The sequence below is a fragment of the uncultured Algibacter sp. genome, from assembly GCF_947487575.1.
Classification (GTDB): Bacteria; Bacteroidota; Bacteroidia; order Flavobacteriales; family Flavobacteriaceae; genus Algibacter_B.
Window position 1 is genome coordinate 230,687 of the sequence record NZ_CANKXG010000006.1, and the last position, 56,036, is coordinate 286,722.

General features: G+C 30.7%; 64 protein-coding genes and 2 pseudogenes (1 of these 66 cut by a window edge). 57 read left to right on the forward strand and 9 right to left on the reverse strand.

The genetic code is table 11. The features are described 5' to 3' along the window. From Q0870_RS08410 to xrtF, 5 genes are all read right to left on the reverse strand, one after another. Positions 1-1,024, reverse strand: the 5' end (the start) of a protein-coding gene (locus Q0870_RS08410; protein WP_298554442.1) for a TonB-dependent receptor. 1,214 nt of this gene lie to the left of the window's left edge; only the first 1,024 of its 2,238 coding nucleotides appear in the window; the start codon lies at positions 1,022-1,024; the stop codon falls past the left edge of the window. A 1-nt stretch (position 1,025) separates the two neighbouring features. Then, on the reverse strand, positions 1,026-1,748 hold the full coding sequence (locus Q0870_RS08415) for a MauE/DoxX family redox-associated membrane protein (protein WP_298554445.1): 723 nt from the start codon (positions 1,746-1,748) through the stop codon (positions 1,026-1,028). 86 nt (positions 1,749-1,834) lie between these two features. Then, a complete protein-coding gene (locus Q0870_RS08420) occupies positions 1,835-2,236 on the reverse strand; it encodes a hypothetical protein (RefSeq protein WP_298554448.1) in 402 nt (133 codons plus the stop codon). A 57-nt stretch (positions 2,237-2,293) separates the two neighbouring features. Beyond that, positions 2,294-2,722 carry an exosortase F system-associated protein gene (locus Q0870_RS08425; RefSeq protein WP_298554451.1) on the reverse strand — a complete coding sequence of 143 codons (429 nt, stop codon included), beginning with the start codon at positions 2,720-2,722 and terminating at the stop codon, positions 2,294-2,296. After that, on the reverse strand, positions 2,715-3,260 hold the full coding sequence (gene xrtF, locus Q0870_RS08430; protein ID WP_363317940.1) for an exosortase family protein XrtF: 546 nt from the start codon (positions 3,258-3,260) through the stop codon (positions 2,715-2,717). Before xrtF ends, Q0870_RS08425 begins: the two co-directional genes overlap by 8 nt. Positions 3,261-3,333: 73 nt before the next feature. Between xrtF and Q0870_RS08435 the strand changes: the two genes are divergently transcribed. From Q0870_RS08435 to Q0870_RS08480, 10 genes are all read left to right on the forward strand, one after another. Beyond that, positions 3,334-3,792, forward strand: a complete 459-nt coding sequence (locus Q0870_RS08435; protein ID WP_298554457.1) for a GAF domain-containing protein — start codon at positions 3,334-3,336, stop codon at positions 3,790-3,792. Positions 3,793-3,989: 197 nt separating this feature from the next. Next, the gene (purH, locus tag Q0870_RS08440; RefSeq protein ID WP_298554460.1) at positions 3,990-5,522 is read left to right on the forward strand and encodes a bifunctional phosphoribosylaminoimidazolecarboxamide formyltransferase/IMP cyclohydrolase; all 1,533 of its coding nucleotides are present in this window, start codon (positions 3,990-3,992) and stop codon (positions 5,520-5,522) included. Between the two features lie 273 nt (positions 5,523-5,795). Further along, positions 5,796-6,824 (forward strand): rod shape-determining protein, encoded by a 1,029-nt coding sequence (locus Q0870_RS08445; RefSeq protein WP_019388210.1) that lies wholly within the window; start codon positions 5,796-5,798, stop codon positions 6,822-6,824. 14 nt (positions 6,825-6,838) lie between these two features. Beyond that, positions 6,839-7,654: a rod shape-determining protein MreC gene (mreC, locus tag Q0870_RS08450; protein ID WP_298554463.1), complete on the forward strand. Its 816-nt coding sequence runs from the start codon at positions 6,839-6,841 to the stop codon at positions 7,652-7,654. Next, positions 7,655-8,161, forward strand: a complete 507-nt coding sequence (locus Q0870_RS08455) for a rod shape-determining protein MreD (RefSeq protein ID WP_298554467.1) — start codon at positions 7,655-7,657, stop codon at positions 8,159-8,161. Continuing rightward, positions 8,158-10,095, forward strand: a complete 1,938-nt coding sequence (gene mrdA / locus Q0870_RS08460; protein ID WP_298554469.1) for a penicillin-binding protein 2 — start codon at positions 8,158-8,160, stop codon at positions 10,093-10,095. Before Q0870_RS08455 ends, mrdA begins: the two co-directional genes overlap by 4 nt. Next, on the forward strand, positions 10,095-11,372 hold the full coding sequence (rodA, locus tag Q0870_RS08465; protein ID WP_298554471.1) for a rod shape-determining protein RodA: 1,278 nt from the start codon (positions 10,095-10,097) through the stop codon (positions 11,370-11,372). The genes mrdA and rodA overlap by 1 nt, the downstream gene beginning before the upstream one ends. 69 nt (positions 11,373-11,441) lie before the next feature. Next, entirely contained in the window at positions 11,442-12,068 is a 627-nt protein-coding gene (gene def / locus Q0870_RS08470; RefSeq protein ID WP_298554474.1) for a peptide deformylase, read from the forward strand. 68 nt (positions 12,069-12,136) lie between these two features. Continuing rightward, positions 12,137-12,766: a hypothetical protein gene (locus tag Q0870_RS08475; RefSeq protein WP_298554476.1), complete on the forward strand. Its 630-nt coding sequence runs from the start codon at positions 12,137-12,139 to the stop codon at positions 12,764-12,766. A 20-nt stretch (positions 12,767-12,786) separates the two neighbouring features. After that, positions 12,787-13,359: an outer membrane beta-barrel protein gene (locus tag Q0870_RS08480; RefSeq protein ID WP_298554479.1), complete on the forward strand. Its 573-nt coding sequence runs from the start codon at positions 12,787-12,789 to the stop codon at positions 13,357-13,359. A 20-nt stretch (positions 13,360-13,379) separates the two neighbouring features. On the opposite strand, the gene gldC is transcribed toward Q0870_RS08480, so the two are convergent. Together gldC and gldB are read right to left on the reverse strand one after the other, a co-directional pair. Next, positions 13,380-13,718 carry a gliding motility protein GldC gene (gene gldC, locus Q0870_RS08485; protein WP_298554482.1) on the reverse strand — a complete coding sequence of 113 codons (339 nt, stop codon included), beginning with the start codon at positions 13,716-13,718 and terminating at the stop codon, positions 13,380-13,382. Beyond that, positions 13,718-14,695 carry a gliding motility lipoprotein GldB gene (gldB, locus tag Q0870_RS08490; RefSeq protein WP_298554485.1) on the reverse strand — a complete coding sequence of 326 codons (978 nt, stop codon included), beginning with the start codon at positions 14,693-14,695 and terminating at the stop codon, positions 13,718-13,720. The genes gldC and gldB overlap by 1 nt, the downstream gene beginning before the upstream one ends. Before the next feature lie 75 nt (positions 14,696-14,770). On the opposite strand from gldB, the gene nadE reads away from it, so the two are divergent. Continuing rightward, positions 14,771-15,559, forward strand: coding sequence for an NAD(+) synthase (gene nadE, locus Q0870_RS08495; RefSeq protein WP_298554488.1), 789 nt, complete (start codon positions 14,771-14,773; stop codon positions 15,557-15,559). Positions 15,560-15,655: 96 nt separating this feature from the next. Then, the gene (locus Q0870_RS08500; RefSeq protein WP_298554491.1) at positions 15,656-16,285 is read left to right on the forward strand and encodes a response regulator transcription factor; all 630 of its coding nucleotides are present in this window, start codon (positions 15,656-15,658) and stop codon (positions 16,283-16,285) included. A 121-nt stretch (positions 16,286-16,406) separates the two neighbouring features. On the opposite strand, the gene dnaG is transcribed toward Q0870_RS08500, so the two are convergent. Further along, positions 16,407-18,365, reverse strand: coding sequence for a DNA primase (gene dnaG / locus Q0870_RS08505; RefSeq protein WP_298554494.1), 1,959 nt, complete (start codon positions 18,363-18,365; stop codon positions 16,407-16,409). 148 nt (positions 18,366-18,513) lie between these two features. On the opposite strand from dnaG, the gene Q0870_RS08510 reads away from it, so the two are divergent. The 41 genes and pseudogenes from Q0870_RS08510 to Q0870_RS08705 all read left to right on the forward strand — a co-directional run bounded on the left by Q0870_RS08510 (position 18,514) and on the right by Q0870_RS08705 (position 51,780). Beyond that, positions 18,514-19,695, forward strand: coding sequence for a tyrosine-type recombinase/integrase (locus Q0870_RS08510; protein WP_298554497.1), 1,182 nt, complete (start codon positions 18,514-18,516; stop codon positions 19,693-19,695). Between the two features lie 72 nt (positions 19,696-19,767). Further along, positions 19,768-20,622, forward strand: coding sequence for a tetratricopeptide repeat protein (locus Q0870_RS08515; protein ID WP_298554500.1), 855 nt, complete (start codon positions 19,768-19,770; stop codon positions 20,620-20,622). Positions 20,623-20,781: 159 nt separating this feature from the next. After that, entirely contained in the window at positions 20,782-21,504 is a 723-nt protein-coding gene (locus tag Q0870_RS08520; RefSeq protein ID WP_298554502.1) for a hypothetical protein, read from the forward strand. A 175-nt stretch (positions 21,505-21,679) separates the two neighbouring features. Continuing rightward, entirely contained in the window at positions 21,680-22,018 is a 339-nt protein-coding gene (locus Q0870_RS08525) for a hypothetical protein (protein ID WP_298554504.1), read from the forward strand. Positions 22,019-22,178: 160 nt separating this feature from the next. Then, positions 22,179-22,847, forward strand: a complete 669-nt coding sequence (locus tag Q0870_RS08530) for a hypothetical protein (RefSeq protein ID WP_298554506.1) — start codon at positions 22,179-22,181, stop codon at positions 22,845-22,847. Positions 22,848-23,031: 184 nt separating this feature from the next. Continuing rightward, entirely contained in the window at positions 23,032-23,442 is a 411-nt protein-coding gene (locus tag Q0870_RS08535) for a TIR domain-containing protein (RefSeq protein WP_298554509.1), read from the forward strand. A 5-nt stretch (positions 23,443-23,447) separates the two neighbouring features. After that, positions 23,448-23,867 carry a TIR domain-containing protein gene (locus Q0870_RS08540; RefSeq protein ID WP_298554512.1) on the forward strand — a complete coding sequence of 140 codons (420 nt, stop codon included), beginning with the start codon at positions 23,448-23,450 and terminating at the stop codon, positions 23,865-23,867. A 4-nt stretch (positions 23,868-23,871) separates the two neighbouring features. Next, a pseudogene (locus tag Q0870_RS15410) lies at positions 23,872-24,468 on the forward strand (caspase family protein); the annotation flags it as partial. A 224-nt stretch (positions 24,469-24,692) separates the two neighbouring features. Continuing rightward, positions 24,693-24,770, forward strand: a complete 78-nt coding sequence (locus Q0870_RS15415) for a hypothetical protein (protein ID WP_363317941.1) — start codon at positions 24,693-24,695, stop codon at positions 24,768-24,770. Between the two features lie 495 nt (positions 24,771-25,265). After that, positions 25,266-25,721, forward strand: coding sequence for a hypothetical protein (locus tag Q0870_RS08550; RefSeq protein ID WP_298338411.1), 456 nt, complete (start codon positions 25,266-25,268; stop codon positions 25,719-25,721). Continuing rightward, positions 25,718-25,915: a helix-turn-helix transcriptional regulator gene (locus tag Q0870_RS08555; RefSeq protein WP_298338414.1), complete on the forward strand. Its 198-nt coding sequence runs from the start codon at positions 25,718-25,720 to the stop codon at positions 25,913-25,915. The genes Q0870_RS08550 and Q0870_RS08555 overlap by 4 nt, the downstream gene beginning before the upstream one ends. Before the next feature lie 166 nt (positions 25,916-26,081). After that, entirely contained in the window at positions 26,082-26,534 is a 453-nt protein-coding gene (locus Q0870_RS08560; RefSeq protein WP_298554519.1) for a hypothetical protein, read from the forward strand. A 15-nt stretch (positions 26,535-26,549) separates the two neighbouring features. Beyond that, a complete protein-coding gene (locus Q0870_RS08565) occupies positions 26,550-26,900 on the forward strand; it encodes a hypothetical protein (protein ID WP_298554522.1) in 351 nt (116 codons plus the stop codon). A gap of 156 nt (positions 26,901-27,056) precedes the next feature. Next, on the forward strand, positions 27,057-28,211 hold the full coding sequence (locus Q0870_RS08570) for an AP2/ERF family transcription factor (RefSeq protein WP_298554526.1): 1,155 nt from the start codon (positions 27,057-27,059) through the stop codon (positions 28,209-28,211). 143 nt (positions 28,212-28,354) lie between these two features. Further along, a complete protein-coding gene (locus tag Q0870_RS08575; protein ID WP_298554529.1) occupies positions 28,355-29,578 on the forward strand; it encodes a DUF3883 domain-containing protein in 1,224 nt (407 codons plus the stop codon). Between the two features lie 145 nt (positions 29,579-29,723). Beyond that, complete coding sequence (locus Q0870_RS08580; protein ID WP_298554531.1) at positions 29,724-31,652, forward strand: DUF4365 domain-containing protein; 1,929 nt, start codon at positions 29,724-29,726, stop codon at positions 31,650-31,652. A 136-nt stretch (positions 31,653-31,788) separates the two neighbouring features. Beyond that, on the forward strand, positions 31,789-32,490 hold the full coding sequence (locus tag Q0870_RS08585; RefSeq protein ID WP_298554534.1) for a hypothetical protein: 702 nt from the start codon (positions 31,789-31,791) through the stop codon (positions 32,488-32,490). Next, positions 32,477-33,232: a hypothetical protein gene (locus tag Q0870_RS08590; RefSeq protein ID WP_298554537.1), complete on the forward strand. Its 756-nt coding sequence runs from the start codon at positions 32,477-32,479 to the stop codon at positions 33,230-33,232. The genes Q0870_RS08585 and Q0870_RS08590 overlap by 14 nt, the downstream gene beginning before the upstream one ends. A gap of 141 nt (positions 33,233-33,373) precedes the next feature. Continuing rightward, entirely contained in the window at positions 33,374-33,850 is a 477-nt protein-coding gene (locus Q0870_RS08595; protein WP_298554539.1) for a hypothetical protein, read from the forward strand. Between the two features lie 5 nt (positions 33,851-33,855). Continuing rightward, positions 33,856-34,014 (forward strand): hypothetical protein, encoded by a 159-nt coding sequence (locus Q0870_RS08600; protein WP_298554542.1) that lies wholly within the window; start codon positions 33,856-33,858, stop codon positions 34,012-34,014. Positions 34,015-34,175: 161 nt separating this feature from the next. Next, positions 34,176-34,757, forward strand: coding sequence for a porin family protein (locus Q0870_RS08605; RefSeq protein WP_298554544.1), 582 nt, complete (start codon positions 34,176-34,178; stop codon positions 34,755-34,757). Positions 34,758-34,924: 167 nt separating this feature from the next. Beyond that, positions 34,925-35,380 carry a DUF423 domain-containing protein gene (locus Q0870_RS08610; protein ID WP_298554547.1) on the forward strand — a complete coding sequence of 152 codons (456 nt, stop codon included), beginning with the start codon at positions 34,925-34,927 and terminating at the stop codon, positions 35,378-35,380. A 279-nt stretch (positions 35,381-35,659) separates the two neighbouring features. Then, positions 35,660-36,196: a YcxB family protein gene (locus Q0870_RS08615; protein WP_298554550.1), complete on the forward strand. Its 537-nt coding sequence runs from the start codon at positions 35,660-35,662 to the stop codon at positions 36,194-36,196. A 184-nt stretch (positions 36,197-36,380) separates the two neighbouring features. Beyond that, positions 36,381-36,854: a hypothetical protein gene (locus Q0870_RS08620; RefSeq protein WP_298554552.1), complete on the forward strand. Its 474-nt coding sequence runs from the start codon at positions 36,381-36,383 to the stop codon at positions 36,852-36,854. Positions 36,855-37,003: 149 nt separating this feature from the next. Further along, entirely contained in the window at positions 37,004-37,390 is a 387-nt protein-coding gene (locus Q0870_RS08625) for a hypothetical protein (protein WP_298554555.1), read from the forward strand. A gap of 166 nt (positions 37,391-37,556) precedes the next feature. Then, positions 37,557-38,600: a DUF4238 domain-containing protein gene (locus Q0870_RS08630; protein ID WP_298554557.1), complete on the forward strand. Its 1,044-nt coding sequence runs from the start codon at positions 37,557-37,559 to the stop codon at positions 38,598-38,600. A gap of 268 nt (positions 38,601-38,868) precedes the next feature. Then, positions 38,869-39,150: a type II toxin-antitoxin system RelE/ParE family toxin gene (locus Q0870_RS08635; RefSeq protein ID WP_298554560.1), complete on the forward strand. Its 282-nt coding sequence runs from the start codon at positions 38,869-38,871 to the stop codon at positions 39,148-39,150. Between the two features lie 11 nt (positions 39,151-39,161). After that, on the forward strand, positions 39,162-39,464 hold the full coding sequence (locus Q0870_RS08640; RefSeq protein ID WP_054560615.1) for a HigA family addiction module antitoxin: 303 nt from the start codon (positions 39,162-39,164) through the stop codon (positions 39,462-39,464). 131 nt (positions 39,465-39,595) lie between these two features. After that, a complete protein-coding gene (locus Q0870_RS08645) occupies positions 39,596-40,258 on the forward strand; it encodes a class I SAM-dependent methyltransferase (protein ID WP_298554563.1) in 663 nt (220 codons plus the stop codon). After that, on the forward strand, positions 40,243-40,785 hold the full coding sequence (locus Q0870_RS08650) for a hypothetical protein (RefSeq protein ID WP_298554566.1): 543 nt from the start codon (positions 40,243-40,245) through the stop codon (positions 40,783-40,785). Before Q0870_RS08645 ends, Q0870_RS08650 begins: the two co-directional genes overlap by 16 nt. Positions 40,786-41,447: 662 nt before the next feature. Continuing rightward, positions 41,448-41,825, forward strand: coding sequence for a hypothetical protein (locus Q0870_RS08655; RefSeq protein ID WP_298554569.1), 378 nt, complete (start codon positions 41,448-41,450; stop codon positions 41,823-41,825). A gap of 330 nt (positions 41,826-42,155) precedes the next feature. Continuing rightward, positions 42,156-42,833: a WGR domain-containing protein gene (locus tag Q0870_RS08660; protein ID WP_298554572.1), complete on the forward strand. Its 678-nt coding sequence runs from the start codon at positions 42,156-42,158 to the stop codon at positions 42,831-42,833. A 159-nt stretch (positions 42,834-42,992) separates the two neighbouring features. Next, positions 42,993-44,801, forward strand: coding sequence for a matrixin family metalloprotease (locus tag Q0870_RS08665; RefSeq protein ID WP_298554576.1), 1,809 nt, complete (start codon positions 42,993-42,995; stop codon positions 44,799-44,801). A gap of 673 nt (positions 44,802-45,474) precedes the next feature. Further along, complete coding sequence (locus tag Q0870_RS08670; RefSeq protein ID WP_298554578.1) at positions 45,475-45,924, forward strand: hypothetical protein; 450 nt, start codon at positions 45,475-45,477, stop codon at positions 45,922-45,924. Further along, the gene (locus Q0870_RS08675; RefSeq protein ID WP_298554580.1) at positions 45,921-46,316 is read left to right on the forward strand and encodes a hypothetical protein; all 396 of its coding nucleotides are present in this window, start codon (positions 45,921-45,923) and stop codon (positions 46,314-46,316) included. Before Q0870_RS08670 ends, Q0870_RS08675 begins: the two co-directional genes overlap by 4 nt. A gap of 317 nt (positions 46,317-46,633) precedes the next feature. Next, the gene (locus Q0870_RS08680) at positions 46,634-47,296 is read left to right on the forward strand and encodes a hypothetical protein (RefSeq protein ID WP_298554583.1); all 663 of its coding nucleotides are present in this window, start codon (positions 46,634-46,636) and stop codon (positions 47,294-47,296) included. A 281-nt stretch (positions 47,297-47,577) separates the two neighbouring features. Further along, positions 47,578-48,000 carry a GNAT family N-acetyltransferase gene (locus Q0870_RS08685; RefSeq protein ID WP_298554585.1) on the forward strand — a complete coding sequence of 141 codons (423 nt, stop codon included), beginning with the start codon at positions 47,578-47,580 and terminating at the stop codon, positions 47,998-48,000. 283 nt (positions 48,001-48,283) lie between these two features. Beyond that, a complete protein-coding gene (locus Q0870_RS08690; RefSeq protein WP_298554588.1) occupies positions 48,284-49,042 on the forward strand; it encodes a hypothetical protein in 759 nt (252 codons plus the stop codon). Between the two features lie 222 nt (positions 49,043-49,264). Beyond that, a complete protein-coding gene (locus Q0870_RS08695) occupies positions 49,265-50,314 on the forward strand; it encodes an XRE family transcriptional regulator (RefSeq protein ID WP_298554591.1) in 1,050 nt (349 codons plus the stop codon). 10 nt (positions 50,315-50,324) lie between these two features. Then, positions 50,325-50,840 carry a hypothetical protein gene (locus Q0870_RS08700; protein ID WP_298554594.1) on the forward strand — a complete coding sequence of 172 codons (516 nt, stop codon included), beginning with the start codon at positions 50,325-50,327 and terminating at the stop codon, positions 50,838-50,840. Positions 50,841-50,982: 142 nt separating this feature from the next. Beyond that, positions 50,983-51,780, forward strand: coding sequence for a serine protease (locus Q0870_RS08705; protein ID WP_298554597.1), 798 nt, complete (start codon positions 50,983-50,985; stop codon positions 51,778-51,780). A 151-nt stretch (positions 51,781-51,931) separates the two neighbouring features. On the opposite strand, the gene Q0870_RS08710 is transcribed toward Q0870_RS08705, so the two are convergent. Continuing rightward, the gene (locus Q0870_RS08710) at positions 51,932-52,303 is read right to left on the reverse strand and encodes a hypothetical protein (protein ID WP_298554601.1); all 372 of its coding nucleotides are present in this window, start codon (positions 52,301-52,303) and stop codon (positions 51,932-51,934) included. A gap of 183 nt (positions 52,304-52,486) precedes the next feature. Here Q0870_RS08710 and Q0870_RS08715 point away from each other — a divergent pair, with 183 nt between their 5' ends. The 4 genes and pseudogenes from Q0870_RS08715 to Q0870_RS08730 all read left to right on the forward strand — a co-directional run bounded on the left by Q0870_RS08715 (position 52,487) and on the right by Q0870_RS08730 (position 55,852). Then, positions 52,487-52,855 carry a hypothetical protein gene (locus Q0870_RS08715; RefSeq protein ID WP_298554604.1) on the forward strand — a complete coding sequence of 123 codons (369 nt, stop codon included), beginning with the start codon at positions 52,487-52,489 and terminating at the stop codon, positions 52,853-52,855. Positions 52,856-53,002: 147 nt separating this feature from the next. Continuing rightward, the gene (locus Q0870_RS08720) at positions 53,003-53,893 is read left to right on the forward strand and encodes a DUF2268 domain-containing putative Zn-dependent protease (RefSeq protein WP_298554607.1); all 891 of its coding nucleotides are present in this window, start codon (positions 53,003-53,005) and stop codon (positions 53,891-53,893) included. 160 nt (positions 53,894-54,053) lie between these two features. After that, positions 54,054-55,082, forward strand: coding sequence for an endolytic transglycosylase MltG (mltG, locus tag Q0870_RS08725; protein ID WP_298554610.1), 1,029 nt, complete (start codon positions 54,054-54,056; stop codon positions 55,080-55,082). Positions 55,083-55,258: 176 nt separating this feature from the next. Further along, positions 55,259-55,852: pseudogene (locus Q0870_RS08730) on the forward strand (GrpB family protein). The last annotated feature ends 184 nt before the right edge of the window (positions 55,853-56,036 follow it).

Sequence of the window (56,036 nt, forward strand, 5' to 3'; positions counted from 1 at the left end):
CACTTCCCCATTTATTTGTAGTAAGTTTATCTGTTTCAGGATTAAAATCCAACTCACCTGTTTGTTTTTCATCATTTAAAAACTTCAAATTAATAAAACTTACAAAGCCTTTTTCAGTATCAATATATTGCCAACGGTTCATAAGATTAATTTGATTAAATAAAGGCATATCTAAAAAACCATCATCGTTTACATCATGTTCTTTATTATGCGTATTACCATGAATATATAATCCAGTATACCATTTATCATTCACCTTGGCATTAATATGCGTATTAAGTTCTAAACGTTCACTTGTAGCACCATATAAATTCACAAACAATTTATCATCTGTTGAAGGCTTTACTAACTCTGCGTTAATCTGCCCTGCAATACTTTCAAACCCATTAACAACACTTCCCGCTCCCTTGGTAATCTGTATACTTTCCACCCAAGTACCTGGTATAAAACTTAACCCATAAGCTTGTGATGCGCCTCGTATTGATGGTATGTTTTCGGTAGCAATTAAAATATATGGGCTTGTTAAACCTAACATTTTTATTTGGCGCGTTCCTGAAATAGCATCGGCAAAATTAACATCAATGGATGGGTTAGTTTCAAAGCTTTCAGACAAGTTACAGCAAGCCGCCTTTAACAACTCGTCGCTGCTTACATTTATAACATTAGTTGCTTTATAATATGATTTGGCTGTGGTTTGCTTTCTCGACTTTACAGTAACAGCATCTAAATTATCGGTTGAAACTAAGTAATGGTTTATTACTTTAGGCGCATTAATAATTAAGGTATCTGTTTTAAACCCCACATAACTAATTACCAATTTAGTGTACTCAGGTTTATATGCGATTGTAAAATCGCCATCAATACTAGTTACAGTGCCCACTTTAGTATTTATCCAATATACATTAGCACCAGCTAAACCAATGTCTCGGTTTTCAATATTAGCTTCTAATATTTTTCCAGTGATTTTTTCTTGTGAAAAGAGAAAAACAGGAACTAACAGTAGTATGTATATTATTTTTTTCATTTTAACTGTAAGATTTAATAAGCATTGTAATTGCCATAACAATCATGATGCTGTTTTCAATAAATGTTGCTTTAGTCATTGGGAGTTTTAGTGCGGTTCCTAAGCACGCACATTGTATAGTCTTTTTATCAAGCAACGTTTTAGCGACTCCAATAGTGGTAATTCCTAAAACAAATAAGGTTATAACTAATGTTATTGAAATCTCAAAGCGCATTAAAAACATAAGACCTAGAGCAACCTCAACAAATGGATATACCCAACCATAAGCTGGAATTACTTTGGCTAATGGGTCATACATTTTAAACGACTCTGGAAAACCTTTTAAATCTAAAAGTTTAAAAAAGCTAAAAACAATATAAAATAAGCCCATAAAATCGAGCATAAACCCATCGGATTTCCAAGGGTTATAATTAAGTAAAACTGAAGCTACTATAATATAACCAAATATTAAAAAAAGAGGAAATAGCTGTTGTAAATCACTTTTCTCTTGACTGATAATTTCTGTAGTTGCATTGAATATATTCTTTTCTGAAATACTGTATTTATCAGAAAGTGCACTTTGTAATTTTTCGGTTGAAATATGACTTAACATTTCAACAATAACCTCAGATGTTTCTAGATTTACTGAAGCATTTCCAACTTCTGGAAGCGCATTAAGTTTATCTTCCACAGAAGTTCTGCATCCATTACAAGTCATACCTGTAACTGTATATGTATGTTTCATGATGTTTTTGATTTATTATTTTTTGAATGAATTCCTTAAACAGAAATAGATTCTGAAACAAGTTCAGAATCACAAAAAACTAAAAATCAAATTAGGAAAACTTGGTCTAAAACTTGTATATCGGCAACCAAATTAGGTGGCGAATAATCTTTATGAGGAATGGTTTGTTTTGGTAAGCTTTCAAAACCATTGATATATGAATAAACAAATGCTGTGATAAATTGTTGTTGTTCAAAATCTAACTCTTCAAAGAAGGACACTTTTAATTCATCTTGACCTTTAATAACATCTATTTCATCTTTACAACAACTTTTCTTTTGAAGAATTTCTAGTGCTTCCATTCCACATTTTTCTGCTTCAGAAAAAACAGAAACATCAACTAAAACATCGCCACAATAATGTTTTTCAATAGTAAATGATACCGTTGAAAATAATACAATTATCGCAAGACTTATTGAAAACGTTTTATGTAATAGTTGTTTTAACACGCTGTAAAAATAAGAAAATTTAAAATTACCTTTCCAACTTTACAAAATGATTAACACTTAGTTTCTGAGTTTATTGTAGTAAAATGCAGGTAAAAGAAGAATTAAAATTACAGGTTGAATTAAAAATCTACGCATATTAAAAAACAAATAATAATCTTCTTGTCTAGGATTAATTACAAAACACATATAGATTATCATAAAGGCAAAAAAAGCAACTGTATAGATAATACTGGAGAATTTAATCATACTCCTGTCTTTAAAAACCACATACAAAATAGCCAATGAAATAAGCGTATTTAAAACATAGCGTAAAGCTGTAAAACAAACCAACTTAGCCACTTCTCGTCTCGGGCTATCTATATATAGATAATCATTTTGAAAAAAAGTTAAATAAGGGTCATAAAACAAAACATCTTCATAATATCTAATCAAAATCAACATCAAGACTAAAACAAAAAGCAGTAAATATTTAACAGTTTTATGCATGATTCTTGTTTAATTTCGAAAATCGATTCACCCAAAAAATCCATAGTAAAAATACAACCCCATAAATTATTCCAGGAAAAATTACAGTATGTAAAACTTCTTCATAATCAGGATAATGATACAAACCCATTGTCAATAACACAATGCGTATTAAGTTAATAGAATAAATTAAAACGCTACCTGAGAGTATGAAAAAAAAAGTTGTTTTTAGTTTACCAGAAAAAGCAACTATAAAAGATAAAAACAGAATAATAACACTAATACCGTTACACCCTTCAATAACGCGAGCTAAATACTTACCGTTAACAATAAGTTTCATTGAAGGCTCATCTGGATGCGGTAAAACTTGGGTTTTATACCCCAAAGTATTTAATAAAGCTTCACTTTGTTTAGCAACCAAATGCGTTAAATAATCTGGATAAAATTTAGAGCCATCGGAAAATTGTAAATAAAATTTATAACTAAAAGACAAGACTGCATACACCAATAAAAATGTAAGGATGAATTTTATTACCGACTTGTATTTTATAAAAAGCACTTTCAAAAAAATATTTAAACAAAATATCTAAATTACACCTTTTTAAATACTTTTACCAAAACTTTTCGACGTTATGAATTTTGAACAGCTTAAACCGCAAATAGAATCTATTGTTTCTGAAACAAACAGAACTGTTGACGAGCGTCTTTTAAGTATTTGTCAATTACTTGAAACCCATATTGAGTATTACAATTGGGTTGGTTTTTATTTTAGAAACGGAAATAAAGAAGAATTACATTTAGGGCCTTATGTTGGCGAACCTACAGACCATACAGTAATTCCATTTGGAAAAGGTATTTGCGGGCAAGTGGCCGTTAGCAACGAAAACTTTGTAGTGCCAGATGTAGCAGCCCAAGATAATTATATAGCCTGTAGCATTACTGTTAAAGCTGAAATTGTAGTGCCTGTTTTTGTTAATGGTGAGAACATTGGACAGATAGATATAGACTCCAATACTCCTGACCCATTTACTGAAGCCGATGAACGTTTTTTAGAGTTTATTTGTGCTAAAGTTGCAGGAATATTTTCTTAAAAACTCCAAAGACCTGTCAGGTTTCAAAAACCTTACAGGTCTGAAAACAGCACATTGTTAACAACTCAATCTTTTCGTTAAAAAAACACCTTTTTTTTGAGAATTCCGAAGCTTATTTTTTAAAAGGAATAACTACTTTTGCAATTATTAAAAGCTTAAGCTAAACGTATTTATATTTCTTTAAAGAACACAACAAAATGAGCAACGAAAAAACTATCAAATCAGCATTAATATCTGTTTTTAGCAAAGACGGTTTAGAACCTATTGTTAAAGAACTTGATAAACAAGGTGTAACTATTTATTCTACTGGTGGTACAGAAAAATTTATTAACGATTTAGGAGTTAACGTTGTTCCTGTTGAAGATGTAACTAGCTACCCTTCTATTCTTGGTGGACGTGTTAAAACATTACACCCTAAAGTATTTGGAGGGATTTTAAACAGACAGAACCACGATGGTGATGTTGCTGAATTAGCTGAATACGAAATCCCACAAATTGATGTGGTAATTGTAGATTTATATCCCTTTGAAAAAACGGTGGCTTCTGGAGCTTCTAATCAAGATATTATTGAAAAAATTGATATAGGTGGTATTTCTTTAATTAGAGCTGCTGCTAAAAATTATGCAGATGTTATTTGTGTTTCTTCTGTTGATGACTATGCTGAGTTTTTAGGATTAATTTCTGAAAACAACGGTGTTATTTCCGAAGAAAACAGAAGACGTTTTGCTGGTAAAGCTTTTAATGTATCATCTCATTATGATACTGCTATTTTTAACTACTTCAATCAAAATAATGATGAAACCGTTTTAAAACTTAGTGAAACTAACGGAAAGACATTACGTTACGGCGAAAACCCACACCAAAAAGGATTTTTCTTTGGAGATTTTGATGAACTGTTCACGAAACTTCATGGTAAGGAATTGAGCTACAACAACCTTTTAGATGTTGATGCAGCGGTTAATTTAATGTTAGAATTTAAAAACGATGCACCAACCTTTGCTGTTTTAAAACACAACAACGCTTGTGGTTTAGCACAACGTGATACGCTACACCAAGCTTATGTAGATGCTTTAGCTGGCGACCCTGTTTCGGCTTTTGGTGGTGTTTTAATTAGTAATAAAGAAATTGATTTAGCAACTGCTGAAGAGATTCATAAGTTATTCTGTGAGGTAGTAATTGCACCTTCTTTTTCTGCAGAAGCATTAGCCATTTTAAAAGGAAAGAAAAACAGAATTCTATTAGTGATTCATGATATTGAGATGCCAAAAACAAATGTAAGAAGTTGTTTAAATGGTGTTTTGGTTCAGGATAGAAATAATATAACTGATACAGCTGAAGTTTTAAAAAACGTAACAAAATTAACACCTACTCAAGCACAGATTGATGATTTAATTTTTGCTTCTAAGATTTGCAAACACACAAAATCTAACACGATTGTTTTAGCTAAAAACAAGCAATTATGTGCTAGTGGAACTGGACAAACAAGTCGTGTAGATGCTTTAGAGCAAGCGATACATAAGGCTACAAATTTCAAATTTGATTTGAATGGTGCTGTTATGGCGAGTGATGCCTTTTTCCCGTTCCCTGATTGTGTTGAGATTGCTAATAATGCAGGTATTTCTGCTGTGATTCAACCAGGTGGCTCTATAAAAGACCAGTTAAGTATTGATTATTGCAATGCTAATGATGTTGCTATGGTTATGACTGGTACGCGTCATTTTAAGCATTAATGCAAGTATTGTTGCTGGGTTGCCTGCTATAATTTTGATGGTGTTTAGATTTTAACGGATAGGCGCGTTAGGGATCACAGAGAAAAGCCCGACCCTTGTGGTAACGCCCAAAAAATTAATCTTTTTTTGATAGTCTGAAAACCGATTAATTGCGTATAAGTTAAAGGCACAATATTTTAATGCGAATTTGACCCCCTTAAAAGTCATATATTTATTAACTTTTATTACATTTACGGGATTCGTTTTTAAACCACTTTAAATTTTTAATTACACATGGGATTTTTTGATTTCTTAACAGAAGAAATTGCAATAGATTTAGGTACTGCAAATACGCTTATAATTCATAACGATAAGGTTGTGGTTGATGCGCCTTCTATAGTTGCTCGTGACCGTATTTCTGGCAAAATTATTGCCGTAGGACAAGAAGCAAGCTTAATGCAAGGTAAAACTCATGAAAATATTAAGACCATCCGACCTCTCAAAGATGGTGTTATTGCAGATTTTGATGCTTCGGAACAAATGATTAGTATGTTTATTAAAAACATACCGGCTTTGAAAAAGAAGTTTTTTACACCTGCATTGCGTATGGTAATTTGTATTCCTTCTGGGATTACAGAAGTGGAGATGCGTGCGGTTAAAGAGAGTGCAGAACGTGTGAATGGAAAAGAAGTGTATTTGATACATGAACCAATGGCTGCAGCTATTGGTATTGGAGTGGATATCATGCAACCGAAAGGAAATATGGTGGTGGATATAGGTGGCGGTACTACCGAAATTGCCGTTATTGCTTTAGGTGGAATTGTTTGTGACAAATCGGTTAAAATTGCCGGTGATGTCTTCACCAACGATATAGTTTATTACATGCGTACGCAACACAATTTATATGTTGGAGAACGTACAGCTGAAAAAATAAAAATACAAATTGGCGCTGCTACTGAAGATTTAGAGTTACCACCAGAAGACATGAGCGTTCAAGGACGTGATTTATTAACTGGTAAGCCTAAGCAGGTTTCTATTTCTTATAGAGAAATTGCTAAGGCGCTTGATAAATCTATTTTACGTATTGAAGACGCGGTTATGGAAACCTTATCTCAAACGCCTCCAGAATTGGCTGCCGATATTTACAATACTGGTATTTATTTAGCTGGTGGTGGTTCTATGTTACGTGGTTTAGATAAACGCTTGTCACAAAAAACAGATTTACCTGTTTACATTGCAGAAGACCCATTACGTGCAGTAGTTAGAGGTACAGGTATTACACTTAAAAATTTACCTAAATATAAAAGTGTTTTGATAAAATAGAGACCCTATAAATCATGCAACAGATTATTAATTTTATAATAAGAAACAAAAACTTTTTGTTGTTCTTGTTGCTATTTGGTTTCTCCATTTTATTTACTATTCAGTCCCACTCTTACCATAAAAGTAAGTTTATAAATTCTGCTAATTTTTTAACTGGCGGTGTTTACAATTCTGCAAATAATGTTAGTAATTATTTCAAATTAAAATCTCAAAACAAGCTTCTTTCTGAAGAAAACAAAAAGCTACGTTCTTTACTACTTAATTCTAAAACAGAAGTAGATTCAAGTTTTATTGACAGCTTAACTTTTGGAAAATCCTATAGATTTTACAGTGCTAATATTATAAAAAATAGCTACGCTTTAAACAATAATGTTTTAACCTTAAATAAAGGATTCAACGACAGTATTCGTCAAGATTTTGGTGTTATTTCTTCAAAAGGTATTGTTGGAATTATAGATAAAACAAGTGGAAATTACGCTACAGTTATATCTATTTTAAATTCAACAAGTAGCATAAGTGCACAACTAAAAAAAACAAATCATTTGGGATCTTTAATATGGAATGGAAAAGATTCTAAATTCACACAACTTATTGATATTCCAAAAATAGCAAATGTTAAAACTGGCGATAGTATAATTACATCAGGGCAATCTTCTATATTTCCTAAAAATGTTCCTATCGGCACTATTGAAAGCTTTAAACTTGATCAAGCCGAAAATTATTACGAAATTAACGTAAGGCTTTTTAATGACATGACTAGTATAGAACATGTTTACATAATTGAAAATGTAAACAAAGAAGAAATAACTAATTTACTAAGCAATAATTAAATGAATAGTATTCTTTCTATACATACCATCCGTTTTATTGCCTTAGTATTTGTTCAGGTTTTAATATTGAACCACATAAACTTTTTGGGTTATATAAACCCATACATATACATTGTTTTTATTGCCCTATTTCCAGTTAAAAACAACCGTATAGTATTAATTTTATTAAGTTTTTTAATTGGCATAACTATAGATATGTTTTTAGACACAGGAGGTATTCATGCGGGTGCGTGTGTGTTTACAGCGTACGCTCGTCCTTTAATTTTAAAATCATCTTTCGGGATGATGTATGAGCACCAAACAATTAAATTTAATTCTGTAGAGTTTGGCTCAAAACTCATCTATTTCACCCTACTTATTGTCCTACACCATATTGTTTTATTTTCATTAGAAATATTTAGCATTTCTAAAATACTTTTAATACTCCAAAAAACGTTATTCTCAAGTATATTCACTATTTTATTAAGTGTTGTTGTAACTATAATTTTTAGTAGAAAAACTAAATGAGACAATTTTTACTTTTCATTTCTATAATTGCTGTCGGCATATTATTTATAGCAAGGTTATTCTACCTTCAAGTTTATAATTCTAGCGGCCATAACTTATACGAAGATAATGCCATAAGAAAAGTATATGATTATCCTAAACGCGGTTTTGTATATGATAGAAATGGCAAATTACTTGTAGCTAATCAACCTTCTTATGATGTTATGGTTATCCCTCGGGAAGTTGAACCTTTAGACACGCTTGAATTTTGTGAATTATTAAAAATTAACAAAGAGCAATTCACCAAAAAATACGAAAAAGCTAGACATTATTCCCCAAGACTACCATCGGTTTTTGTATCGCATTTATCTAAAGAAGATTATGCTGTTTTACAGGAAAAAATGAGAAAATTTGATGGATTTTATATTCAAAAACGTTCACTTAGAAATTATGAAACTACCATTGGTGCTAATGTTTTAGGTGATATTGGCGAAGTTAATAATAGAGACATAAAAAAAGACCCGTACTACAAAATGGGTGATTTAAAAGGGAAACAAGGTGTCGAGGCTTCATACGAAAAAACACTTCGAGGAATAAAAGGTATTAAATTCATTCAAAAGGATAGATTTAACAAAAATATTGGCCCATATAAAGATGGAAAGTTTGACACTATTCCCGAGCAAGGCAAAGATATTACTATAACCATTGATGCACAACTCCAAGCCTATGGAGAATTGCTCATGCAAAATAAACGCGGTGGTGTTATTGCTATTGAGCCTGCTACAGGAGAAATTTTAGCGATGGTGGCAGCTCCTACATACGATCCCAGTATTCTGGTAGGAAGAAATCGTTCAAAAAACTTTACAAAGCTTATAAGAGACACCATTGCAAATCCTCTTTTTAATAGAAGTATTCAAGGTGTTTATGAACCTGGTTCGCCTTTCAAATTAATGAATGCATTAATTGCACTTCAAGAAGATGTTTTAACTCCAGAAGAAACCGTTACCTGTTATGCAGGTTATAAATATGGTAATCGATTTATGAAATGCCATTGTAATAGAGGTACTAGAAACAACATGATTGGAGGTATTCAGCGCTCTTGCAATGCTTATTTTGCCACTACTTATAGGAAAATTTTAGATAAAAACAATAATACTTCTGAAGGTGTCGACCGTTGGAGTAACCATGCTAAAAGCTTTGGTTTAGGTAATTTTTTAAACAACGATTTATTTGTAGGCCAGAAAGGAAGAATTCCAAATAGAGCCTATTACAAACATATTTACCCAAAAACCTTTTATTCTACTTATACAATATCCAATGCTATCGGACAAGGTGAAGTTGCAACCACCCCTATTCAACTAGCAAATATGGCTGCAGCTATAGCTAACCGAGGTTACTATTTTACGCCACACATTATAAAAAATATTGAAAACGAAACCTTACCAGAACAGTTTACTAAACCTAAGTACACCACTATTGATAAGCAAAATTTTGAACCTGTAATTGAAGGTATGTTTCAAGTTTACAAAAAAGGCACTGCTGCATCATTACAAGTAAAGGATATTGATATTTGTGGAAAGACAGGTACTGTTGAAAATTTCGTGAAAATAGATAGCTTAAAAACACAATTAACCGATCATTCTATCTTTGTAGCTTTTGCGCCTAAAATCAACCCAAAAATAGCCATAGCAGTTTTTGTTGAAAATGGATATTGGGGCAGTCGATTTGCTGGTAAAGTAGCCAGTTTAATGATTGAGAAACATATAAAAGGCCAAATAACTAGAAAAGATTTAGAAGAATGGTTATTAAAACATAGTTTAGAAAACGAGTACGCTAAACCGTATTCAGGAGAGCCTTTTAAAATTAATGGTTACACTAGTTTGCAAATTGTTGAAGAACAAGAATATTACCGATTAAAAAAAGAATTAAACCGAATTAATAAATCAGAAAATTAATGGTTAGGGATACTAACAAACATTTTAAATTTGATTGGATTACTATTATACTTTTCTTTCTGCTAGTTGGTTTTGGATGGCTAAATATTTTGTCGGCATCGCATACTGGAACAACAATAAACTATTTTGATTTCTCTCAACCATTTGGCAAACAACTTATATTTATTTTTTTAACCTTCGGCTTAATTATCCTATTGCTAGCCGTTGACGCTAAGTTTTACGAACGGTTTTCAAGTGTTATTTACATCATATCTATGCTCTCTTTACTTGGGCTTTTTCTTTTTGGTAAAAATGTAAATGGTGCCACATCTTGGTACGCGATTGGCGGAATGACTATTCAACCCAGTGAGTTTGCAAAAACAGCTACAGCTCTTGCCGTAGCTAAATATGTTAGTGATTTAAACACCAATATTAACAACTTTAAAGACCAAATAAAAACCTTTATTATTATTGTTATTCCTGCTATTTTAGTGTTACTACAAAACGATACTGGTAGCACCATAGTTTATGGTGCTTTCTTTTTTGTCTTGTATCGTGAGGGGTTACCAAAATACCATTTAACTATAGGCATTTCAATACTATTACTTTCAGTATTATCATTAAAATTTGGGGCTATTATAACATCAGTAATAGCATTTATATGTTTAACAGCACTTCATTTTTTAAGTAAAAAAAGGCTTAAAATATTTCAATCTATTTTTATTTTAATAGCTGCTTTAGCTGTTTCTTTTGGGGTAAAATTCTTTTACCAAAGTATATTACAACCTCATCAACAGGACAGAATAAGCCTTTGGTTACGTTTAGAAAAAGACCCAAAAAAGCTTGAGCAAATGAAACGTACTTTTGCTTATAACTTAAACGAATCTGAAAAGGCTATTAGTTCTGGTGGCTTTACTGGGCGAGGTTTTATGGAAGGTACACGAACTACTGGAAAATTTGTGCCAGAACAACACACCGACTATATATTTAGTACTGTTGGTGAAGAATGGGGGTTTTTAGGAAGCGCCTTTGTAGTCATTATTTTTGTATTACTCCTGCTACGTATCCTACATTTAGCAGAGTTACAAAAATCGCAATTTAGTCGCGTTTATGGTTATGGTGTCGCCTCCATTATATTTATACATTTTTTTATAAATATTGGCATGGTTATGGGCTTAATCCCAACTATTGGTATTCCGTTGCCCATGTTTAGCTATGGAGGCTCTGGGCTTTGGGCTTTTACAATTCTTATCTTTATTTTCATAAAACTAGACTCCAACAAAATAAATGAATGGTAAACCATAATGTTTTTTTTGATTATCTCACTCATATGGAACAAACAATCAGCTTTTAATTATCGTAGTTAGATGAAAAATCACTTCTTCTTAGTTTTTATTCTGATATTAACTATCGGGTGTTCTAGCACAAAAAATGTTATTAAAAATTCTTTTTCTCCGGAAGAAGTAGCGTTAATTATGAACGCAGACAGCTTAAAACCCATGCGTGTTTATAAAATTAATAACAAAACAGATTCTTTATTGCTTAGAACCAAAAGTGGTTACATAAAACCAAGCTTAAAAGACCCTATTTTACAAAATTTTGTAAAACGGCTTTATGCTACGGTAAGAGATAGTATGTCTTTGGGTGTTGGTATTGCAGCACCGCAGGTTGGTATTTTAAAAAATATTATTTGGGTACAGCGTTTTGATAAAGAAAATTTTCCTTTTGAAGTGTATTTGAATCCAAAAATAATAGCTTATTCTGACAATAAACAAACGTTAAAAGAGGGTTGTTTATCCATTCCTGATAGAACAGAAACACTTAATAGCAGATCGTTTTCTATTACTATTGCATATGATACTATGAAGGCTGAACATAAGTCTGAAACGATTACTAGCTTTACATCGGTTGTTTTTCAGCACGAAATAGATCATTTAAATGGTATTTTATATCTAGATCATTTAGATAAAGAAGCCAAAGACACTAAACATTAATATTACCTAAAAAGTATTATATTTATAACCGTTGAACACAAAATTTATAAAAATTTAAAACAAGCTGTATGAAGTCCCTTGATTCACAGACAAGTGCGTTAGGGATTGAAGTGGATAGCCCACAGCCCGACGTAGGAGGTGCGAGGACTTGTAATGGAAAGCCCGACCCTTGTGGTAACGCCCAAATAATTTATCTTGAACTAAAATATAAACCTATAAAAATGAAAAAAGCAACCTTAACTTTAGCGCTTATTATTACATCTTTAACGCTTTGCCACGCGCAAAAAATTGACATAGAAAAAGTGTTTGGTGGTTATAAATACACCCATAATGACGAACTGGTTTCTATTGGTGATTTAGCATCAATTATGGAATCGAACACCGAAGCTTTTGAATTGATAAAAAAAGGAAGAACTAGCCGAGGCCTTTCGGCTGTACTAGGTTTTGCCGGTGGCGCACTTGTTGGTTGGCCTTTAGGCACTTCAATACGCGGAGGAGATGCCAATTGGACTTTAGCCGGTATTGGCGCTGGACTTATAGCTGTTGCAATTCCGATTTCTAATGGTTCTAACAAAAAGATTAACCAGGCAGTAGAACTTTATAATGCATCATTAAACTCGACATCGCAAAACACTTTTAAACCTGAATTTAATATTATTGGAAATGGTAAAGGGATTGGTTTATCGATGAATTTTTAAGAGTTTACAATGAAACTATTATGAAGCAAAAACTGGTGTTAATATTATTACTTTTTTGTTTTAAAGCTTTTTCTCAAAATTCAAAATTTAATTTTGAAGCTAATTACCCTATAGCAATTGACAATAATTTTATTGGAAGAAATTTTAATGGTATTATTGACTTAGGATTAAAATATCGTTTTTCAGATTTAGAAATTGTAGATCTTGGTGTTTCATTAAATGCAGGAGTTTTTAAAAACACTATAGAAGACATAATACAACCTTTTGATGTTTTCCTTTTTGTAATACAACCCAGATTATTTGCTGAATTAAACTTAGAATCAATTAGCAAGTTTCATCCATTTATTGGGCTAGGTTATACAGTAATTAATTCGAATGCCAGAGGTTTTGATAGTTTTAATTCACCAAATAGAACGAGTGAAACACAAAGTGGGTTTAATGTAAATTTAGGTTTTGCATTGGATGTATCTGATGCATTATATGCTCAAATTCAATACGATTTTACAAAAATTAATTTAGATACTAATACGCCAGATATTGTATACAATACAAATGTGAATATTTTAAAAATTGGTTTAGGATACAGGCTATAATACCATAGTTAAAGGATAACTTACTTACCTTTCAGCTCTAATTTTTCCGCAAAATAATCGCAAAAATCTTTCATTGTAGCACTCATTTTTTCATCTTGAGTTGCTCTTTTAAAAGTATCACTCATAGCTACTAAAGTTTGATGAAAAAATACTTTCATCTCATCTACAGGCATATCTTTTGTCCATAAGTCTATGCGCATTGCCTCTTTAGTTTTAGCATCCCAAACAGCAAGTATCATAGCCTTAGCTTCTTGGTTGGTTACACCACCATCTTGTGCTGTCCAATGTAGTTTTTCTGGCACACGATTTTCATCAAGTTCTACCTTAAGTTCTATTTTTGAAGTTGTTGTATTTGCCATTACTTACGCGGTTTAAACTTTGAGTTATTAAAAATATCTTCTGTGCTTTTTATAAGCATTTCTTTTAAAGAAACATCATTTTGATTCATATAAGCTCTAACAATTTGCCAACCTATATATTGTCCTAATTTACCAGGAGATTCGGCATCAATTTCTAAATAAAACTTAGAGAATGGTGCCGGATTTATAAACCGCCTTGGCAATTTTGTATCTGTACTAAACAACAATTCGCGACTTACAAAATAGCGCCATATATAACTTTCATTTAAAATAGCCCATTCCATTTCTGCCTCACTATAGCCAATACGTTCGGCTTCGGTTTTAAAGGGCAGCATAACATCTTTAAAATATAATAATTTCCCTGAGTAAATCATTTCATCAAGTAAAGTCTTACGGTCTGACTGATAAGTGTATTTTTCTGCATATTTGTTAGCTAGATCAACTACCATTTGTACTTGATTAAAGCCAGCTTTTAAATAATTGGATATGCTTCCATAAAATTTATGCTCGCTTCCTAAATAAGAATCAAGTGCTATTACTGAAATTGTATCTGTAACCACAACTCTATTTCTATAATCTACATCGTTTGTTGTCGTAATTATTCGAGGCGGATTAAATTCTGGAAAATAATATTTTAAATGATTAAATAGTGATTCTATTTCTAATTCAATTGGGTTAAAATCTAAAAATGTTTTATCGACTTCGTTAAATAATTGAACCTGTAACGTATCTGTTTTTTTAGCTAACCAAAAAGAATCGGTAAACTTCTCAGGAAACATAAATGGATAAGCTGTCTTTAAATCTGATAATTTTTCAGAAGTAACTTCTGCAAACAACTTGTCAAAACGTTCTATTTTGATATTAGTGTTTATATTTGCAATTTCGGTTTCTAGCCTATTTTCCTTTTTGCATGAAACAATAAGTATCATAACACATAAAAACAATAATATAGATTTCATAGAAAACTTAAACGTCATAAATTTTTATAAATTGGGCGTAAGGGTTATTTTTGTTTACAAAGGTACTATTATTACTAATAAATTCATTTAAAAATGCAAACAGAAAAAGTTGTAAATCATATTGTAAATTGGTTAAAAGAATATGCTACCAAAGCTGGTGTAAATGGTTTTGTTGTTGGTATTTCTGGGGGCATTGATTCTGCCGTAACTTCCACATTATGTGCTAAAACAGGGCTTAGTGTTTTATGTGTTGAAATGCCAATTCATCAAGCCGAAAGTCATGTAAGTAGGGCTCATGAACATATTGCGCAACTTAAAAAACGCTTTGACAATATTGATGACACTCGAGCAGATTTAACTCCTGTTTTTGAGGAGTTTAAAACCGAAGTGTTTATGGATGGTGAGCAAGCTACCATTGATATGGCTTTAGCAAATACACGTGCCAGATTAAGAATGACTACGCTTTACTACTACGCTGGTCTTTATGGATTACTAGTAGCGGGAACGGGCAATAAAGTAGAAGATTTTGGCGTTGGTTTTTACACTAAATATGGTGATGGTGGTGTGGATTTGAGTCCTATTGCCGATTTATTAAAATCGGAAGTATATCAAATAGGTGAATTTTTAGAAGTTCCTGAATCCATAATGAAAGCAGCTCCTAGCGATGGACTATTTGGTGACACTAGAAGCGATGAAGACCAAATTGGCGCCTCATACCCCGAATTAGAATGGGCCATGAAAATGGATGAAGAAGGCAAAACTGCCAACGCTTTTTCTGGAAGAGAAAAAGATGTATTTAACATCTATAAACGCTATAACGACAATAACAAACATAAGATGATTCCTATACCTATTTGCGATATTCCCAGTAATTTGATGTAATCTTTGCAGATTATTTAAAAAAGTCTTACATTTACGCCAAGCTTAATCTCTCAACCTAACTATCTCTCAATTAGTTATTTAAAAAAAGCTTTTATTATGATAAAATTATTAATAGCAGACAACCACCCAATTACGAGAAAGGGACTAGAAGTTCTTTTTTCCGCCGCATCCAATATAAAAATTGTTGGAAGCGTAGATGATGGCGAGGCCATCTTAGATTTTGTTAAGAAAAATCCTGTAGACGTTATTTTAACCGAAGCTGACTTTCCGAAATTAAATGGATTGACAGTTTTACGTTACTTAAAAAATGACTTTCCAGACATTAAAACCATTATTTTAAGTGCACAACCGGAAGAAGTTTATGCCATTAACGCCATTAAAGCTGGCGCAGCGGGTTACATAAACAAATCTGAGAATGTAATTACAATTAATGAAGCCATTTTGAAAGTACATGATGGAGGTATTCATTTAAGTAACGACTTGACTCAGCAACTTGCTTTTGGCACTAGAGTTAATAAAGGTGGTAATTTTTACAAAAAACTATCAACTAGAGAAGCCGAAGTTTTAAAGCTTCTTACTATTGGTAGAAAAAACAAAGAAATCTCTAAAGAGTTAGATATTAACGAAAAAACTGTTAGTACTTACAAAGCGAGATTAATGCGAAAACTTAAAGTTACTAACTTAGTTGATTTAGTAAATCAAGCTAAACTTAGCCAACAAGTATAACAAGTATTTATAATACTCTGTTTAATTTTCTAGATAGCAACATTTTTAGACCCGAATAATCTTTTACTTCTTCGAGTATATTTCTATTTGGGTCTATTTTATATTATTTACTACTGAAATTCTATAAAACTTTGCCCAGCTTTCTTGATAACAACGTTTTTAAATTTAAATAATCTTGAGTATTATTTAATATTTCTCTATTCTGCTCTCCTTTATCTGGATTTATACTAGACATAAACTCATCAATTTTTTTTTCTATTAAATGACACCTTAAACGCAAAATAGTTTCAGAAACAAATTGTGTTAGTCCTTCTATCTTAGTTTTAGGAAATATATTTTGTTCATTCCATCTGCTTAATTCATATTTATCATCATCCATCAAAATAGAAGTTATTGCAGGAGAAACATTTTGATCAGCTATATTTATTATTTTTTTCAATTCAAAATTAGCGTCTTGATTTAACCTATCTATAATAGTGTAATAAAGTGTTTTAAACTGCTCATTAGTAAATTGCATTTCATCATCTTGCAAATCTAAAAACACCTTTTCAAAAACTTTGGCTTGATGAATTACAGGTTCTAATTCTAAATCGCCTTTATCATTTTCTTTTAAAACTAAATCCTCAAAATCTTCAGTTTTATTTCCATAAAGCAATAGAATTTCTATTATTTTACGTTCTAAAACATATTGCACATCAACCTTTTTAACAGGTTGTTGATGCTTAATAACGTCAAAAGCTTTTTGCTCGGTTTTATTATTTTTTTGTTCCTCTTGTATTTCTTTTTTATCTATTTGCGCCAAAGTACTAAACAGCACTTCCTCGCTTAAATCCATAATTCTAGCGCATTCTTGAATATAAATTTCTTTTTTAATGCGATCAGGAATTTTAGAAATACTATTTACTATATCTCTTACTGTTTCAGCTTTTTTTATTGGGTCGTTTTTTGAGTCTTCAAATAATATTGAAGCTTTAAACTGAATAAAATCTTTAGCATTATCGTTTAAGTATGTTGTAAGCTCATCTAAGGTATTTTGTTTTGCAAAACTATCTGGGTCTTCACCTTCTGGAAATGAACATACTTTAACATTCATGCCCTGTTCCAGAATTAAATCTATACCACGAAGTGATGCTCGCATACCAGCAGCATCTCCATCAAAAAGCACGGTAATGTTTTTTGTGAGTCGGTTTATTAGCCTTATTTGCTCTGAAGTTAAAGCGGTTCCTGAGGAAGATACTACGTTTTTAATTCCTCTTTGATGAAACTGAATAACATCTGTATAACCTTCAACTAAATAACAATTATCTTCTTTTGCGATGCTTTGTTTAGCATGATAAATACCATATAACACTTTACTTTTATGATAAATATCACTCTCTGGAGAGTTTACATATTTGGCTGCTTTTTTATCGGTAATTAAAATACGACCGCCATAACCTAATACCCGACCACTCATACTTTTTATAGGAAACATAACGCGTCCTTTAAACCTATCAAATCGTTTATCTTCCTTTACAATGGTAAGCCCTGTTTTTTCTAAAAAATCGATATTATAGCCTTGTTTTAATGCTTCGTCTGTAAAGGCTTGCCATTCGTTAAGCGAATACCCTAAATCGAATTTTTTAATGGTATCATCAGTAAAACCACGTTCTTTAAAATAGCTTAACCCAATGGATTTCCCTTGGTCGGTTTTATGTAATACTTTTTGAAAATAAGCATTTGCAAATTCACTAACTAAATATAAGCTTTCTCGTTCGTTTGCTTTTTCTTTTTGTTCGTTAGATTGCTCTGTTTCCTCTATTTCAATATTATATTTTTTAGCCAAATAGCGTATAGCTTCAGGATAAGTAAAATGCTCGTGTTCCATTAAAAACGACACAGCAGTTCCTCCTTTTCCTGTTGAGAAATCTTTCCAGATTTGCTTTACTGGCGACACCATAAAACTTGGTGAACGCTCATCACTAAACGGGCTTAGCCCCTTAAAGTTACTTCCTGCTTTTTTTAATTGCACAAAATCGCCAATAACCTCCTCAACTCGGGCGGTTTCAAATACTTGATCTATAGAAGAAGCTGATATCAAAAATTAGCAGTTTTAGTATTTGTAAAAGTAACATAAAATTACGCATTACTCAAGTAATGAAAGCTAGACAGCTTTTAAAATAAAATATTGATTTATGTAGTATTAAATATGTTTAAATTGTTTATTTTTAGGACAAACTACTTCGTACATGAAAGACATGCCATTAGTTACTTTAGCTCCAAAACATCATAGAAAAGAGCATCAAATTACTATAAATTTTAAATACAATACTGATTTAATTGCAATTATTAAAGACATGCCGAAGGCTAGATGGAGTAAAAACTTAAAAACTTGGTATATTAAAAACACGCCTGAAAACTTAAAATTGATTTTCAAATTGTTTAAAGGAAAAACTAAAATAAATGCTGAAGCTTTATTTAATAAAAGTATGCCCATGCATCAATATCCTAAAAAACGAATTAGAAATTTATCCAAAACCAACCGAAGTTTATTAAACAACTTTTATAAATATTTAAAAGGAAAGCGATACAGTCAAAGTACAATAGATACTTATACACAACAAATTGCAGACTTTATAGAGTATAATAATGATATGGATATAGATACTTTAACCAATCGAGATGTTGAATTATTTATTGAAACTATTTATATTAAACGCAATTATAGTATTAGTACACAAAGACAATTTATCAGTGCTTTAAAATTATTTACTACTTACTTTCCAAACACTTTAATTAATGACTTACAATTAACAAGACCAAATAAGTCCAAAAAATTGCCTACAATTTTATCGCATCAAGAAATGATACGTTTATTACAATGCACACCAAATATAAAACACCGTATGGTTTTGGCTTTATTATATTCGGCCGGATTAAGGATAAGCGAGTTAATTAATTTAAAAATAGAGCATTTACATATTGATAGAAATCAAATATTAATAAAAGACGCAAAGGGAAGAAAGGATAGGCTTGTTGGAATAGCTAAAAGTATTTTACCATTATTAGAAAATTATTTGATTACATATAAACCAGAATTATACATGATAGAAGGGGGTAAAGGGAATAAATATACCGCTGGTAGTATTAGAAAATTTTTACATAAAGCTTGTAAAAAAGCTCAAATAAAGTATATAGTTACTCCTCACACTTTAAGACATAGTTATGCAACACATTTATTAGAACAGGGTGTTGGGTTAAGACACATACAAGAGCTACTAGGGCATAGTAGACCTGAAACAACTATGATTTACACTCATGTAGCTAGAAAAGATTTATTAGACATACAAAGCCCATTAGATAATGCCGTTAATCTATTAAGAAAAAACCAAAATCATGCACAAAAGGTAATCATATCCCGAAATATATAGGGGATATTGATTACTTTAGTAATCATATAACTAGTTGTGCGTAATTTGAGAAAATCATTGCTAAAATTGAATATGATTAATTTTTTTAGAAAGAATAAAAGATTTGTTTCCGAAAAAGGATTTAAAGAAAACGCAAAGCATCAATCAGAAATGAATGGACAAACACTTGGTGTTTTATCTCAACACGGAGTAACCGAACTAAGCGAATTAAAATTAGATTATTCATTTTATACGAACAAAAAAGAAAAAGCTGAAGAGTTAAATTCCGAATTGAAAACCAAACAATACGAAACATCTGATATTGTAAAAGAGAAAAAGTATTGGAGAATACACGGTTGGACACGAAAAATAAAGATGGATAATAATTCAATCGATAATTGGACAACTGAAATGTGTCAATTGGGCTATAAACACGATTGTGAATTTGATGGTTGGGGAACTATACCGCAACAAGATGAGAACATTGTTGTGCCAGAAGAATTAAGCGAAATGGATTGTTTCGATAAAGGATTAGAATTTTGGAATAATAGTGAATTTGAGAAATCAGAAGCTTATTATTCAAGAGCTATTGAATTAAACCCAAATAAAAGTTCATTCTATTATAACAGAGGAATAGCTAGAGGTTCGAGAAAGAATCTAATTGGAGAAATAGAAGATTACAATAAAGCTTTAGGAATTAATCCAGATTACGAAGAGGTTTATTGTAACCGTGGAGCAGCGAATGATGAATTAGGTAATTACCAAGAAGCATTGAACGATTATAACCAAAGTATAAAACTAAATCCCGACAAGTCTACTTCATATAGAAATATGGGAAACACTTTTTACAGAATTGGAGAAAAAGAAAAAGCTTGTGAACAATGGAAAAAAGCACTTGAACTTGGAGATAAATCCGTAAAAAAAATAATCGAACAGTATTGTGAATAAAAAACTACGCACAACAATGGCTATAAATAATTGCTTGTTCTCGCCTACTTCTGAAAATCCTTGCGGATTTTCGGTTTGGTGTGTACTTGCAAAGTTAAGTGCTAAACCACGCAACTACTCATAGCCGAGACCGTTGTGTTCAATTTAAGACACCGATAGATGAGAGGATATTTTCGGAAAATAAAATATTGGATTAGCGATTGGAAATTTCGTCGGAATCACGACAAGAACGCTAAACTACTGAATGGCGATATGGATAAAATGCGCTACCTATTAAAAGCTAATGATATAATAAAAATACTTACTGAATTAGAAGAAAAAGCAGGGTTAAGTCCTTTTGATATTGTTCCTTTCTTAAAGAAAATCGAATTAATGTCTAATGACCATATAAAAACCGAACGAAATAATTCTAAATTCACCTTAGACAGAGAATCTAACACTAATCTTTTTAATGAACTATCGGAACTTGGTTTTTTAACAGTAATAGAGAATAAATTGTATTCATTCCATAATGGAATAAAATATCCAACACCCCCAAATGATAGCGTGTTAATTGTAAAGTTGTCACCCAAAGGAATTGATTATTTAATTGAGTATAGGAAAAGAGAAAAAGACAGATTTTATCAAAAACTTACAATTGGACTTTTGGTAGTCGCATCAATACTATCATTACCTCAAGCTTGTAATCAAACTTCAGAATGGTTTAAAAAGGACGACACCATCTACAAAATAGACATAGTTGACAAAGATAGCGTAGCAAAAGAGAATAAACACCCAAATATAACAGATGATACGGAAGACAATATCAGAAGTGGAAATGCCAACATAAAAAAAATAACGCCAAAACCAATATCTGAAACGACTGAACATAAAAAAAACTAAACACAACATTGTATAAAATTAATTGCTTGGTACTCGCCTACTTACGAAAATCCTTGCGAATTTTCTACTAGGTTTGTACTTGTTAAATTGCGTTTATAACCAACGCAACCAATCTTATACGTAGCCGTTGTAAGTAATTTAGAAAACCACACTCGCAAAAATTAATCGAATTGAATTGAAAGAAAAAAAGAGGAAAAATAAATGGCAGTTTCAGATTTTAATTGTGTTTATCATTTCGTTAATTGGAATTGGATTTTGGAGCAGTTTAAAGGAAAAAAACGAACTTAAGAATTCAAAAATTACAATCGGAACAATTACTGAAATTGAAGAAAGGTTTCAGAGAGGTTTTTTTGTGCAATATGAATTTATAGTAAACGGAAAAAAATATTCCGAAAATCAAAAACTGACTATAAAAAAAGAATCTATAAAAATTGGAGATAAGTTTGAAATTAATTACTCGGAAAACAACCCTGAATACAACAATCTTGATTTTGAAAAAAGAGTTATGGAATGAACAAAAAACTACTTACAACATTGTATATAAAAAATTGCTATTTTGTGCTTAATCAATGGCAGTTGCTTTGTTTGCTAGCTTCTGATTTTCCTTCGGAAAATCCTCGCACACAAACACGCAACATTTCATATACGTAACCGTTGGCAAACATTTGAACGAAATGCAGTATTACATATTAAATATTGATGATTCTGGAGCAATTGAGGAAATTGATTATAAGAAAATCGATGGAGAAATTGTTGCGATATGTAAAATGTATGATGACAAAGATTTTAATAAACTTAATGATATTTTACACTCAACGAATGAATATATAATTAATGAAAAAGCATTAAATATTTTCAAAGAAAGTAAGACAATTGATTATAAATTAGGAAAAGCAAAAGTATTGCGTAAAGAAAAATTATTTGGAGTATTTAAAAAGAGTAATTCTTATGAATATTTCGACTTGACTTTTCCTGACGAAAACGCAACGAATTGTTACGATTGGATTGATTTTGAAAAAAGTGAAATATTTGCGATTAATGAAAATGACGAAAAATTTAAAATCACATCTCATCAACACGAATTAGACTTGATATCAGAAAACAAATCGGAGTCTGATAAAAGTTATTCCTTTAAAACGGAAAAAGTTGTTTTTGGGAAAAATTTTGATTCCGAAATAGACTTGTTTAAAATACCTCATTATTCTTGGGGTATTTATGTTTCGGAAAGACTAAAAAACAAGTTAGAGAATACAAAAATAACTGACATTCGATTTGCAGAAAATAAAGAAAAATTAGGAAAAATGTGGAAACCGCATTTTCCGATAATTGAATTTGAAAAATAAAAACGATTTGCCAACACCGTATATAATTTATTGCTGGCTTCTTGCCTACTTACGAAAGTCCTCGCAGACTTTCTTGGTCGGTAATTATTTACTAAATTAGTTGCTTGAAACACGCAACAAACCATATACAAACACGTTGTGGTGCATTTAGAGAAACATCCTGCTGAATAAGAATATGGGTTTATTGGATTTTATTTTCGGAACAGAAAAAGAAAGACGGAAAAGAATTTTTATAAGTTTTGCAATTGAAGATATTGAATATAGAGATTATCTGGTTAGGCAAGCGAGAAAAAACAATTCCCCATTTGACTTTATTGATATGTCTGCAAAAAAGGCTTGGAAACAAAGCGAATGGAAACAGAAGTGTAGAACTAAGATAAAAGGTTGCGATGGAGTAATCGCTTTAATAAGTAAAAGAACCCATTTAGCAAGTGGTGCAAGATGGGAAATGAAATGTGCTTTAGAGGAGAAAATACCAACTATTGGTATGCAAATAAAATGGAACGATAAAGGTGCTAAACCTAAAGAATTAAAAAACAGAAAAGTAATCCGATGGACTTGGGATAATATATCTAATTTCATTGACAAAATTTAAAATATATGTCAAAAACTCACAATTTATTTATTAGCCATTCTTGGCAGTATTCAGATGCTTATACCAAATTATGCGGACTTTTAGATAATCGAGCTTACTTCGATTACAAGAACTTTTCTGTACCTAAAGACGACCCAATACATACAAATGGAACAGATAAACAATTATTAGAAGCCATAACTAATAAAATGAGACTTAGTCACGTAATTTTGATTATGGCTGGAAAATATTCCACTTATAGTAAATGGATTAATAAAGAAATAGTTGTTGCTAATGAAGGATTTATAAACCCAAAACCGATTATTGGAATTAAACCTTGGGGAAGTACTGTGGTATCAAGTGTGGTAAAAAACAATGCAGTAGAAATGGTTAATTGGAATACAGAATCCATTGTAGATGCTATAAGAAGACATTCAAACGCATAAAATTATGAGAAAAGCACTAATTGTAGGTATAGATTATTATTCAAATGTCTCAGAACTTTATGGATGTGTAACTGATGCCTACTCCATAAAAACTGTGTTAGATAGACATAGTGATGGGACTATAAATTTTGGAACCAAACTTGAAGTAGCGACAAATGAGAAATCTGCAATTACCAGAAAAGAGCTTAAAGAATTATGTATTGAGTTATTTAATGATGATTCAGACGTAGCATTATTTTATTTTTCTGGACACGGTTATGTAGAAAATACTGGAGGATATTTAATAACGAGTGAATGTTCAGACGGAGATGACGGTTTTCCAATGACAGAACTTTTACAAATAGCGAATGATTCAAAAGCAAGAAATAAAGTCATTATTCTTGATTGCTGTCATTCAGGTTTTGTAGGTAAATCGACTGGAGCGGACACGAACGCATCTTTGAGTGAAGGAATGACAATTCTAACTGCATCAAGTGAAAGTCAATACGCTATTGAAGAAAATGGTTCGGGTGTTTTTACAAGTCTTTTAGTTGACGCTTTAAGTGGTGGAGCATCAAATTTAGTTGGAGAAATTACACCTGGTAGTGTATATGCACATATTGACCAATCATTAGGTCCTTGGGAACAACGACCTATTTTCAAAACTAATGTTAGAAGTTTTACAAGTCTTAGAAAAGTTCAACCACCAATTTCATTATCTGACTTAAAACAAATCACAGTATTATTCCCAAACAAAGAAGATGTATTCAAACTTGACCCAACTTTTGAACCTGAATTTGAAGGACATATTGAAGAAAATACAGAGAAATTTGCAATACTTCAGAAATACAATCGAATAAACTTAGTTATTCCTGTGGACGAAGAGCATATGTATTTTGCTGCAATGAATTCGAAAGGTTGTAAAATGACAATATTAGGAGAACACTATTGGAACTTAATAAAGAAAGACAGGTTATAAAAACGCACCACAACAATGGCTATAAGTAATTGCTTGTTCTCGCCTACTTCTGAAAATCCTCGCGGATTTTCAGTTTGGTGTGTACTTGCAAAGTTAAGTACTAAACCACGCAACTACCCATAGCCGAGACCGTTGGCAAACATTTTAGCGTAATAGCAATTTAAGGGCTTTCACCCAATGTTGTTATTATTTACAAAAGAACATTACGCTGAAATTCAAAACCGAATCTGAAAAAAATTACGTTGGAATTTTTCACTCATATTAAATCTCAGGTATGAATTTAGGCTTGCGCAACTTCTGTTCCTTACTTCGAAAATTTAGCTTTCCTCAACTTTAGGTTGAATATTTAGTATTGTAATCTCTAATTCAAACATAAAAACAATCTATTTTATTATACTATATGTAAAGTATTATGTACTTTTGTATAAAAATAATAGAATATGAAAATACATATATTACCAAATTGGTGTAAAAAACTTGGATTAATTCTTTTCATCATTGCCTCTTTATTTAATGGAAGTTTAAACTTTATTAATAATTCAATTAATAAATATAAAATGAATGGAATTAATACTTCCGAATTAGGAACTGAATCTGATAATGGAATTTTAGGACTTTTAAACGCCTTTTCTGGCGGAGGATTAAATTATGGAATTGATTTTGTTGCGATAATAGCAATGTTAATCTATATGATTTCGAAAGAAATAGTGGAAGACGATTACATAGACAAATTACGACTAGAATCTTTTCAGCTAACTTTTATAATTGGATTATTAGTTACAATTTTTATGTACATTTTAGCCAAAGATTTAAAACTGACTTTAGATTATTTTATATTTCCATTGCTTTGGTCTTACATAATAATATTCTTTATCAAAAGAAAAGTGTATTTATGAAAAATCTCGTAAAAGTAGAAAGAGCTAGACATAACTTAACACAAGCAGATTTAGCGAAAGAAATAAATGTCTCTCGACAAACTATTCACGCAATAGAAAAAAACAAATTTAATCCATCCGTTACTTTAGCAATCAGAATGGCACGTTTTTTCAAAGTCACAGTTGAATATTTATTTGATATTGAAGAAGAATAAACTCAATTGAATTAAAAAAACGATTTGCCAACACCGTATATAATTTATTGCTGGCTTCTTGCCTACTAGCGAAAGTCCTCGCGGACTTTCTTTGTCCGTAATTATTTACTAAATTAGTTGCTTGAAACACGCAACAAACCATATACCAACACGTTGGCAATAATTTATGAAAGACACAATCCTTTTAGACAAATACCTTCTTTTATGGAAAGAAAGGAATGAAAATGTCATTGTTGCCGAGTTACGACATTATATAAAAAATGAATTTGGAGGGACTTTAGAAACACCTATTGGAAACTTGATTTGTTATAAAGAACACAAACCTATATTTTGGAGAATTAAAATTGTTTTGAGAGAAGACATTAAATATAGTCAAACCCAAAATCGAATTTTTGTAATTACAAAATCTGCTTATAAACGTAAACTCAATTACTATTTAGAGAAACTGAAAGATTTTGTCAACCCAAGATTTAGAGCAGAAAAAGAACTTGACAATGAAATCAAAAAATTCCTGTTGGATAATAATTTGATTTCTGAACCTTTTTCAATTTCTCGTTCAATCGAAAAAACTGAAAATTTTGATTTTATTGGAGAAATAGAAGAATTCGATTATACTTAAAAACTAATTTAATAAATGAATAATCTGACCTTTGACAAACTATTTGATCTAATCGAAGAAAATCGATTTGTAAACGAGTCGGACAAAAAGATTGCCGAAAAGATACTCGAAGCGGAAAATGATTGGGGAGATTGGAAAACTTCAGTAAATAATTTAAATGAATTTATTATTGTATTGGAAAAAGAAGTTGGAGGAACTGTTACCAAAAAAAATCTGAACAAACTCTTGAAAAAATATAATCGGAATATTACTCAAAATATGTGGGAAGCGGAAACGGTTTGTTCTTTATTAGAAATTTTTGAACTAACCAAAGAGACTGAATTGAGAAAAATATTTAATGAATTGACTGAAAAAGTAAAAACATAATAAAAAAACTATTGCCAACACCGTGTAAAATTAATTGCTGGTTTTAGCCAATTTACGAAAGTCCTCGCGGACTTTCTATCTGTGATTTATTTGCTAACTTTAGTGCTTAAAACACGCAACTAATCTTACACAAATACGTTGTGCCCAATTTGAAAAATGAGTGATTACATAATAGACATACCTGAAGATTATTATATAACAGAATATCCACATCATTGGATGGTTCAGATTCGGGTCAACAATAAAGCCAACACTAAAAATTTTTCATTTAGGAAACACGGTTCGAAAGAAAAAGCACTTGAAAATGCAATAAAATATAGAGACGGACTTGTAAAAGAGTTTAAAATTGATTTAAACAAACGTTTCAAAAAGAGTAAAATACCAGGAGTAAACAAAACTTTTGACACTCGAAAAAGCGGAGAAAAGGTAGCATACTGGCAAGCTATTTGGTCGGAAAATGGGAAACAAAGAACAAAACGATTTTCAACAAAAACACACGGAGAAACTCAAGCTAAAAAAATGGCTGTTGAGTATCGAGAGAAAATAGTTAAACTTTTAGACGATTCAGGACAAACACTATTTGAAAAACCAAAACCAGAAACCAAAATTTGGAGATATATGGACTTTACCAAATTTGTCTATATGTTAGAGAAAAATGGTTTATTCTTCCCAAAAGTTGATTCATTTAATGACCCTTATGAAGGCTCTTATTCCAGAGGTAATTTATCGATAAGAAAATTTGTTTTTAGTAGAGCAAAAGATAAAAAGAAGTTTCAAGGTCAAATAGATGAAATAAAAAAAATCAGACCTCATATTAATATTAATTGCTGGCATATGAATGACTTTGAGTCAGCAGGAATGTGGAAACTATATTCTAAAACCAATGAATCTATTTGTATTCAAACAACTTTTGAGAGATTAGAAAAAGCTTTGCCGAATCAAATCAAATTTGGTAAAGTTAAATACATAAATTACGACAAAGACTGGATTCCAGAATCTGACATCTACTACCCTTTTATTTACAAAAGACTATCATTTGAACACGAAAGAGAATTGAGAGGTATTTTCAATAGTTCTGAAATGGACTTTGATGAAAATTTTGAAAAAAACGAAAATGGATATTGGATTAATTTAAATCTACAGACTTTAGTTCAAAGAATTTATGTTTCTCCAGAAGCACAAGATTGGTTCGTTGAATTGGTTGAGAAAGTAAAGAACAAATATAATCTGACTTTGAAAAGAGTATATAAATCACCATTGAATAACGAACCTGATTTGAATGAGAAAAAAACTGGGCACAACATCGTATAAAATTAATTGCTGGTTTGAGCCTACTTACGAAAGTTCTCGCGGACTTTCTACCTGTGATTTATTTGCTAACTTTAGTACTTAAAACACGCAACTAATCTTATACAGAACCGTTGTACCCAATTAAAACCAACCATTGAGCTTAAATGAAAATAACTGAATTAAGAGATTACCAAATTGAATTTGAAAAAATTAGAGCGGACTTTAATTCAGGGTTTAAAGAAATAAATAGCCTACGGAAAAAATTCACTTCTGACTATCCAACCAGCCGAATTCGTACATTGACACTTGACGAATATGTTACTGGAAAAGGCGGACAAACATTCTGTAACCGAATAGAAAATGACCTTAACGAATGGGGAAATATTCACGGAAGTTTCGCCACCAAATTCGGAGTTTATTTTGGGAAATTTGGTAAAAACTCAACATCAAAATATCGAATTGGACGTAAAGAATATGGAACAGATGAAAATGTAGCTCTTAAAAAAATTCTTTCAGCTATAATTGAACTGATTGAAAATAAAGATGATTTAGCGATTTTAAAGAAAAATCCAATTTCGCCAATGTTCAAAGGAAAAATTTTGTCAGTCTATTATCCAAATGAATTTCTAAACATATTTTCTGCAAAACACCTAAATTATTTCATCAATAATCTTGGTTTAGATAATGACTCAAAATCGGAATTAGATAAACAAGCTTTGTTACTTGACTTCAAGAATAGTGACAAAGTAATGAAAGAATGGAGTATTTATGTATTTAGCAAATTCTTGTATTCGTCATTTGGTAGACCTAATGATGAAATCAAGGAAGAAAATATTTCTAAAGAGCTCAAAAAATTTAATCTTAAAGATTTTCCACCAATTGAGAGTTTGAAATTTGACTATGTTGAATTACAAACAGACGAACTTCCAGAACCAAAAGAAAAAAGGAAAGGCAAAGAGACAAAGATTGACTATTCAAATCGTTCAAGAAAATTCAAACGAATTGGAGACAGAGGAGAACAAATTGTATTAAGAGCAGAAAAACAATTCTTAAAGAAAAACGGAAGAAAAGATTTGGCTGAATTAGTTGACCAAATTTCAGAAAGAGATGATAGTGTTGGATATGACATAAAATCCTATGAGTTGGACGGAACCGAAAAGCTTATTGAAGTTAAATCAACTTTGAGAAAAATAGGGAAAAGCAATGTCTTTTTATCAGCAAACGAATTACAAGTTGCGGAAAATGAGAATAATTACTATTTCTATATTATTTACGAAGTTGGGAGTAAACGACCGAAAATATGGAAAATTAAAAGCTCGGATTTATTAAACGACAGTAATATTGTGAAAGAACCGATTTTATATAAACTGAATTTGAACACAAAATAACTGGGTACAACAACGTATAAAATTAATTGCTTGGTACGAGCCTATTTACGAAAATCCTCGCGGATTTTCTATTTGGTTTGTATTTGCTAAATTACGTGCTAAACCACGCAACTAATCTTATACAAGACCGTTGTGCAACATTTAAATGGAACGCCCCGAACAACATATAACAGAAAAAAAATCTCAGCGAATATTTGAAAATATTGTACCTGTTGAATGGGTTTGTAGAGATATTAAACCAGATTATGGTGTAGACTATTTAGTAGAAGTTTTTGAAAAAAATCAATCAACAGGAAAAACTTTTTTTGTCCAATTAAAGGGCTCAACTCAAGAAATTACTAATAACACTTTTGAGAAACAGTTTACTGTTAAAAATCTAGAATATTATAGTTCATTATCAATACCTGTAATGATAATTTGTGTTTCTGTCACTGATTCAAAAATATGGGGAATTTGGGCAAATAGACTTTTAGATTCAATAACACTTAAGGAAAATCAAAAAAGTACTTTAATAAAGTTAGGAAAGGAGTATTTACTAAATGAAGAAAAATTCCTTAAACTTATTTCAGAGTCGGCACTTTCAAAAAAACTTGGAATCAATGCTAACACAAGTTTTCCGATAGCAGAAAGACTAAACAATAATTTAGTAAAATGGCTTGAACATAAGTTTACCGAAAGTGTTTCTACCAAATTCACAAATTTACCTACACATCTAAATTTAGATTATTCACTATTTGAAAATGGAGATTTATCTTTAAAGATTACCACACCTACTTTTTCTAAAGAATTAATTATAAAAAATTTAAAGGATGATAACCCTTTTTTATATCGTCCCCATTTTGATTCAAAAGACATAAATGAATATAATAAAGATGCTCTGTTTTTTATTGCAATAGCAATGGCAAAGCACGACATCAAAGGCTCTCTTGAAATTCTTATAGAACTTATTTCAGAAGTTGATTTTAAGGATAAAGAAAAATTTCTTTCTCTAGACCCTTTTGGCTTACTAATAAACGCACAACTAATTGATGAAGTAAAATTATACAACCGTTTATTAGAAAAAATAATACAATTGAATTTAATTGATTTATTTTTCATTTTCAACTTAGCTTATTTTTATGTTAACCCAATTAAGTATAGACATTACAGAATTCAAAATTTAAAATCAGTCATACAAAAAAATGATGAACCAAAGTTTTTAGCTACTTGCTATTATAATTTAGGAAATATTCTAAGGGAAAATTTAGAATCATATGAACCTTTTGATTGTTATATCAAAGCTATAAAATTGTGGCCAAATTATTTAGAAAGAGATTACTGGTGGCGAGAGTTTGCAGGAATAATATTTGCCAAAGGGCATTATGCGTTTTCTGAAAAATTTTATAAAAAATCTCAAACGTTAGTAAAAAATAAAGGAATTGGAAAAGAGTATAATAGATTAGTGAGAGTTGATTCAAAAGAGACCTATTTAGTAAACGCATTAATTGCGGATTGTCTGTTCTTTCAAGGAAAATTTAAAGAAGCACACAATTATTTCGAACTATACTTCAAAAACAATTCAAATAGCTCTCAAGAGTGGATATTGAAAGATATGATTTGTATGGAGTTAATGAATGGGGATTTAAATAATCTAACTTTCAATAGAGAACAATCACTTCTATTATGTGAGCAAGGATTAAAAGCATCATCAGCTGACGATTCAATTGAAAAATTCGAAGAGTCAATAAAATCGAATCCTTTAAATGGCTTATCTTGGTTTAATCTAGGAGTTAGCAAAGATAAAAAAGGACTCAACGAAGAAGCCTTATTTGCATTTATTACTACTAGTATGATTCAAGAGTGGGATAAAGAAGCTCAATTTAATGCGATAACAATTTGTTTTACTCAACAAAATTTTGACTTATTACAAGCAATGCTACTTTTTATTTTTGAGAAACACGGTGAATTCGTTATTAATGATTTAACTGATTATATTATGCAAAAGAATATTCCACTTGAAAACAAAACCCACTTGGTTAATGGTTTTACTGAAATGTTTGAAGTAATAAAAAACGTTGCACAACAACGTATATAAAAAATAGCGGTTTAATCGCTTAATCAAAAGAAAATGAATAAATTAAAGGTCAGTTATAATCCGAAAATTTAGTGCATAAAATCCGCTACTTTTCATATACAAGACCGTTGTAGGTAATTAAAACCAACCTTTGCGAATGAATGACTATTTAATAATTACACTGATTGTACTGCTTTATTTTTCACCAGTATTTTATCAATTATACTTATTATTAAAAGAACGAAAAGAAGAAAACAAAAAACTGCTCAAAAGATTATTGCGTTTTACAAAATACAGTTTTTTAATTCTAATTTTTACTGCAATTGTGTTTGGAATTTTAAGTCATACAAACTACTTTAATTACGAAAAACCTATGACTTTTGACAAGTACGACCAAATTACATTTCAGAACTTCCGAGGTTTGGAATTTTTTAAAAAGTCACTATATGGAAATGAACGATTTGCTTATGTCGTAACATCAATAGATAGTGAAATTGATGATAATTCTGTAACTGTACAATCATTATTCTATCCTTCTCGCTCTTTCGTTTATAAAAAAAACACGAATAGTACAGAACTTTTAACTCACGAAAAGTATCACATCAAAATCACAGAATTATTTGCTCGTAAAGCAAAACAAGAAATATCTGATTTAAAGATTTTAGATGAAGACAAAATCGAGGGAATAATAAAAGATGTAAAAATTAAAGAAAGAGCTTTTCAAAAAGAGTATGATTACAATACTTTTCACAGCTATGTATTAAGTGAACAAAAAAGATACGAGAAAGAAGTTGATAGTTTATTAACTTCGTTAAACCAATACAAAAACCCAAAAATCACAATTGATGACAAAAATTAAGTACGTCCTTTTAGCAATTATTTGCCTAACATTAACCAATTGTAAAACAGAAGAACACGAATTCCCATTAGACAAAAGGTATTGGGATACAAATGATTACGATAAAGCAATTCTTGAATTAAGATTTGGTTACGAAGACGATGAAAAGAAACCGACTTTTGACAATCCAGAACAAAGAATAATAGTTGAAAAGTTGACTGACGAACAAAATTTCAAAGTAGTACTTAAAGACAATGAATTAGGTATAAAACATCGGAATGCAGTTGCAACCGAATTCTTTGAACATTGGAAAGATATGCATCAGATTTACCAAGCAACCGACCGAAAAGATATGTATGTATATGACATAGAAATGTTGGCTGTTTGGCAATATGGTTTGAGTTTGCAACTTGACTATTTTAAATTAGGAAATGACGAAATATTAGAAAGTGCAGACGACCCAAATTCTTCAAGAGTAAAAAATGTTATTAGCTCAAACATTGGTACTTTAATTGACAATTATACTATTTACTTGGATGAGATAAACGAAGAAAAGGCATTTTCTGAAAAAGGAAAAACTAAACTTGCTGACGGAATAGAAAAGTACTTTACTCAACTGATTAAACTTTATCCTAACGCAAATTATAGCGGAATGAAAAAGAAAGCGGAATTAATGCTCAAAAAGAGTGAATCGGACAAAATAAAATCATCTTTGACAAAATTAATTGAGTTAATCGATTCAAAGAAAAAAACGGAAGAATAACTACCTACAACAATGGCTATAAGTAATTGCTTGTTCTCGCCTACTTCTGAAAATCCTTACGGATTTTCAGCTTGGTGTGTACTTGCAAAGTTAAGTGCTAAATCACGCAACTACTCATAGCCGAGACCGTTGTAAACAATTATGAACGAACGCGAAGACTACTTTAGAATTTCCAAAAATGGACACGTTCACACGCTGAGCGATAGAATTCCATTTAACTGGAAAGAACTATTGATTTGGACTTCTACTTCATTCATATTCCTAATTTGGTTTCTCGGAATTGGAATAGGAATTTTTGTTGCGATTTTGACCTTAATCGGATACACTTTTTACCGATTTGCTTCTTGGATTTACTACTCGGAATTAAAAATAGACGAGAAAAGCGGAAAATTAACTCGACTGAAAAAAATACTCGACCGAACTCAAAAAACGGAATTGATAAGTGAAAAGTTTGACCTAAACCGATTTGAATACTCGGAATTAACTCGGAGTGGAAAAACGAAATTCTTAATGAATTATCGCACTCATAAAAACAATGAACTTCTGATTTTAAAAAATAAAGCAGACAAAGAGCTGATTGAAAAATATATCACTGAACAAATAAAAAAATTTAATTGACAACAATGGTTTTTACCAAAGAATCAAAAGACAACGAACTATATGTGTATATGAATGGAAAACTCATTTATAAAAGATGGTTAAAAACTGGACAATCGAAAGTTTTTGACTTAATGGCTTATGACAAATACACAGAGTACTCAATTAATGAAAACAAAAAATAACTGTTTACAACAACGTGTATAATCAATTGCTTGATTATCGCCTACTTGGAAATTCCTTCGGAATTTCCTCTGGTTCGTTTTTGTTTACTAACTTAGTCCTAGCCAACGCAACTGAACCATACACGAACACGTTACAAACAATTTAAACGAAGACTACAATTATGAAAAAAACGATTTTAATTAGTTTTTCTATTTTAATTTTTAACCTATCACACTCACAAGAAAAAATTGGAATTTTTGCTGGTTTAAATTATTCCTATTTTACTGATGGAATATTATCACAGTTTCTTGCTGAAAATTCATTAGGCTTGCAGATAGGGGCACTTTATGAATTTGAAGTTAATGAAAAGGTCGCTTTTAGACCTAAAATTGCATTTTCTCAACAGGGAGATAGAACTAAAACTGAACAAACAGGAAGTTTAAGTCTAGATAAAATAGATTATGAGCTTACTTATTTGAATGCTAGTTTAGATTTTAAGTTTTGGGACGAAATTTATTTAATTACAGGACCACAAATAGGATTTCTGTTAGACCAAAAACCATTAAGTAACGACTTAGGCAAAATTGACTCAACTATTGATTTCGGAGTCAACTTAGGAATTGGATTTAAAATAAACGAATTCTTTTTAGAACTCGGACTTTATCAAGGACTTTCAACAATCTTGGAATATGAATCCATAACAGGAAATACAACCAAAGTGAAAAACGGATTTGCAAAGTTTACACTAGGATATAATTTATAAAAAACTGTTTGTAACATTGTATATAAAAAATTGCTATTTTGTGCTTGACCAATGGGAGTTGCTTTGTTTGCTAGCTTCTGATTTTCCTTCGGAAAATCCTCGCACACAAACACGCAACATTTCATATACGTAACCGTTGGCAAACATTAAAAACAATATCGAAAAATATGAAAAATTGGAATTTTAAATTAAAAAAACGACCGAAAGAAGTTCTTGAAGAACTGACATCTGAACTTAACTCTATTGGAGGGTTTTCATTTAATAACAAAAACACTAATACTTTTAATTTCCGTAAGAGGATACTTTACCCTTGGTATTATGCCTTCCAAAATTGGACTGTTGTTAATGGTGAATTAGTAGAAAGCAATGTTGAAAATATTACAGAAGTTAAAATTTCATTCAAACAGCACTTTTTAATATTATTAATAATATTTACTCATCTTATTTTAGGATTGGGACTTATTCTTGGACTATTCCTATCGACAAACAATGAACCTCTAACTTATATTTTAGGTGGACTAGTTATCGCTTTCGGAATAATTATTTGGATTATGGCAACTAGAAAATTTAAAAAAGATTCTGAAAAATACAAAGTACTAATAACCAAAACATTCGGAATTTAAAAAAATAACGATTTGCCAACACAGTATATAAAAAATTGCTGTTTTGTGTTTAATCAATGTTAGTTGCTCGTTTGCTAGCTTCCGATTTTCCTTCGGAAAATCCGCGCACACAAACACGCAACTTTCCATATACGAACCGTTGGAGTGAATTCCTGCGTCATTCACTCCAACGTCCCCGCGAATAAGATTTGGAGCGACTGCCAAAAGGCACTCACACCAACAACGAATAAAATTCATTGAAACAAATCTTATTCGCGGGGACGTTGCCATTAATACGAAATGACTATAAACTATCAACTTACTAATTCGGATTTTTTAGAGTATCAGCTTTATACTTCTTCAAAATCTGAATTGCACAAAAAGAGGCGATTTCGTTCTCGAATAATTGTTCCTATAATCTATTTACTTATTGGACTTTATTTCGCATACAAAAACGAAAACGGAGGAATTGGAATTATAATGGGTGGAATCGGAATTGGATGGTTTGCGTTTTATCCAATGTATTCTAAATGGAGATATAAAAGACATTTTCAAAAACACGTTGAGGAAAATTATAAAAATCGGATTAACAAACCTGTGGAAATTGACTTTGACGAAAATTCCGTGAATGCCAAAGATTATACGTCTGAAAGTAAAATAAATGGAACTGAACTAAAGGAATTGATTGAAACGAAAGACCATTTCTTTATTAAATTAACAACTGACTTATCTCTGATTGTACCAAAACACTCGATTGAGAATCAAACGGAATTTAAAAAGCGTGTGACTGAATTAGGAGCTGAATATGTTGACGAATTGAATTGGGAATGGAAATAAGTACTAATGGCAACAACGTGTATAATTAATTGCTTTGGTCGTTGCTTATTTGGAAAATTCCTTCGGAATTTTCTCGCGCTCGTTTTTGTTTACTAAATTAGTTGCTGAAACACGCAACTAACCATACACAAACACGTTAGCAAACATTAAAAACCAATCTTTAACAAAAGAAAACAAATTAAAAATGAACAAAACAAAACCAATCTACCTATTAATTTTTTCAATCAATGTTTTATTAATTTTCGGGTGTAGTAATAGTTCTGAAGATGAAAAATTAAAAGAATCCTTTCTTCAAAAATTTAATGGTACAGTTTGGGTATCGGAAAATCAAACAACAGAAGTGTTTTATTTGGTTAAAAATGACATATTGAATCCTATTCCTGATTTTTTTAAATTAACAAATTCAAGTGATTGTTTCATCATGAGCGAGTTTGATACAAACTCTGACGAAATTACAATAAACGAAACTGACAAATTAGAAATCTATTCTGAGTATGGGACAAATGAATATTATACTTATACATTTACAGTTTTAGGAGATAAAAAGATTCATTACAAAAAGGATGAGTTTTATAATAACTCAACTTATGTAATTGAATATGATTTAACTAAAACAAATTTAACTGAAAATGACCTAAAACCTATTTGTCAAAATTGAAATGGAATAAAACCAAACCGTTAGTAAACATTAAAAACAAGTAACTAATGAAAGAATTATTAAGAGCAATCGTAACGTTAATTATTATAGCAATAGTGTGGGGAATATTGATACAAATATTTAATTAAACAGAAATTCAATATATAAAAATGGGCTTTTTCACAAATTTACTTAGAAAAGGGGATTTAGATTTCTTGCACGGAGAATCTTTATCTTCAAAATTCAGTATCATCCTAAACACTCTTAATAATTATGCTTTTAACGGAAAAGGAGATATTACTACAACTTCGGACAGGAGTTTTAACATATACCCAAAAGTAACGGACAGTAATCAAATAATTCATTTTTTCTATCAAATGGATATATTGACTATTCAATGGAGTTTTAAATATTATCAAAAAGAAATTGTTCATAAAAAAGATTTTTCAAAAGTTAAAAACCTTAGCATTTTTGAACAAACTAAAATTGCAAATACAATGATTTCTGAAATGGAAAACATAGTAGAAAAACACAAGAAAGACGTAATGAATTTCTAACGGAATTTAATAAAAACGTTTGCTAACACCGTATAAAAATAATTGCGGTTTAGTGCTAAAACAAAGGTAGTTGCGTGTTTGCTACATCTGATTTTCCTGCGGAAAATCCTCGCATGCAAACCCGCAACTATTCTTATACATAAACGTTGGCACTAATTATAACTGAATGGCAGAAAACAAGAAACAGCATTATGTTCCAAAGTTTTATTTAAAACTGTTCAGCAATAATCAATCAAATTCTCACATCAAAATATTTGTAAAATACACAAATAAAATCATTCCCAACGGAGATTTAAAAAATCAAGCTTATAAAAATTATTTCTATGGTAAAGACACTACAATAGAAAAAGAATTCTCAAAAATCGAAGACGAAGTGTCAAGAATTATTTCGGAAATAATTGAATCAAAGGCATTACCAAAAAGGCAAAATGTGGACTTTGAATCACTTTGGCTATTCACTTTTATTCAAAATTCTAGGACTAAATATAGTGCAGATGAAACGAATAAAATGATTAACCAAACTCTGAAAACGATTTTCAAAAATGACAATAGATTTAAAGACAAAATAGACGAAGTAGAATTTGGCTACGAGAATCCAGTTTTATTGAATCTTGACACTTTAACTAATACAATTGCAGTTACAAAAGACTTAAAATGTAAATTAATAATCAATCAAACTAATAAACCTTTTGTAACTTCTGATAATCCAATTGTACTCTACAATCAATTTTTAGAGCAAAGAAATCATCAATTTGGGAAATGTGGACTGGCAAGTAAAGGTCTACAAGTCTTTTACCCAATAAATCCGGAACTAGCACTTATTTACTATGATGAAAAAGTCTATAAAATAGGTTTTAGAAAAAGAAATTATATAGAAACAAGTAATGAAAAGGATATAGAATCATTAAACATTCTGCAATTTTTAAATTCTGACAAAGTAGTTTACTCAAACGAAATAGCAACTGATTACTATTTAGAAACTTTAATGTCCAAGGCTTCAAAATATAACACATCACGAGGCTCTGACATTAATGAATATCCTGAAAAAAGAAACGATGACGGAACATATTCAGTTATTTTGCATAATCAAAAAAAAGATCTGGAAATGAATTTAAATCTGTCATTTATTAAACAAACAACACACGGTAAAACCTATAAAATGTCTGGTTACGTTGCTGAATTAAGAAATGAAGAAATGCGAAATAAATAAAATAACTAGTGCCAACATTGGCTATAATTAATACGGGTTTTAGGCTTTCAGCGAGGGTCTGTGTATATTTAGAGTGTCCGCCAAATCTTTTGGATTTGGCTTTTTAAATAGAAAAAATAAAAACAAACAAAAAGATTCGGCTAATCGCTTAAACGAAAACAAAAGGGCACTTTTATTCCCGTACTAATCATAGCCGAAGCCGTTAGGCAACATTTGCACAAAACAAACTTTTTACTTACTTTTGACGTTAGTAACGTAAAACAAAGGTATGATTATTTCATTTGGCTCGAAAGAAACCGAAATGATTTGGAACGGTATTCGAGTAAAAAAAATGCCGATTGAAATTCAGAACGTTGGACGTCGGAAATTGAGAATGCTGAACAACTCGCAAGATATTATGGACTTAAGAGTTCCGCCTTCGAACCGACTTGAAAAACTCTCTGGAAATCTAAAGGACTTTTATAGTATTCGGATTAACAAACAATGGCGAATCATTTTCAAATGGAAAAACGGAAACGCAAGCGAAGTGGAAATAATCGACTATCATTAAAAAAGGACAAAATGGAAAAGTTGGCAAATGTACATCCTGGCGAAGTCTTGAACTTGGAATTTCTTGAACCACTTGAAATCTCGGCTTACCGACTTTCAAAGGACTTGAAAATACCACAAACAAGAATTTCGGAAATAATAAAAGGGAGACGCAGAATAACTGCGGACACAGCATTAAGGTTAAGCAAGTATTTCGGAAATTCGGCCAAATTCTGGCTCGGACTTCAAGATGATTACGATATCGAAGAAGAACGTGACGAAAAACAGGCGGAATTGGACGAAATAAAACAATACGGAAATAAAAACGTTGCCTAACAATGTATAAAAATAATAGCGGTTTAATCGCTAAAACCAAAGTAAGTAAACATAAAAAAGGTCTGTGTTAAACTGAATGGTAAGTGCTTAAAAATCCGCTACTATTCTTATACTAGACCGTTATGCACAATATGAAAAATAGAGCCGATAAATTTTACGATAAATTAGCTGAATCATATGACTTGCTGACTAAAAGTGGACCAAATGTCTGGACACCGCCAAAATTGATTGAATCTGAAGTATTCAACTTAATAAGTAAAAACTCAAAAATTATAGACATAGGAATTGGAACTGGTCAAGCAATAGAAAAGGTCTACCAAACAAGAACTTTTTCTTCCATTACAGGTGTAGATATTTCTAAAAAGATGATTTCTATATGTAAAGAGAAATTTGATGGAATTGACTTAATTAAAATTGATTCTCTTTCTGACTTGAAAAAAATAAAAAATGCTTACGACTTAGTTATTTGTAGTGGAACTTTTGAATTTTTTGAGAATGCAGAGATATTCTTTGAACAATGTCATAGGCTTTTAAATAAATCAGGATATTTGATTTTCACATATGAACCTATCATTTTATTTCACCTCATTCAAAAAGACGAGATTTCGAATAATATTTCTGGGAATTCAGAATTTCAAGTGGATGGCTTTTTCACAAAAAGATATAAACCATCAACAATAAATAAACTTTTATCTTCTAACAAATTTAATGTATTGAAAGATGAGGAATTTATTTCCTACAAGAAAAATGATTCAAACATTATTTATCATTTAATAGTATGCAAGAAAATTTAATTGAATTAATTGACCAAATATTACCAGGGCTTATTGTATTTGCAATTGGTCAAACCTTTTTACAGGTAATACTTAATAAAGACAAGATTGTTGAAATATTTGAGAGTATCAATAAATTCTCGCATATAAATGGCGAATGGCACCAATATCATTACAGTAGAGACAAGCAAGTTAATCCAAGAAAGTCTATTTGGATACATCATATCGATACGTTTAAAATTAATTGGTTGTTAAAAGTCAAAGGTAAAGGTGTTAATAGTCATTCAACTAAACTTGATTATAAAATATCTGGAAAGATTTCTGATGATAAATTGTTTATGAAATACTCAAATAAAACAAGTAAAGAAACCCCTGTAAATATTGTAATTGAAAATTTACTTTCGAAAGATTTATTGCAAGGGGTTTGGATTGGGTATGATTTTAATAAAGATTTTAGTATCGGCCCAATAATATATTCTAGAAAGGAAAAGACTGAAGAAGAACTTTCAACAATATTAAGAAGATATGATATCAATATTTTAAAATAAAAATACTGTGCATAACATTGGCTATAAGTAATTGCTTGTTCTCGCCTACTTCTGAAAATCCTCGCGGATTTTCAGTTTGGTGTGTACTTGCAAGGTTAAGTGCTAAACCACGCAACTACTCATAACCGAGACCGTTAGCTTTAATGCTAAAGGTCATTGCAAAACCTCAAATTTCGGGTTTAAATCAAAAGTCCTTTAAAGCGGAATTTGAAAATGAAATGTGGAATATTGAGCTGAATTATCACTCAAACTCTGAATCGAACTGCGTCTGACTTTTTAGCTCGTTTACAGAATCGAAATCTGAATTGAAAAGCGGAATTTCACTCAATCGGAATATAGCAAATTACGGAATTGCTAACTCGAAATCTGAATTATATATTGCGGAATTTGAGCAAGTTTGCGGAATTAAAATCGAGCTGAATAAAACATGAAAACGGAATTAAAAAGCCGACTGAAATAAAATATTAACGAAAAAATAAACGGACAAAAAAGCACTAAAAGCTAACAATGTATAAAAATAATTGCGGTTTAGTGCTTAATCAAAGGTCGTTGCATGTTTGCTACGTCTGAATTTCCTTCGGAAATTCCTCGCTCGCAAACCCGCAACTATTCTTATACGCAAACGTTGCCATTCATTGGCGGAACGCACTCTGAACCTAAAAATGACTGAATTGAAAATAACTGCTTTTTTGCCAAATACGAGATTTCTGTTTTTATTAATTTTTTCAATTTTGATAATGACAAATTGCACTAACAAAACAAAATCTGACAAAAAAACTTCATCTATCTTAAAAATTTCGCAAACAGAATATGATTCAATAACTGAACTGAACTATTATTTAGGCACATACCAAATCAAAGCCTTACACCATCTTGGGAAAAACTATAAAAACGTTCCGAGCAAAGGTCGGATTAGGATAACTAAGACAGGAATGAGATTAATAACTGATTTAGACTCATTAGAAAGTTTTGAAGCGAAACATAACAAATCAAATCTCATTGATATTTCAAAAGGAAAATTTGTATTTAAAGTAACATAAACGAAGTTACAATGTTAAGTTTTGAGGAAGAAAAAAATATGATTGTATTTTCTAATGGAACGGCAGAAAATAGCTTGACAACCATTTTTGTTTATATAAAAGAGAATTAGTGGAATAATAATCTGATTGAATTTACTCAAACGCTAAAAACTACGGATTTTAAACCGACAGAAAAACAACGAAATGGCAACACAGTATATAAAAAATTGCTATTTTGTGCTTAACCAATGGGAGTTGCTTTGTTTGCTAGCTTCTGATTTTCCTTCGGAAAATCCTCGCACACAAACACGCAACTTTTCATATACATAAACGTTGTAGCCAATTTAGGAAATGAAAGTAAGATTAGAAAAGAAAAATAGAGTTACTACAAGTTTTATTCAAATGGAAGTTGAAGGTCATTCTTTAACTGTTCACAATGGAAAAATTGGTAAAAGCGGTGTTGCTAAATCAAATAAACATTGTGGAACAAATGAAAAAGCCATAAAAGAGTTAAATGAAATTAAACAAGAATATCTTTCAAAAAAATATATTGAGGTAAAAGTCAAAAGACCTCTTGAAAGTGATAAAGTATATGATAAAGCAAAATGGCATTTTCGTGGAGATTTTCCAGAAGAGCTGGATATATTTCAAGGTTATGTTCATACAGGATTCTATTTAGCTTGGATAATCGAAAAAGATTTTTTTAATCCTGAAAATGATGAATTATTAATTAGTGAAGTTGAAAAAGTAAAAAACCGAAAAATAACTGGAGCGAAATTTTTTGAGGAAAATTTAGATGGAGTTTTATTAGAAGAAGATTTAACCCAAAAAGGAAATGATTTTACATTTGAATATTATGAAAAAGGTGAATTTATAGATGATTATTGTGAAAGTCTTGGAGGAGATTTACCAACTTTGTACCATATAGAAGATAATTGGAATAATTACGATAAACTAAAACCAATTTTAGAAAGAAGATTTAAGAAGTGGGAAAAATCTAAACAACCAAAATGGTGGAAAAGAAAGTAAAAAACTGGCTACAACAACGTGTATATTTTATTGCTTTCTTTTAGCCAACTTACGAAAATCCTCGCGGATTTTCTATTCAGTTTTTATTTGCTAAATTTACGCTAAACCAACGCAACAAAGCATACACAAACACGTTATGTGCAATTAATACCAACAAATATGAAAGAATTCAAAATAGAAAAAAACATAGAGAATCTGAATTCTTCATACATAAAAAGACTTCAAGAAATTTTACGAAGATTTGGATATCTAAACTTAGAAAAAGGGAATGAAGGAATATTTGATAGTAAAACGTCAGATAGTTTGAAAAAATTTCAAGAATGGAATAGAATACCAATTACTGGCACATTAGATATAGAGACTGTAAATTTACTGAATACTCCTAGATGTGGTAATGCAGATATAACAAAAGGGATTAATAATATATGGAATAAATCAATCTTAACTTATTCTTTTATTGAATTGACCAATGATATAAACGAAGGTGAAATAAGGTTAGGAATTAGAGATGCGTTTGATTTATGGCAAGAAGTTACCAATTTTCAATTTGAAGAATCCCTTAATAATCATAATGCTGATATAATTATTCGATTTGTTACTGGGAATCATGGTGATGGAAATACTTTTGATGGCCCAAATGGCATTTTAGCACATGCGTTCTACCCTCCACCAAATGGAGGTAATCTAGCCGGAGATATCCATTTTGATGACTCTGAACTTTGGACAATTCAAATTCCGACTCCTTTTAATAGGTTTGATTTAATAACAGTCGCTACACACGAAATTGGTCATTCTCTTGGGTTAGATCATTCATCCAATCCAAATGCGATAATGAAACCTTTCTACTCTGGAATTCAACGCCATTTAGATATAGATGACATAATAAGAATTCAATCACTTTATGGTTTCGGTTGGAACCCTATCTATCAGCAAATTGACCCAGGTAATGGAATTGGAGGATTTGATTTAAAATCTCGTTTTGACAAAGCTTTTGCATTCGATTACAATGGGACTGGAAAACTTGATCATATAGCTCTATATAGACCTGGCAAAGGTGCATTCTTCATCATAAAAAATGATAATGGTATTTTCTCTCCTGTTTATCAACAAATTGACCCAGGAAATGGGATTGGAGGCTTTGACTTAAAATCTCGTCACGACAAAGCTTTTGCCTTCGATTATAACGGAACAGGAAAACTTGACCATATAGTTCTTTACAGACCTGGCAAAGGTGCATTCTTTATCATAAAAAATGATAATGGTATTTTCTCTCCTGTTTACCAACAAATTGATCCAGGAAATGGAATTGGTGGATATGATTTAAAGTCTACAGCAGATAGAGCTTTTGCTTTTGATTATAATGGAACTGGAAAACTTGACCATATAGTTCTATATAGACCTGGTAAAGGTGGTATTTTTATATTAAAAAATGATAATGGGAATTTTTATCCTGTATATAAACAACATGACCCAGGAAATGGAATTGGAGGGTTTGATTTAAAATCCATAGCAGATAGAGCTTTTGCTTTTGATTATAATGGAACTGGAAAACTTGACCACATAGTTCTTTATAGACCTGGAACAGGTGCATTCTTTATTATTAAAAATGACAGCGGAAATTTCTATCCAGTTTATGAACAGATCGCTCCTGGCAATGGAATTGGAGGCTTTGACTTAAAATCTCCTTACGACAAAGCCTTTGCTTTTGATTATGATAAAAGTGGAAAACTTGACCACATTGTTTTATATAGATCGGGAAAAGGTACTTTTTGGGTTTTGCATATTCAGAATGGTGTAATTACTCCGAAGTATTTTCATGGAGATCCAGGTAATGGAATTGGAGGGTTTGATTTAAAATCTAAAGCAGATAGAGCTTTTGCTTTTGATTATAATGGAACTGGAAAAAATGACCATGTTGTTCTATATAGACCTGGAAAAGGTGCATGCTTTATAATTGAAAAAGAATAATAACAGCACATAACAACGTGTATATTTAATTGCTTGCTTCTAGCCTACTTGGTAATTCCTTCGGAATTTCCTCTAGTTCATTCCCTTTTGCTAAATTAGTTGCTGAAACACGCAACTAACCATACACAAACACGTTACTTTTAATGGTACGACATCAAAATTTCGGCAGTATTAAAATTCTCGTGGCTGACTTTTTAAATGAAAAATTACGCACTCAGACGGAATGCTCACTCAGGTGTGAATTGAAAAAATAAAAACTTACTCAGGTGCGAATTTTATCACTCAGACGGAATGCTTACTCATGACCGAATTGAATAACTTTAAAATTAAAAAAACTCACTCAGACAGACTTTTTACTCGGTCGGATTTACTTTGTATAAATTTTTATAGGTAAATTGTAAACTCATAGTTAAGTTGAAAATTTAGAAGATTGAATTTTTAAAACTCAGTGTTTGAATTTATAGTTTGCGGAATTGAAAACCACAAAAAGTAACAATGGCTATATTTCAAACTGGGCTAAGCGCTTTTTCTATGTAAAATATTAATTTTAAAAATTTATCTCTGGCTGACTGGTTAGCGTATAACTTCCCAGTCCGAAATCATAGCCGAGACGTTGTGGTGCATTTACCACTCAAACTTCTGAATTGAATAAATGAAAAAATTAATATTTCGATTGACCTTTCCTTTGACTTTGATTTCATTCGGAATTATAACAAAATGGTCGTACGGAATTGTAATTGACGGAACAGATGAGTTTTTATATGGATTTCCTCTTATTTATAAATGTGACGGATTTCATACTTCTTTATCAACCCAATATTTTCTAACTGAAATTATAGTTAATTTATTGACTTATTTTGCATTTTGGTTAATTCTAACATTAATTATAAACCGAATTTGGACAATTAATATTCCGAAACGTATTTCGAAAATATTTTGGATTGTATATTCAGTTTTATTTTTAGGGTTTATCTATTTATCAAATGACTTGGATGACCAATATTTAACAAAACGTGATTTTGAAATTAAAATATTTGACAGCGGAATTTCAATTTTCGGAATCCACGATACCGACAGAGAAAAATATCAATCCAAAATAAAAAATGAAATTGAGAATCAATGAAAAAAGGTTTTGTAAAAATACTTGAATGTTTTAATATCCCTGAATTTGGACTTATAACTGAATTGCAACATAATGAAAATGGAATTCCACCAAACACTGAAATCCTCAAATCAGAAACTGAAGAATCTTGGGTTGTAAAAAGACGTGTTCTTTCTGGAATACTTCTCGTTGAGGGTTTAGAAACTAAATTTGACTGCGAAACTGAATCTGAACATATAAGTAATAGATATAAAACTGCTGATGAACTAAAAGTTGCCATAGAAAAAGAATTGGAAAAAAGAAAAAATAAAATCTATTGGTATTTACTTAAACCTAAGAATAAAAAACAAAAAGTGAAACCTGAAATTGGAACTGAATTAAAAATAAAAACGACACCACAACACCGTATATAATTTATTGCTAGTTCTAGCCTACTTACGAAAGTCCTCGCGGACTTTCTTGGTCGGTAATTATTTGCTAAATAGGTGCTTGAAACACGCAACAAACCATATACAAACCCGTTGGAGTGAATTCCTGCGTCATTCACTCCAACGTCCCCGCGAATAAGATTTGGAGCGACTGCCAAAAGGCACTCACACCAACAACGAATAAAATTCATTGAAACAAATCTTATTCGCGGGGACGTTGCCATTCATTGCGGAACGCACTCTGAACGAAAAAAATCTAACTGAATCATATAAATAAATTAAACTCATAAATAATTGTAGATATGAAAAAGGTAATATTCTTAGCAATTTTTATTACAACATTTATCCAAGGTAATTCTCAAGTTCAAAATACTACACTGCAAATCAACCAAGATTCTACTATTTATTTTAATGGAAGTAGTAAAATTGATAATTCAAGGGTTTCAAAAAGATATAGTTTGCTTTCGCATAAAATATGCTCCTATTATGTAGGGAATGCTAACGAAGTCGCGGAAAAGACTAAAAGTGCTATAAAAAACCATCTCATCAAATATGAGAATATTATAAATCCTACTACTGCTCAGATGATTGCATTTTTAAATAAAAATAAAAATTGTATGACTTGTGGAGATGATAATAAACACTACATGATGGTCTCTTTTGACCATGGAAATGCCTATAATCAATTATTTAATGTCCTCTATTTGGATGAATTTCTAACAGAAGATGAAAATTATATTGATGTCAATGGCATAAGCTATACAGGGGCAAATGGAACTCCAATAACCGTTCTAGATTACATGTATAAAAGAGTTGGTGACCCCAATATCAACAAAACCTTAAAAGCTGAAATTACAGACTTAATGAAAACATTTGAAATAGAGCTTGGAGCTAAAAGGTACTATGAACTTACAGAAGAAGAGAAAAGTGAACACCCTTTATATGAAAATAAAAAACCGGACTGAATGCGGAATAGCTCACACCTCAGATAGCTATCAGAACGGAATTGAAACATTGTAAAATAAAATGTTGACCGAACTTACTGAAAGGCACAATTTAAAAATCTGGATTTAATTGAATATTTCAACTGAAAAACAACGAAATGGCAACAACGTATATAATTTATTGCTAGTTCTAGCCTACTTACGAAAATCCTCGCGGATTTTCTATTCGGTTTTTATTTGCTAAATTACGTGCTAAACCACGCAACAAACCATATACAACAACGTTGGCATTAATTTGAGAAATGACCGTAAAAGTAACAGACAAAGTTGACCAAAAATCTTATGACAGAGTTGTCGAATTATTGGTGGAATATAACAAGAGTAAAACTGAACAGTTTGCTAATGAAATTAATAAACCGATTGAAATAATTGTTAGAGATGATAATAATGAAATCATTGGTGGACTTTATGGACGTTCAATTTGGGGAACATTGGAAATAAAAACTTTTGTTGTAAAACCTGAAAAGAGAAACAACGGAATAGGAAAAAAATTAATTCTCGAAGCGGAAAAAGAAGCGAAAAAACGAAATTGTAGATTTATAAGTTTAGATACGTTTTCATTTCAAGCACCTGAATTTTATGAGAAACTCGGATTTGAAAAAATTGGAACGGAAACTGATTTCCCAAAAGGATTTGAAAAATATTATTACCGAAAAAGTGTTTAAAAACTAATGCCAACAATGTATAAAAATAATTGCTACATTAGTGCTTAAACAAAGGTAGTTGCAATTTTGTTGCGTCTGATTTTCCTGCGGAAAATCCTTGCACACAAAACCGCAACTATTCTTATACGAGACCGTTGGAGTGAATTCCTGCGTCATTCACTCCAACGTCCCGCGAATAAGATTTGGAGCGACTGCCAAAAGGCACTCACACCAACAACGAATAAAATTCATTGAAACAAATCTTATTCGCGGGACGTTGCCAACAAGTTGAAAAAGAACCGTAATGAAAAAAACAAAAATAGTTTTAATTAGTTTTATTTTGCTTTTTGTTTCTTGCAAAAAAGACTTGAAAGAAAATATAGAAGCGAAAATTATTCCCAATTTGAATAATCCTAAAAGTTATGAGTTTGTTAGTCTAAATCTTATTGATTCAATTTCCAACCATAAATACAATAGAGAGTTAATCGATTCATTAACCATTCAAATAAACACTAACTCGTACAGACTTTTGAATATTTTGTATGACAAAAAGCACAATAAAGAACTCGAAAAAATTGATTCACTTTATGTAGAAATTCGTTCAATTAAAAAACAGTTAATTAATGATAATAAATCAAATTTCATTAATACCTACAAAAAAATAAAATTAAAAGAAATTGAATATGACGAACTAAAGGGAAAATATGACTATAATAAAGAACTAAAATACTTTGAAGAACTTGATTACTCAATGGTTCGGGATGAGAACATAATTATTTGGGACAGTTTAATCAAAATGGACAAGAAAAAGTTAAATTACTATTTGAATGAAGCCCAACCTGAACTTGAACAGCTCTATGCAATTAAGAATGATTCTGTATTAAAAACATTTAAATTTGTAGATAGTCTTCAAAATTTAAACAATAATACCAAATCTAAAACAGAATTTTACGTTTATGAATTGAATTATCGTGAAAAAAACAACTTTAATGCAACGATTTTAAATAAAATAAAAATAGTAACTTTTATTGATAGAAACGGAATTTATAAGATTAATGAATAAACCAGTTGGCAACACCGTATAAAAATAATGCTTAGTTTAGTGCTTAATCAAAGGTTAGTGCGTTTTGCTAGCTTCCGATTTTCCTTCGGAAAATCCTCGCACACAAAACCGCACTATTCTTATACAATCACGTTACCCAACATTAAAAAACTCACTCAAAATTTGATTGTTAGTTGACTTTTCATTAAATTTATGTAGATTTGTCAACTGAACTAAATCAATATGGAAAATATAGTCGCTTATAGAATAAAAAACGCTCGGAAATTAAAAGGTTTATCACAACAAGATATTGCTGATGAATTACAAATTTCTAAACAAATGGTGAGTAAATATGAAAAAGGGACTTCTATGCCCTCAAGTTCAAAATTATTAAAACTGTCTCGTCTATTTGGTTTAAAAATTGATTATTTTTTTAATTCTTTCAAAGTAGATATTGGAGAAGTCAATTTTAGAAAAAAGTCTAGTTTTTCAATGAAAAAACAGAATTCTCTAAAAGAACAAATAAAAATCAATCTTGAAAATTACTTATGGATTGAGGACACTTTATCTATCGATTATTCATTCAAAAATATTATAGAAAATATTAGTATCAATAATATTAGTGATGTAGAAAATGCTGTGTTGAAATTAAGAACTGAATGGAACATTGGAACTGACCCAATTCATAATATTATACAGCTTTTAGAAGATAAAGAAATTAAGGTTATTGAACTTTACGATGCTGATGAAAAATTTGATGGATTAGCAACTTATGTAAATGATAAATATCCAGTTATTGTAGTTAACGGTAATTTCCCTGTGGAAAGAAAAAGATTTACTTTACTACACGAATTAGGTCATTTATTATTAAACTTACCGGATTGTGAAATAAATGAAGAGGAAAATTTTTGCAATAAATTTGCTTCAGAATTTCTTTTACCTAGAAACATTGTGATTAATGAGTTTGGTGGAAAACGAAAAGGTATAACTCTTACTGAATTAATTTCTACCCAAAAAAAATATGGAATTAGTATTCCCGCAATCATATATAGGTTAGTTGATGCTAAAATCTTATCTAAAGAGCGACAAAAACAGTTTTACATAAAGTTAAATTTTAATCCTAGTCTAAAAAAAGATGTCAATCATTCAAGATTTGAGACCCCTGAAAATTCAAATCGTTACGAACGACTTGTTTACAGAGCATTAGCTCAAGAAAACATATCTATTAGTAAAGCTTCTTCTCTATTAGGTAAAAACATAGAGTTTGTTAAAGAAAATTATGCTTTAATTTAAGTTTTGCTATATGAAAATTGTTATAAATGATGCTAATATATTAATTGATTTAGCAAAACTTGATTTATTAGATGTATTCTCAAAATTACCGTTTGATTTGTACACAACTGATTTCGTTTATGAAGAGTTGAATGAAGAACAAAAAAGTCCCGTTTCAGTTTTACATAAAAAAGGCTATTTGAAAATAATTGAAACCGAAGAAATTTTAGACTTTCAAAGTATAACAGAATTGTTAGAATCTTCAAGTGGTTTAAGTTTTGAAGATTGTTCTGTTTGGTATTATAGTAAAAAATTATCCGGAATTTTATTGACTGGAGATGGAAAACTACGAAAACAAGTTAGTAAACAAGGAATTGAAGTAAGAGGAATAATTTATGTTTTAGATGAACTGTTAAAGCAAAATTTAATTGATTTTCCAAATGCAGTAAAAAAGATAAAACAACTCTTTCAATTAAACAATAGACTTCCGAAAAAAGAAATAGACAAAAGGATTGAACATTGGAACGAAGAAAAAAACGTTGGGTAACACCGTATATAATTTATTGCTAGTTCTTGCCTACTTACGAAAGTCCTCGCGGACTTTCTTGGTCGGTAATTATTTACAAATTAAGAGCTTAAAACACGCAACAAACCATATACAACAACGTTAGGCACAATTGAAAAAAGGCATGAAATTAACATTATTACTATTCCTAATATTTCCTTTAAAAATTATAGGTCAAGCTATTCAACCTGAATCAGTTCAGAGTTTATATTTTGAAACTTATAAAGGCAATATTAAATTAGGAAGTGCAACTGGTTTCGTGATAAAATCAAAAACAAAAAATTATTTGGTAACAAATTACCATGTTTTAACAAACAAAAATCCAAAGAATGGAGAATGGCTTGACTCGAAAAAGCCATTTTCACCTGACAATATAAAAATAATGCATAATGCTAATATTTTGGGTAATTATGTTGTGTGTTCGGAAAAACTATTTGATAAAACAGGAAAGAAACTTTGGCATGAAAATAAGATTGGAAAAGAGATGGTTGATGTTGTTGAATTACCATTAACCGATACAATCAGAGCTAAAATATATCCTGTAAATTATAAAACATCTTCTTATGATAATGTAGTTATAACGGTAACAGAAAGAATATTTATTCTTGGATTTCCATTGGGAATAAAAAGCGCACCTTTCTTTCCTATATGGAAATCGGGGTTAATTGCATCAGAACCTGCTACTGACCAAGAAAATAAACCAATTATTTGGGTTGACGCAATAACTTATCCTGGAATGTCTGGCTCACCTGTATATTTCAAAACAGACGATGTTGTGAAATTTAAAAATGGTCGACATGGAATGGTTCAGGGAGATACAGCAAAATTTATGGGAGTTTTTTCTCATTCACATAAATTTAATGTTTATGGCGCATTATGGAAAGCTTCCTTTCTAGAAAAGATTTTTGATGATTTACCTTAAAAAAACTGTGCCTAACAAAGTATAAAAATAATGCGTAGTTTAGTACTTAATCAAGAGTTCGTGCGCTTTTGTTACGTCTGATTTTCCTGCGGAAAATCCTCGCACACAAAACCGCACTATTCTTATACGAAGCCGTTAGGACACATTTGGACTAAAAATTGAGAAAAGCTTTATTCGTATTTATAACACTTGCTTCTCGTTTTAAAATTTCCGTCAAATCTATATAGTCACCTTTCTGATAAAGTCTATTAGTCTCTATTTGTGTTATTGTTATTTCATTAAACCTATGAACAGCTCGCTTAAATCGAATTACAGGATTTTTAGTTGTGTAAAATCCTTTCTCTTTCATATGGCTACACAATGTTGAATATGATTGAATTGAACCCTTTTCAAACTGACTATGTAATTCTTTTAAATTTGTAAAATAACCTATAACACTATGTAACCGATTATATTCTTTTACATCATTTTCAAAATCAATTGAAATACCTTTTAATAAAAAGATTTTAACATTTTTGCTCATTTTCAAGTATATATGATTATATATTATTATTAAAATACTAATTTACAGTATATTAAATTATTATAATATCATATTTTTATAATATAATGCTTATATTCTTATTTTACGTTAATAACTATTTATATATTCGATTGACAAACAATTAGTTAGCTAGTATATTTGTATAATAATTATATGCAATGAATGGCAAAGAATAAAGAAATAAATAAAAACACTAAATTCTACAAAAAAGAAATGAGGAAATGGGAATCAAGGATTTCTATTTCACTTACACTAATTATGATTGGAATTATGAGTTTCTTGTTTATTTTTTTAAAAATGAATGATTGGGAATTTTCGAATATTACACTTGAGGCTTATGACTTGTTCAAATTCAGTTTTTTATCACCTTTTGTTTTCTATCTAACTTTTTCCGTTAGACAATTTAATCACTACAAAAAACAATTAGATTTATATAAACTTAAAGCAACTGATTTTGAATTTATCTATGAAAACAAGCTACTTGAAAGAATAGATAGTGAATTGAATTTAAAATATAAAAACGTGTCCTAACACCGTATAAAATTAATTGCTAGTTTTGGCTCACTTGGGAAATTCCTTCGGAATTTCGCCGTTCGTGATTAATCTAGTAAATTAGTTGCTTGAAACACGCAACTAATCTTATACAACAACGTTACCTGCAAGCTGAAAAAAATCGAAATGAAGAAAACATTAATATTAATTCTGACAACATTAAGTCTTACAAAAGCAGTTGGACAAGAGAAAACTTTTCCGCAAGACCCACAAGAAGCCATATTTGAAACTTCCGACATTCAAAACTTTTGGATAGCATTTGATTTAATGGAAAACTCAAATATAAACCCTTTTGAGGCTTATATAAAAAATGGAACGATTGGACTTCAAGGTTTTATTCCAAATAGAATAATTAGTGCAGACTCTTTGCTAAAAATGGTAAAAAGACGAAAACAAGATTATGAAAAAATTAGAGGAATTGAAGTAAAAATAAAAGAAGTAGAAAAAAAGGTTAAACCATATTTCTATGCCTTGGAATATTGGTATCCATATGCTGTTTATCCGCCTGTTTATTTCGTTGTCGGACGCTTTAATAGTGGTGGAACTACATCTGAAAATGGATTACTCATTGGAGCTGAAAAACTAACAAGTTTAGACCATCTTCCTGAATTAGTTATTCACGAATCAATTCATTTTCAACAAAAATGGCCAGATAGCGGAGAAACTAATTTACTACAACAATCAATCCTTGAAGGAATGGCTGACTTTATCGCAGAGTTAGTGACTGGAATTAAAGGAAATCAAGAAGCAAATAAATACGGAAATGAACACAAGGAAGAATTGTGTAAAGAATTTACGGAGCGAATGTACAAAAATGATATGCAGGATTGGCTTTATGCAACAAGCGGAAAAGATAATCGCCCAAACGATTTAGGATATTGGATAGGTTATGAAATTGTAAAAGCCTATTTTGACAAAGCAGATGATAAGAAATTAGCTGTCAATCATATTTTAAACATTGAAGATTACGATAGATTTTTAAAAGACAGTGGATATTTGGAAAAATTTATGAAATAAAGCCAGCAGGTAACACCGTGTATAATTAATTGCTTTGGTCGTTGTTTATTTGGAAAATTCCTTCGGAATTTTCTCGCGTTCGTTTTTGTTTACTAAATTAGTTGCTGAAACACGCAACTAACCATACACAAAAACGTTAGCGTTTATTAGAAAAAACTAAATGAATAAAAAAATAACTTGGGTAATACTGACAATTTTGCTTTTAGGAGGCATTTTCGGTTATTTTAAATATTCAAGAATAGTGTCACCCAATGTTCCAGAAAAACTGGAAAATAGTATCATAATAATTCCGACAAATTCTTCATTTGAAGATGTAGTTAATATCCTCTACACGAATAACCAAATTATCGATACAGTTTCGTTTCGAGAGGTGTCTGAAATGATGAATTATAAGAAAAATGTAATTAGGTCTGGAAGATATAAAATAAATCCTTCTTGGAGTAATCGCTCATTAATCAGTCATCTTAGAGCTGGTAATCAAGAACCCGTAAATTTAGTCTTAACTCACGGTTGGGAATTAGCAGATGTTGCAGGTAAAGCTTCTAAATTTATTGAAAGTGATTCAACCAGTTTGATTAACCTTTTTAAAAACGAAAATTATATAAAACAATTTGGATACAACAGAGAAACGTTAATGAGTTTGTTTATTCCAAATACGTATGAATTTTATTGGGACACAAACGAAAAGGAATTTTTTGAACGAATGATTAAAGAACATAAAAGATTTTGGAATTCAAACAATAGACTTTCAAAGGCTAAAAAACTAGAATTGACATCCGAAGAGGTTTACACTTTAGCATCAATAGTAGAAAGAGAAATATCACGAGACGAAGAAAAAAGACGGGTTGCAGGGTTATATTTAAATCGAATCAAAATAGGTATGAAATTAGATGCAGACCCAACAGCAAAATTTGCTACTAAAGATTTTAAAGCGACAAGGATTTTATATAAACATATACGTTTTGATTCACCATATAACACTTATTTACATAGAGGACTTCCACCTGGACCTATAAGTATGGCTTCCATAACGAGTATAGATGCAGTTTTGAATTCAGAAGAACACAATTTTTATTATATGTGTGTTGACCCAAATAATTTGGGATATCACCTTTTCGCTGAATCCATAACTGAGCATAATAAAAATGCAAGAAAGTATCATCGTTGGTTAGATAATAGAAAGGATTAAGGCTAAAAATAACAACCGCTAACACAGTATATAAAAAATTGATAGTATTAGGCTAAAACAAAGTTAGTTGCTCATTTGCTAGCTTCTGATTTTCCTTCGGAAAATCCTCGCACACAAACATGCAACTTTTCATATACATGACCGTTGTGCGTAAGCTGAAAAACCAACCGAAAACAATGAAAAAAACATTATACGATTTGACCAAAGAGGACTGGAATACACTTTTCCCGATTGAATTGGTTGACCACAATCCTGAATGGAAAAATATTTATGAAAACGAAAAACAGCGGATTTTAGAAAAAATCGGACAAGAAAAAATTCTAAGAATTGAGCATTTTGGGAGTTCTTCAATCACATCAGTAAAATCCAAACCCTATATCGACTTAATGATTGAAATTCCTAAAGATTAATTGTTTGACGAACAATTAATCGACCAATTTACGAAATTAGGTTATTCTCATTTTAAAGTTCCTGCAAGAGAAAATATTGAGGAATATTCAACATTTGGAAAGGGATATAATCTTGATGGAAAGAAAGAACAGATTTTCCATATTCATATGTGTCCAAAAGATAATGTGATGTGGAAACAAATAGACTTTAGAGACTATTTAAATGCGAATAAAAAACGAGCAAAAGAATACGAAGATTTAAAAATTGAATTAGCATCTAAGTTTAAAAACGATAGAGGTTCCTATGTACTTGGAAAAACAGATTTCGTCAAAGAGACATTGGAATTAATAGAAAAAAAGCCTACGCACAACAATGTATAAAAATAATTGCGGTTTAGTGCTAAAACAAAGGTAGTTGCTTATTTGTTACGTCTGATTTTCCTGCGGAAAATCCTCGCACACAAACACGCAACTATTCTTATACGTAAACGTTGTGCTTCATTATGACAAACCGTTAACCAATGATAAAATTCTTTAGAAAAATTAGAAAAAAATTGCTCTCTGA

Excerpts from the sequence above, each read along its gene's own strand:
- Q0870_RS08415 (WP_298554445.1), bottom strand. The coding sequence starts at position 1,748 with ATGAAACATACATATACAGTTACAGGTATGACTTGTAATGGATGCAGA.
- Q0870_RS08425 (WP_298554451.1), bottom strand. The coding sequence starts at position 2,722 with ATGCATAAAACTGTTAAATATTTACTGCTTTTTGTTTTAGTCTTGATG.
- Q0870_RS08435 (WP_298554457.1), top strand. The coding sequence starts at position 3,334 with ATGAATTTTGAACAGCTTAAACCGCAAATAGAATCTATTGTTTCTGAA.
- purH (WP_298554460.1), top strand. The coding sequence starts at position 3,990 with ATGAGCAACGAAAAAACTATCAAATCAGCATTAATATCTGTTTTTAGC.
- Q0870_RS08445 (WP_019388210.1), top strand. The coding sequence starts at position 5,796 with ATGGGATTTTTTGATTTCTTAACAGAAGAAATTGCAATAGATTTAGGT.
- mreC (WP_298554463.1), top strand. The coding sequence starts at position 6,839 with ATGCAACAGATTATTAATTTTATAATAAGAAACAAAAACTTTTTGTTG.
- Q0870_RS08455 (WP_298554467.1), top strand. The coding sequence starts at position 7,655 with ATGAATAGTATTCTTTCTATACATACCATCCGTTTTATTGCCTTAGTA.
- mrdA (WP_298554469.1), top strand. The coding sequence starts at position 8,158 with ATGAGACAATTTTTACTTTTCATTTCTATAATTGCTGTCGGCATATTA.
- rodA (WP_298554471.1), top strand. The coding sequence starts at position 10,095 with ATGGTTAGGGATACTAACAAACATTTTAAATTTGATTGGATTACTATT.
- def (WP_298554474.1), top strand. The coding sequence starts at position 11,442 with ATGAAAAATCACTTCTTCTTAGTTTTTATTCTGATATTAACTATCGGG.
- Q0870_RS08475 (WP_298554476.1), top strand. The coding sequence starts at position 12,137 with ATGAAGTCCCTTGATTCACAGACAAGTGCGTTAGGGATTGAAGTGGAT.
- Q0870_RS08480 (WP_298554479.1), top strand. The coding sequence starts at position 12,787 with ATGAAGCAAAAACTGGTGTTAATATTATTACTTTTTTGTTTTAAAGCT.
- gldC (WP_298554482.1), bottom strand. The coding sequence starts at position 13,718 with ATGGCAAATACAACAACTTCAAAAATAGAACTTAAGGTAGAACTTGAT.
- gldB (WP_298554485.1), bottom strand. The coding sequence starts at position 14,695 with ATGACGTTTAAGTTTTCTATGAAATCTATATTATTGTTTTTATGTGTT.
- nadE (WP_298554488.1), top strand. The coding sequence starts at position 14,771 with ATGCAAACAGAAAAAGTTGTAAATCATATTGTAAATTGGTTAAAAGAA.
- Q0870_RS08500 (WP_298554491.1), top strand. The coding sequence starts at position 15,656 with ATGATAAAATTATTAATAGCAGACAACCACCCAATTACGAGAAAGGGA.
- Q0870_RS08510 (WP_298554497.1), top strand. The coding sequence starts at position 18,514 with ATGAAAGACATGCCATTAGTTACTTTAGCTCCAAAACATCATAGAAAA.
- Q0870_RS08515 (WP_298554500.1), top strand. The coding sequence starts at position 19,768 with ATGATTAATTTTTTTAGAAAGAATAAAAGATTTGTTTCCGAAAAAGGA.
- Q0870_RS08520 (WP_298554502.1), top strand. The coding sequence starts at position 20,782 with ATGAGAGGATATTTTCGGAAAATAAAATATTGGATTAGCGATTGGAAA.
- Q0870_RS08530 (WP_298554506.1), top strand. The coding sequence starts at position 22,179 with ATGCAGTATTACATATTAAATATTGATGATTCTGGAGCAATTGAGGAA.
- Q0870_RS08540 (WP_298554512.1), top strand. The coding sequence starts at position 23,448 with ATGTCAAAAACTCACAATTTATTTATTAGCCATTCTTGGCAGTATTCA.
- Q0870_RS08550 (WP_298338411.1), top strand. The coding sequence starts at position 25,266 with ATGAAAATACATATATTACCAAATTGGTGTAAAAAACTTGGATTAATT.
- Q0870_RS08555 (WP_298338414.1), top strand. The coding sequence starts at position 25,718 with ATGAAAAATCTCGTAAAAGTAGAAAGAGCTAGACATAACTTAACACAA.
- Q0870_RS08560 (WP_298554519.1), top strand. The coding sequence starts at position 26,082 with ATGAAAGACACAATCCTTTTAGACAAATACCTTCTTTTATGGAAAGAA.
- Q0870_RS08565 (WP_298554522.1), top strand. The coding sequence starts at position 26,550 with ATGAATAATCTGACCTTTGACAAACTATTTGATCTAATCGAAGAAAAT.
- Q0870_RS08570 (WP_298554526.1), top strand. The coding sequence starts at position 27,057 with ATGAGTGATTACATAATAGACATACCTGAAGATTATTATATAACAGAA.
- Q0870_RS08575 (WP_298554529.1), top strand. The coding sequence starts at position 28,355 with ATGAAAATAACTGAATTAAGAGATTACCAAATTGAATTTGAAAAAATT.
- Q0870_RS08580 (WP_298554531.1), top strand. The coding sequence starts at position 29,724 with ATGGAACGCCCCGAACAACATATAACAGAAAAAAAATCTCAGCGAATA.
- Q0870_RS08585 (WP_298554534.1), top strand. The coding sequence starts at position 31,789 with ATGAATGACTATTTAATAATTACACTGATTGTACTGCTTTATTTTTCA.
- Q0870_RS08590 (WP_298554537.1), top strand. The coding sequence starts at position 32,477 with ATGACAAAAATTAAGTACGTCCTTTTAGCAATTATTTGCCTAACATTA.
- Q0870_RS08595 (WP_298554539.1), top strand. The coding sequence starts at position 33,374 with ATGAACGAACGCGAAGACTACTTTAGAATTTCCAAAAATGGACACGTT.
- Q0870_RS08600 (WP_298554542.1), top strand. The coding sequence starts at position 33,856 with ATGGTTTTTACCAAAGAATCAAAAGACAACGAACTATATGTGTATATG.
- Q0870_RS08605 (WP_298554544.1), top strand. The coding sequence starts at position 34,176 with ATGAAAAAAACGATTTTAATTAGTTTTTCTATTTTAATTTTTAACCTA.
- Q0870_RS08610 (WP_298554547.1), top strand. The coding sequence starts at position 34,925 with ATGAAAAATTGGAATTTTAAATTAAAAAAACGACCGAAAGAAGTTCTT.
- Q0870_RS08615 (WP_298554550.1), top strand. The coding sequence starts at position 35,660 with ATGACTATAAACTATCAACTTACTAATTCGGATTTTTTAGAGTATCAG.
- Q0870_RS08620 (WP_298554552.1), top strand. The coding sequence starts at position 36,381 with ATGAACAAAACAAAACCAATCTACCTATTAATTTTTTCAATCAATGTT.
- Q0870_RS08625 (WP_298554555.1), top strand. The coding sequence starts at position 37,004 with ATGGGCTTTTTCACAAATTTACTTAGAAAAGGGGATTTAGATTTCTTG.
- Q0870_RS08630 (WP_298554557.1), top strand. The coding sequence starts at position 37,557 with ATGGCAGAAAACAAGAAACAGCATTATGTTCCAAAGTTTTATTTAAAA.
- Q0870_RS08635 (WP_298554560.1), top strand. The coding sequence starts at position 38,869 with ATGATTATTTCATTTGGCTCGAAAGAAACCGAAATGATTTGGAACGGT.
- Q0870_RS08640 (WP_054560615.1), top strand. The coding sequence starts at position 39,162 with ATGGAAAAGTTGGCAAATGTACATCCTGGCGAAGTCTTGAACTTGGAA.
- Q0870_RS08645 (WP_298554563.1), top strand. The coding sequence starts at position 39,596 with ATGAAAAATAGAGCCGATAAATTTTACGATAAATTAGCTGAATCATAT.
- Q0870_RS08650 (WP_298554566.1), top strand. The coding sequence starts at position 40,243 with ATGCAAGAAAATTTAATTGAATTAATTGACCAAATATTACCAGGGCTT.
- Q0870_RS08655 (WP_298554569.1), top strand. The coding sequence starts at position 41,448 with ATGACTGAATTGAAAATAACTGCTTTTTTGCCAAATACGAGATTTCTG.
- Q0870_RS08660 (WP_298554572.1), top strand. The coding sequence starts at position 42,156 with ATGAAAGTAAGATTAGAAAAGAAAAATAGAGTTACTACAAGTTTTATT.
- Q0870_RS08665 (WP_298554576.1), top strand. The coding sequence starts at position 42,993 with ATGAAAGAATTCAAAATAGAAAAAAACATAGAGAATCTGAATTCTTCA.
- Q0870_RS08675 (WP_298554580.1), top strand. The coding sequence starts at position 45,921 with ATGAAAAAAGGTTTTGTAAAAATACTTGAATGTTTTAATATCCCTGAA.
- Q0870_RS08680 (WP_298554583.1), top strand. The coding sequence starts at position 46,634 with ATGAAAAAGGTAATATTCTTAGCAATTTTTATTACAACATTTATCCAA.
- Q0870_RS08685 (WP_298554585.1), top strand. The coding sequence starts at position 47,578 with ATGACCGTAAAAGTAACAGACAAAGTTGACCAAAAATCTTATGACAGA.
- Q0870_RS08690 (WP_298554588.1), top strand. The coding sequence starts at position 48,284 with ATGAAAAAAACAAAAATAGTTTTAATTAGTTTTATTTTGCTTTTTGTT.
- Q0870_RS08695 (WP_298554591.1), top strand. The coding sequence starts at position 49,265 with ATGGAAAATATAGTCGCTTATAGAATAAAAAACGCTCGGAAATTAAAA.
- Q0870_RS08700 (WP_298554594.1), top strand. The coding sequence starts at position 50,325 with ATGAAAATTGTTATAAATGATGCTAATATATTAATTGATTTAGCAAAA.
- Q0870_RS08705 (WP_298554597.1), top strand. The coding sequence starts at position 50,983 with ATGAAATTAACATTATTACTATTCCTAATATTTCCTTTAAAAATTATA.
- Q0870_RS08710 (WP_298554601.1), bottom strand. The coding sequence starts at position 52,303 with ATGAGCAAAAATGTTAAAATCTTTTTATTAAAAGGTATTTCAATTGAT.
- Q0870_RS08715 (WP_298554604.1), top strand. The coding sequence starts at position 52,487 with ATGGCAAAGAATAAAGAAATAAATAAAAACACTAAATTCTACAAAAAA.
- Q0870_RS08720 (WP_298554607.1), top strand. The coding sequence starts at position 53,003 with ATGAAGAAAACATTAATATTAATTCTGACAACATTAAGTCTTACAAAA.
- mltG (WP_298554610.1), top strand. The coding sequence starts at position 54,054 with ATGAATAAAAAAATAACTTGGGTAATACTGACAATTTTGCTTTTAGGA.